The following is a 51,330-nucleotide window of genomic DNA, read 5'->3' as shown; positions in this document are numbered from 1 at the left end:
TGAACTGACCCCAAATAGTTGGACAACCAATTACTGAGGGTCTTTTTTTATGTCCAAATATAGTCGTGAGTTAAAACTCATCATCGCAAAAGAATGCCTAGGTGGTAAGTCATCTAGGAAACTAGCAAATGAATTTACAATATCCTCTCGACAGATTCGATATTGGACTTCGGTTTTCGCAATTCATGGGACAAACGCATTCTTACCTACTTCTCATGGTTGTAATGCAAAAACAAAACTTCAAGCATTAAAATTAATGTGGACAAATGACTGGTCGCTCACTCACACTAGTGCTGTATTAAATTTGTCTTCACCCGGCTCTCTTTCTGTATGGCTAAAAACATATAATGAGGCTGGGCTTAGAGGACTTGAATGTTCCTCACTCGGGAGACCTCCTATGAAACCACAACCAAATACTCCTGCAAAGCCAAATAATGAAATGACACTTGAAGAACTAAAAGAAGAGCTTGCTTATCTACGAGCAGAGAATGCTGTTTTAAAAAAGTTGGAAGAGCTGGAACAGACAAAACGCCGTCAAATAAAGAAAAAGCGTTAGTTGTTTTAGCTCTCAAAGATAAGCATGCTTTGAAGCACCTCCTTCAAGCCACTCACTTGGCAAAGAGTGTGTTTTATTATCAAGTTAACGCAGGCAAAAAAATGGATGCTTATAGTCTTGAATTAGATCTTATTAAGACGATTTACCATGAGCATAAAGGCCGTTATGGCTATCGTCGTATTCACCTAGCGCTTAGAAGGCAAGGAGTTATGCTAAACCATAAGACGGTACAAAGACTGATGTCGCAATTAAACTTAAAATCGACAGTAAGACCCAAAAAATACAGCTCTTATAAGGGAGGTGTAGGGAAAACAGCACCTAATGTTCTTAAGCGAGACTTTAAAGCAACAAGACCAGATGAAAAATGGGTAACCGATGTAACTGAATTTAAGGTTAAAGATCAGAGAGTCTATTTGTCACCAGTTGTTGACCTATTTACCCAAGAAGTAATCGCTTATAAGATCGCTAAAAATGCTCGTTTACCATTAGTCACAGATATGTTGAAAGATGCTCTCGATAATTTGAGCAAGAACTCAAAACCCATCGTACATAGCGATCAAGGCTGGCAGTATCGGCACAAAGCATACCAAAAACAGCTTGCAGATTGTGGGCTTACACAAAGTATGTCCAGAAAAGGGAATTGCTTAGATAATGCAGTAGCTGAAAACTTTTTTGGATTATTAAAAACAGAAATGTATCATAGGCAAAACTTCAAAGATGCCGATGAACTGATAGAAAAGCTCGACGAATATATCGAGTATTACAATAAAAAAAGGATAAAGGTCAAATTAAAAGGCCTGACTCCGATAGAGTATCGAATCCAGGCCTTACAAGCCGCCTAACTAAAATGTCCAACTATTGGGGGTCAGTTCATCACTCCACACTGCATATAGGGGCTTTATCTTTTCTGATCAGGAATTTAACGTGACCAATTGGTTTTGCTGAGTTCGACTATTTCATTACCTTTACCATTAATTAACGCTTTCATCATATAAACGCTAAAACCTTTTGCCTGTTCAAATTTAATTTGTGGTGGCATGGCAAGTTCTTGTTTTGCAGTATCAACTTCAAGCACTACAGGCCCAGAGTGTTCCATCATTTCAGCCATTGCTTGGGGTAGCTTTTCTGGATTACTAACATGGATCCCTTTTAGGCCACAGGCTTGTGCTATTTTTGCAAAACTTGGATTATCTAAATCGGTATCATCTGACAAGTAACCGCTAGCTTTCATCTCCATCGCAACAAAACCTAATGAGCGATTATTATAAACAACGATTTTAATTGGTAGGTTGAGTTGTTTTAGCGATAACAGATCACCCATTAACATCGAGAAACCACCATCGCCACACATTGCAATTACTTGACGGTTACGGTCTAAGGATTGTGCTCCCATTGCTTGTGATAAGGCATTTGCCATTGAACCATGATTAAATGATCCAATTAAACGGCGTTGACCATTCATCGATAAATAACGAGCAGCCCAAACGGTTGGTGTTCCCACATCACAGGTGAAGATAGTATCGTCAGCAGCTTGTTCATCGAGTAGTCGCGTAAGGTATTGAGGGTGAATCAAGTTATGTGAGGTTTTGCCATTAGCCAATAAATCGAGGTCCTTTCGGGACTCTTTATAATTTTTAACACATTTTTTTAAATGGGTGCTATTGCGGCCATCTTTAATATGCTCAAGTAATGAGGTCACAGTATTTTTAGTATCTCCTAGTACGCCAAAATCAATTTGAGCATGTCGTCCCAGTGATGCGGGTTGGTTATCTATTTGTAGAATAGTGGCATTTTCTGGATAGAAAGCTCGATAAGGAAAGCTGGTACCGATCATTAATAACGTATCTGCTTCTTGCATTGCGTGATAACCCGATGCAAAACCGATAAATCCAGTCATTCCAACATCATAGGGGTTATCATATTCAAGAAACTCTTTACCGCGCATAGCATGTACTATTGGGGCTTGTAGTTTCTCTGCTAAAGCAATAATTTCGTCATGCGAGCCTTTACACCCTGCACCACACAATAAAGTTAACTTTTTACTTTTATTAAGGTGTGTTGCTAATGTTTTTATATCATCTGTATCAGGGGTGTAAGTTGCTAGTTTGGGTACGTTCCATTTTGCTTTAGTTAATTCTGGCATTGCTTTGAGCGCAATATCTCCGGGTAGAACAAGCACGCTTACATCATTATGCAAGATGGCTTGGCGCATAGCTGTTTCGAGTAAATACGGCATTTGTTCTGGATTAGAGACTAACTCACAAAAAACACTGCATTCTTTAAATAATTCCTGGGGATGTGTTTCTTGAAAGTAGTTACTGCCTATTTCAGAAGAGGGGATATGGGCAGCTATAGCCAATACAGGGACTTTATTTCGATGGCAGTCAAACAAACCATTGATTAAATGTAGGTTGCCGGGACCGCAAGAACCTGCGCAGACGGCCAACTCTCCTGATACGTGTGCTTCTGCACCTGCGGCAAAAGCAGCGGCTTCTTCATGGCGTGTTCCTAACCATTCGATAGAGCCCATTTTTCGTAAACTATCACTTATTCCGTTGAGTGAATCGCCAGTTACACCCCAAATTCGCTTTACACCAGCTTGTTCAAGGGTTTGAGTAATAAAACTTGCGATACTTTGACTCATATTTAGATACTCCTTAGTATTAAATTTGATGATGTTGAAGTTACGTTAATGATATTTTTGTGTGTATAAAAAATGATCATTCAATAATCATCCTCTTGAGAGTCTTAGTTCACAATGATGAAGGGAAAGTTTCTTGTAATATTTTGTTATAAAAAATAAATTTATATAAATAAAAGGAATATAAAAAAGAAATATGAATAAAGTAATCTGCTGAAAATAGAGCACTTCTGCATTAGACCTTTGCAAAGGTAATAAGCAATTTTGTGCGACTTCTATTTCAAATTGATTCATGTTCCCAAGCCAGCGTTCGAGCATAGCTCGAGTAGAGAGCCTATATTTTGGGGAATAAAATTTTTTAAGTAAATATATCATTGAAATTATTAGCTATTTTTGATTGGCCCTGTGTGTATTTTAATTTTCATATGATGCATTTGAGGTTAAAAGGTTTGAGCGTTTTGCAAAACTAAGCCGATCTATTATTGAAAGATTTAATATAATACTTGAAGCGTTACATTGGGCTTTTTTGTTAATGCTTTTTGCTTTATATTTAACATTCTTGCCGATTGTTTAAGCAATTGGTCATCGATACCCTTTCTCCTGAAATGCACTGTATGTGAGTGACTATTTAGGAGCACTCAATGCGCTGCTAAATAAGAGAATTCCTCTGTGATAATGACAATTAAACCTTTTTTTCTATTGCTAATAAGCTGTTTTTTATTAATGACAGGTTATGGGTTAAGCAATATTTTGTTACCTGTTCGAATGCAAAGTGATGGCGTTAGCCTGAGTAATATTGGTCTTGTTTTATCAATGCTGTCGGTAGGATTTTTACTGGGTGCGGTTTATAGTCGTAAGTTATTACAACGTGTTGGCCATATTAGAATATTTGCGATGTGCGGTAGTTTAACCTCTGTTGCTATTTTAGTGTCTGGTTTGTTTCCTGATCCAATTGTTCTAGGTGCGATGAGGATCTTAACGGGATTCTGTATCGCTTGTACCAATGCGACGTTGGATAGCTGGCTAAGTTTTAGTGCAACTGAAAAAAATCGCGGCAGAATACTCTCTATTAATCAGATGGTGGTAATGAGTGCGCTATTCTCTGGGCAGTTTTTATTAAGCATTGCACCTATCGATCAAATGACGTTATTTGTTGTGTCAGGGGTTTTATTTAGCTTAGCGATAACGCCAATTGTGATTAGTAAACAGCAGGGGCCTAAGATTGAAGATAGTGAATCGATGTCTTTGCTTACTATTGCAAAACTTTCACCACTAGGGGTCGTGAGTTGTTTTTATTGTGGTGTTCTGTACGCTGGTTTATTAAATATGTTGCCTATCTTTGCCAGCGATAATGGAATTAAAGATCTTAATCTATCCATTTTTATGGGAGCAGCAATACTAGGGGCCATTCTATTACAGTTCCCTATTGCTTACCTTTCTGATCATTTTGACCGACGTAAAATTATGCTCGGTATGGTTACAACTATTATTTTAGCAGCGCTATGTATCCCTTTATTCCTCTCATTAAATATGTTCAATTTAAGCTTATTTTCAATTGCGTTGATCACTGGTGTTGCTGCTTGTTTGTATCCTATGAGTATGTCTGAAACCTTCGATAAAGTATTAAAAGAGCAAATTTTAGCGGCAATGTCTTCGTTATTAGTGATTTATGCATTTGGCAGTATTCTGGGGCCTTATTTAGCGTCGGCCGCAATGGGCGCATTTGGTAGTAATGCATTATTTACCTTTATTATTGCGGTTGCGGTTACGTTATTAGTTTTTATATTAGTCCGCATGCAACAACGTTCTGCTTTACCGCAAGAAGACCAAGATCATTTTGTTATGCAGACGCCAGCAGGTGCGGTATCAGCACTGGATCCACGTATCGATTATGCTGAACCAGCCTATAAGCCAAGTGCTGAAGCCGAAGTCGCCGTTAGTTTAGCGACTAAAAATCCCGGCGCTGCCGTTAATATGGCTAAAGCGCTGGCTTTAAGAGACCCACATAATGCGTCCAACTTAGCAGCGGCCTTAAGTACTATTGAAGAAATCAATATTGGTAAGTTATATGCTGCGATCAGTACCGCTGCGCCTGAAATGGCTATTCATATTGCCGAAGCATTAACCACTGCATCGCCAGAACAAGCGGAAGAATTGGTTGACTGGATAAGTGCAAATCATCCAGATCAATTCACTAATATTATTGTCGCTATCGCTAATTCGATGCCAGATAATGGTATTCGAGTGATGGAATTAGCGGCTGAAAATATGTCCGGTGAAGATTCGTCAGACTTGTTAGAAATGACTGAGCAATATATGACTGAGTTTTCTGATTCATTAGATGAAATGCGTCCAGTCGATAGAAGTGCAGCTGCTTCACAGGAAACGGCTACTGAATTGTATAGTCGCTTAAGTGATGTTTCACCTGAATATTCTGCGGAATTAGCGCTGACCGTTTCTGAGGCGTTACCTGAATCGTCTAATGCTGTCGCAGAAGCTTATGTTAATAACTTAATGGACACAGATAATGAGCAACAAAGTGAAGCACAACAAGCGGAAGATATTGAGGAAGCTGTCAATGATTATTTGACTCAAGTAGTTGAGAATATTCCTGAATATGCAGTTGATGTTGCGAGTACCTTTATTGACTCTGTACCTGAAGTTGCTTCTGAAATGGTAGAGTTATTACAAGATTCTGAGGCGGTTGATAGCAGTGATTTAAGTGCGTCTGTTGACGACAAACCAGAAGAGGATACGTTACAAGAGCAGCTACTAGAAGCCGTTATTACGCAAACGGATAAACCGAATCAGGAGCCATAGAGTAGAAGGATAGAGCGAATTTTCAAAAGATAAAAAAAGAGTCCATTGCAAAGCAAAAGACTCTTTTTAATAATTTATATTATTCGCTTTTTATTGACCGTTAAGTTTAAGTGCTGAGAATGTCACACTACTGTAATTACCGTCTTTCTTATCTTTAGCAAAGTCACCAGTACCTTCACAGCCTGTTCCCCAAACTGCATGTTGATCACTCACACTACATTGTCCATAAGCGCCTGCTTTGAAGTAGAAATCATCTTCTGCATAACCTTGGGCATGATCTTTGTCATCGTATCCTTTGCTTAAGTCAATATCGTAGCTAACTGGTTTGTGACGAGCCGTCTCAAAGGTTAAGTGCATTATTGTGCCTTCAATATTTACTTTATAGCTAAACTCTTCACCTAAAGCGATGCCTGCTTTACCCGGCTCTGCTTGGTTTTCCCAAGTATTGCCCCAAACAGGTAATGAAATATCCATACGATTAGGATCTTTCTTTTCTAGGTTTCGTTCATAGTTCCAAAAAACAGAACCGTATTGGTGCCCTGGGAATTTTTTGAAGAAAATTTTCAGTGGCTCATTACCGTGACCAAAACCTGTTTTTGCTTTGATTAACTGGTCGTGTTTCTTGGCATGAATTTGGCCAACAACAACTGAATGGGCTGGTGGACGCTCTGGATGTTTTGCATTTTCAGCGACATGGTTAACTTTAACTGTTGCTTCTAAAGTACCGCCAACAGCACTATATTCTTTAGCTTGTGGATGACTGCTTAGTGCCCATTGGTTAAGTTTGTCTGAGGTGTCTATGGAAAAGTCAGCACCACGAGGCATCTGACGTAATTCAGAACGAGCATTTTTTGAATTTTTAGTGGTGATCGCTTGGTTTTGTACTTCAAAAACCATGTTGTTATCTTTGTCTAAAAAGAAAAAGTCTTGATGCGCATAACTTAACATTGCAACACCTTCAATTTCATCTACTCGACCATCTTGGTTGATATCTGAAGGAATAGTGATTTTCCAATTGCGCATGTCAAATTTGTCAGCAGGTACTGCGTTTGCAACGCCATTATTAGCAACATCTGCGAGTGTTAATGTAGGTAAAGCAAGTAACATTGAACCAGCAAGAATAAGTGTTTTTTTCATTTTCTAATCCTTTTTTATGATTGTTATATTGTAATACTATATTAATTAACTATGCATCATAGGGAGTCATTATCTGAAAAGAAGTACAGATGATAAAATGTGTATTATTGATCACATACTAAAAAACAGAACTTATGCCGAGATCAAATATTCGTATCGATTTTTGATTATTTCAGCTTCTCGAATTCAAGTATTAATATTTTTTTATTTCCTTTAAAAGCTATTTTTATGCTGTGTACTTTTAATCATGGCTTAAATTTTTTGCTTTTTCTAAATCAAATTCTTTTAAAGATTTTCTTGCGAGTTGCCTAAAAGGTATCGCTTTAACTATCTCTTCAAAAGGCTGTATTGCAAATGCCCAAAATATAGAAGCGTCGAATACAAAAATAATAAGGGCACAGAGTGGAATGGAGATAAGCCATTGACCGGTAAAATTGATTTTGAAAACAGCGGTTGTTTTACCTAATGCACGTAACACATTGCCATGTACTGTGTTGTAACCGCGAACTATCGGTAAAAAGATGTAAAGAGGAGCAATTACTGATAATGCTTGGTAGGTTTCGGCATCTAAATCAGGGTAAATATTCGCAATGAATAAGCTGATCCCTGCAAAAAAAATGGCACAGAGGATGGATATCAGGACTGCAATATCAATACTTTTATCAACGTTTTTAGCTAGATCATCCATTTTACCTGATCCGATTGCTTGGCTTACTGTAATGGCTGTTGAATGTGACCATGCGGCAATAAACTGAGTACCCGCACGGATCCATGGCATCATTAATGTAATCGCTACATAAGCATTGATTTCAAGTTGAGAGTACAGCAACTGATACACTGTAATACCCATTGCCAGCACCATTACATTGGCGGCAACGGGAAATATCTCAATAAAGTGCAGGCGGATATTTCGTATCATTGACACGTCTTTAACGGGTAAAGTAATCGTTATCTGCTTGTTTAAGTACATATACAGAGCCAGATAAATAAGCCTCACGGTGATCGCCATCAGGCTACCAATCGCTGCACCTTGAACGCCCATGCCTTCTAAACTAAGGTTATTTGTGAATTGATAGCCGTGTATAAAGAGATACGAAAGCAATGCGTTGATAGGCAGTTCGATAAGGTAACCTTTAAAAGGTACCTGAGTTTTACCCAAGCCATTAAAGAGTGCGATGATCACTTGCGTGAGTGCTGTGAATATAACAATATATTTGGCGATATCTAAGTAGTTGGTGATCTCTTTATGCAGGGTTATGTCACTGGTAATCGCTTGAATTAATGTTTGATCAAAGCATGTTAAAATCACCCAAAACATGACTGAAATGGAAGTGTTAATAATCAGTCCTGATACAAATGCTCTTGATAGTGAAGTACTATTACCGGAACCTACTGCACGACTCAATACCAATTGAGTTCCATTGGCTAATGCCATTTGAATACCAAGAATAGCCGCAATAATCGCTGTTGAAATACCCATAGCAGCAAGAGGAAGCTCCCCTAATGGGGAGATTAATAATGTATCGATCATTAACATCGACTGCATTAGTAATCCATTTAATGCTAATGGCCATGCAAGAGATAAATTTTTCTTAATATAAGACTGCTGAGACACAATTAAACCTTTATTTCAGAATGATTAATAGAGCTGGTTTTGGATTTATTGTAATACAATTAAGTTTATGAATCTTTAGTCGTCGACGCAATTTTTAAAGTTAGAATATTTTCACCTTCTTATATTTCCTTATATCTTAATCGTATTATAAGTGGGTGCTTTATTTTGTTTATTTATTAGCAATTAATAGGAGCATATAACAATGTGTTGAACGACCGTTCTTATTTGGCTATATTGGTAACTACAGATACTCAGTATAATTATAAATTGTTATTTTGAAATTGAGTATGAGCTAAATATAGAGGTTGTTATGAGTAATAAAATTCAGATTGATGTCGTCTCAGATGTTGTTTGTCCTTGGTGTATTATTGGTTATAAAAACTTACAAAGAGCAATCGATGAGTTAGAGATAGCAGATAAAATTGAACTGCAATGGCAACCGTTTGAGTTAAACCCTAATATGCCTGCAGAAGGGCAAGACTTAAGGGAGCATGTTGCAGAAAAATATGGCTCTTCCGAGGAAGAAAGTAAGCAGTCACGTCTTAACATTGCTCAACGCGGCGCAGAAGCAGGTTTTACATTTAATTTTTTTGATAAAATGAAGATAGTAAATACACGTGATGCACACGTATTGCTTGAATATGCACATGAGCAAGGCAAGCAAACAGAATTCAAGTTACGTTTATTTAGTGCTGCTTTTACTGATAAAAAAGATGTTTCTAATCGTGTCACATTACTTGAAGAGATTGCTCAAGTTGGTTTAGATGTAGAGCAAGCGAAGCAATATCTAGAGAGTGAGACACAGCGTGAGCAGATTATAGAGCAAGAAGAATATTGGCAACGGTTAGGGATTTCTGCTGTGCCTGCTGTGGTCTTTAATCGTCGTAGTGCTTTATCTGGTGCACAACCCGTTGCAGCCTACAAACAAGCTTTAACCGAGTTATTAGTAGATCAACAACAGAACTAACATGCTGTTCGTTGTGTTTATCAGTGTAAGTTTGTATTAATATAAAGAGCAGTGACTTTAATCTACAATGAAGGCCAATAAGCTATCGATAGAATATTGGCCTTATTAGTGAATATATGAGGTTTTATAATAAATGCTTAACTTGTTAGTTTCCTAGATTCGCACAATAATGCCTAACTTTCTGCATTCATTTGATCACGTAATAAACGTTCAAACTTCTCAGCCGTTACTGGTGGACTAAACAAATAGCCTTGCCCAAATTCACAGTTAAGACTGGTTAAAAATTGCATTTGCTTTTCATCTTCAATCCCTTCCGCAACAACTTTTAAATTAAGTGCTTTAGCCATTGCAGTGATTGCTTTAACCAGTGATTGATCCGCCTTGTTATTCGTTAAGTTCATGATAAAAGCGCGGTCGATTTTTAACTTAGTAAATGAAAATTTCTGTAAATAACTCAGTGCAGAATATCCCGTCCCAAAATCATCAATACTCAGTTCAACACCCATATCACGTAACGATTTCAGCATATCAAACAATTCGCCTTCTTGATTAATCAATAAACTTTCAGTTACTTCAACATCTAATTTTTCCGGTGGTAAACCGGTTGTTAATAAAACCTGCTGAATTTCTGCCAATAATGACTCACAATGTCTGAATTGTACGCTAGAAAAATTGATAGCAATTTGTAAGGGAGCAAGTTGTTGCCATTCCGCTGCTTGGTGTGCTGCGGTATTTAAAGCAAAACTACCTAACTGGTCAATTAAATCATTTTTTTCAGCCTGAGCAATGAACTCATCGGGTGGTACAAAACCTAGTTGACTATCTGTCCAGCGCATTAATGCTTCCGCCCCAATGATTTTTTGAGTGCTTAGGTCAATCAGTGGTTGATAGTACATTTCTAAGGTATTTTCTATAAGTGCGGCACGTAAACGTGTATTAATAGCCACCTTACGATTTACATCGTCATTCATCTTCGATTCAAAGAAGCTAAAGTTATTTCGCCCTGTATCTTTTACTTTGTAAAGAGCCATATCCGCACTTTTTAATAAACTTTCTGCATCTGTGGCATCATCAGGAAAAACCGCTAAGCCAATACTGGTAGAGGTATGAAATAGATGTTTATTCATTTGAAATGGTTGATCAAATAAATGTAGTACCTTAACGGCTAGCTCTTTAGCTTGCTCTAAATCTTGCAACTCATCAATGATCACCATGAATTCATCACCACTTAAACGAGCGACGGTATCTGTTTTACGCAGTGCTAGTTTTAATCGCTTACCTGTTTCCTGCAAAATGATATCGCCTGCAGCATGCCCTAAAGTGTCGTTAACTTGTTTAAAATTATCTAAATCAATATACATGATTAAGATTTTTTTACGGCTACGTTGGCAATTATTGACGGCATCATTTAATTTTTGCAGGCTATAACTTCTATTTGGTAAGCCTGTTAATGAATCATGTGTTGCTTGATAGGCTAACTTTTCTTCGGATAGTTTTCGTTTTTTAACCTCTTTCTCTAACTGTAAATTATGCGTTGAAAGTGCTGTTTGTTGTTTTGTTGAATGATGGATTTGTGTTCGCAGCAGACTATTTTTACGTTCAATATAAAACAAATAATACAAGCCAGAAAATACTGGAATAGCCAATAAAGAGAGTAATAAAACAAACCATTTAGAGGTAAATAAGTCTTTATCATCTACACCCTCAACCCAAGCTTCTAGGGTGAAAGGAGTATTTTTTACTTTTTTCTTTAAATGAAAAGAATGCACACGATCATCACCTAGATTGAAAGCTTCTGGATTTTTTAAGGAATTCCAAACAAATAAGCTACCGTACTCATTTAATAATCGAATATAACTGCCTGTACCTTGGTATTGTTGCGCATTGAGCAATGCAATGATACGTGACTGATCATATTCACCAACCATCACTGCAATCGCTTTATTTTGGAAATACACAGTCGTAGATAAACGCAGACTTAACTCATTTTTATTCTTATTAACTAATAATGTCTGATACTCAGACTGTAATGCTAGTAGGTCTATATTGTCGCGATTAAATTCTCTTTGCTGTGCAGTGTCGGCGATAATTGTGTCATCCAATGCTAGTAATGTAATACGTGAGAAGTAAGGCGGACGTTTATCCTGATTTGGTTGTATACGCTCGGCAAGTAATTGTTGGACATTAAACAAACTTGCTCTTAGGCCATAGGTCATTGACATGCCTGAATTTTTATTAGCAAAAAAGGTGCTTACTGTTTTGTTTTTTGCAATAAAACTGAGGCTACGATTTGAAAGGTCAAAATAATTACTTAATAATTCGGCATAATGTTGTATTTTTAAATGCAGTTCATTATGTTGCGATTCTTGTAATTTTGTTTGCCCAACGTTAGTTACAGTTAAAATTAATAGCAAGTAACTTGCTAACATAACACTACCGAATAATAGGCTATTTTTACTGGTTAACCATTGGCGAATAATCATCCTCATTGATTTTTTATCTTGAAAAAGTCAGGATAAAAATTAAAAACGGAAGGGTAATATTTCTTAACTAATTGATTATATTCACCGCTTCTTTTCATTTTCTGCAGGTATTGATTGAAAGCCTCACGCAATTGTGGAGAGTCTTTGCGAAAGGCGACAGCCATTCTTTGGTCGTATGAAACAGGGCCGATTACTTTTATTTCACCTGGCCATTTTTGTAGTGCGATTAACGTATCTGGTACATCAAGTAATGTACTTTCTGCATCATTATTGAGAATGGCGGGTATCATTTCATTCAGTTTTAGATCTGTAATAGGCAATATAATATTCGCTTCAGTATCGTATAAGTTATATAAATCAGGATCGAGGCAAGTTTGCTTCATCGCTAAAACATCATGATCCTTTATCAGTTTTTTAACGGCAATGATATCTTGTTTAATGATGCCTGTAGGGATTATAGGTATTAAGTCTGATTCAGCTTTAGCCACTAACCATACCGCTGATGGGAAATAGTCGAAAGAAAAATCAACAACTTCAGATCTCCATGGTAAAATGGTTGCCCCATTGGCAATAACGTCACCTTCTATTCCATGGTCAATATGACCTCTTTGTAATTGATTATTAATGTAACTCGCATTTTTTCCTGTTAACAAGGTAAATGCATTTGACCAACTCGCTGTAATAAATTCATATTCAAGACCTAAGTGTTTGGCAAAACCCTGCATTAATTCGGCATCTAACCCGCCTACCACAGTACGATCACCCTCAGTATATAGTGTAATAAAATTCGCATAGGGTACGCCGATATGTCTTAACACCCCATCTGCTTTAATCTGTTCAAGATCTCTAGCGGTACTGACACTGCTATAAAAGCAAATTAGAAGAAGAGCGATTAAACTGCAAAGATATTTATATTTTGTTAGGGTCATTAAATAGGCCTTATCATGTAAAATTTTTTTATATCTAATATTAATGTTGAAAACTTACTGATTAAGCTCACTGGTTAAAGTAAAAGGCTCGGAGCTAACATTTTTAAAAACAGCACAATTGGTTAAAACTGCTTGTAACAATTTGTTTTGTCGTTATTTATTTTGCTGTACAACATTTGTTCGCTTAAGTTTTAAATTATGTACAATCAGTATAGACAGAACTCTTCAAACTTAAAGGTGAGATGTTGGAAGTATTAATTAATAGTCATGCTATCAAGCAGTAAAATACTGCATACTTTGTAGTTAAAAGAGCTAAATCAATTAAAACAATGTCAGCTTGTGGTGGATTAGAACGGCATGCTTGCTGATAATTTATACTCGATGTTGATTGAAAACGGGAATACGTAATGTAACCACATATCACCAGATCAATTCAATAAGGTATAAAAATCAGCAATCATTAACTTACTAAGAAGATTAGCTCATACCGTAAAATACATGCTGCATCGCATTAATTAAGTCATTTACGTCATCATGGTCATGGAATAGGTGAGTTGAAATTCTTAATGCATGAGTATCGACCGCGTCACTTTGTTGTATTTTAAAGTCAGTGGTACGAATAATGAATCCAGTTTGTTCGCGTAACCGATCTCTAAACTCAGTTAACATTACTAAGTCGTTAACATCGTCAAAAGGATTAAAGCTTGTGATTGCACTGGCAAGTTGATCAATATCTGGTGAGTAGATAGCGGCACTTGGAAATGTTGTTTTTAATTGCTGCTTACAATATTTACTCAAAGCCAATACGCGTGCTTCGATGGTATCTCGCCCAATTTCATCCCACATTTTACATGCATCGGTTAATGCTTGTTTGGCTGGATAGTTGTCATTACCTATGTATTGTAGTTGCAGCTGTGTGCCTAAATAATCTGCATGGCCTAATGATGAATTGATAAACCATAACGGATTTTCGCGATCAGACCAGTACTGATCTAATCGTGTTGCACCATCTCGTACAAATAAGATACCGGTTGCACCTGGGCCACACTGCCACTTATGCCCAGAACCTGCATAAAAATCACAATCAATGTCATGAAAATCTAGATCCAACATACCGATACTATGTGCACCATCAATAAGTGTTGGAATTTGGTTGGGAATGGCCACTTCTTGGCAGATTCGTTTTGCGGGTAAACGGGTACCGGTTTTGTAAGTGATATGTGAAAAAGTGATTAACCGTACTCTGCCTGCATATTGATTGGCAGCCAGTGCAAATAAATCAACAAACTCTTGCTCTGTAATACTGTTATCACCGCTATCTACAGGAATATCTAGATAAATAACTTCCACACCATAGCGTGCAGCAAGTACATGTAGTGGAGAATGCGCAGCAACATGTTCATGATGCGTGGTTAAGATCACGTCACCATCCTCAAAATGTAAGCCATTAAGAATGCTGCACATGCCGTCAGTGGTATTGCGACTGAGTATAATTTCATTGGCATTGGCACCAAAGCCTGGTGCAATACTCTCTGTCATTTCTGTAACGTAGGGCCATGAACCAAATTTATTTTGCATATCCCATGGGTTTTTCGCCACGCTTAAATTATTTTTTTGATAATTATCTAATACACTTTTAGGCATAGAGCCGGTTGTACCAATATTCATATAAGTTGTTTTTTTATCTAAAACAAATTCTTTTTGTACTTTTTTCCAACGTTTTTTATCATGACGATGTCGATGCTGATCAAGTTTAAATCCTTTTGCACTTGCTTGAGCTGGCAATAAGCTAGCAGTGACACCGGCAGCGACTATGCCTGTTGTGACTTTTAAAAAATGCCTTCTAGCGGGAGAAACCTTTTTATTTTCAATCATTTTATGTCCTTTTTTAATGAAAGAATAAGAATAGTAGAGATTTTCAAAAAGTGATTAAATTTAAAGAATATTTTTTAATCTTTAATTTTAAAGCTGAACGATTCATTGAGGAGACGGGAAATTGAAGGCTCGATATTGTAGATGAAGTAAATTGCAGATGAGGTAAATTGAAATTGGCATAAATGGAGGAATGTTGAGTGTAAACATTTAAAAATATGCTGTGATGGATAATTAGTCTAGCTTTGGGTTGTATCAGGCATTATTGATTTAATCATTTATTTTAAACATAAATAAAGTCTACCTTATCTACTCGAGTGCTAGTATGTTAATCCAGCAGTATTTTGGAGCATGCCATCAAAGGGTTAAATGATCTGTAATATTTCATAATGTTGTGTTTTATCTGCAATGGTAATGGCAACTTGATCGTCTAACTGTTGATTAAATAATGCGTGGCCCATTGGAGATTGAGGAGTAATAACCAGTACTGTATGTTGATTCCACTTTAATTTCATGCCGCCTGCAACGGGGCAAATCCATAAATATTTAGCTTGTTCTTGCTCGTCAAGGAGCACTATTAAAGCGCCTATTTCACCAATGGTTGATTTACTGGTGGATAAGTTAATGCAGGCATCGAGATCCGCTTGGCACTGTATAACTCGTTGTGATTGCCCCTGTGCTAAATAGGCTGCTTCTATCGCTAAGGTATCATATCTACCCTCGGCAATATTTTCTTCACTGGTGGCGGCTTCATGTGCTTGCTTTGCTGCTAACTTGGCATTATTTAAAAGCTGTTGTAGATGTGTCATTAACTGTTGATGTAATTGTACTTTATTCATATATTTTGTTGCCAAGACTGACTGAAGGTTTGCTTATAGCGCGCATTATCAGTAACTACTTGTATAGGATCAAGTTACAATTGCAATAACTGCTTAACTGCTTAACTGCTTAACTGCTTAACTGCTTAATGGCTTTGAGCTGCCCCGTATAATGTTTGATATAAACCTTCTTCAACTAATAAATCTTGATGTGTCCCAGATTGGCTGACTTGTCCTTCTTCTAATACAAAAATAGTATCGGCTTGTTTCACTGCGGATAATCGATGCGCAACGATCAAGGTTGTTCGGTTTATCAAAAAGTCACTTAAAGCACGGTGTAATGCTGCTTCTGTTTGTGTATCTAATGCCGAGGTTGCTTCATCTAAAATCACTAATTGTGGATCTGTTAATACCATTCTTGCAATCGCAACACGTTGCCGTTGTCCACCTGATAAGCGTAACCCTTGTCGCCCTAGTGGAGTATCGAGACCCTCTGTCAGTTGAGTTTTAAGGTCACTTAACTGTGCAATATCTAAAGCATGCCATAATTGTTGATCACTATAGGTTAGACCTAATGATAAATTGTGGCGCAGCGTATCGTTAAATAATACAGGTTGTTGTAATACCACTGATATATTATCGCGAATGATATCGAAACCAATATCACTGCTATCTTCTCCATTGAACAGAATGCGACCATTATTAGGTTGGTAAACACCAATTAATAGCTGGATAAGCGTTGATTTTCCGCTTCCACTTGCACCAACTAAGGCAATTTTTTTACCTGCAGGAATCGTTAAACTTAATTTGTTTAATATTTGTTGCTCGTTGTCGTATGCAAAGTTAACATTTTCAATGATTACTTCTGTTGCCTGCTTTTTAAGGAAAGGATTTACTTTGCTAACTGGTCGCTGATCCTCCTCAAGCAGCATTAAAGTATTGATTCGTTTTAAAGCTGCTGCAGCGCTGTACCAAGAAAACTGTATATTGAGTAACTCCTGAACGGGAGAGAGCATAAACCAGAGGTAGCCAAATACCGCGAACATTTGCCCAATGGTTAAATCACTGAATAACACCATTAACATCGCGACAGCCCGAAATAACTCGAAACCTAATAAAAACAGTAAAAATGAGAAGCGACTTGCGGCTTCACTTTGCCAAGCATATTTATCTGCGCTATAGCGAATATTATCTGCTTGCTGTTTTAGTTGATGCAAAAAATCTTTTTCACGATTAGAGGCGCGTAATTGATAAATACCATCAAGGGTTTCAATTAAACGATTTTGAAATGCTTCAAAAGTTTGATTTTCAAGTTTTTTCAAATGTTTGACTTGCGCACCTAACTTTCGAGAGCAATAAACGACCAGTGGATTGATCAATAAGATAAAAAGCCCTAAGCGCCAATCAATCCATAATAGAATAATTGCAGTGCCAATAACGGTTAATAAGCTCACAATAAAGCGGCTTAATGTACTGCCTAGAAATTTATCAATAGTTTCAATATCTGTGATTAAATGAGAGTTAATACCGCCACTACCACGTGTTTCATATTGGCGAATACTAATTCTTCCTACCTTATCTAATAATTGCTGTCGAATCTTACAAGTAATGGCTTTAGAGACGAGTGTAAATTGGCGGCTTTGCAAAATATTTAATAACTGGCTAATGGTACGCATTAGAATAACAGCGAAAAAAATAACCATGATATAGCTTGCAGGTTGTTGCCAATTTGTAGGTAAAAAATGGTCCATTAAGGCAACACCAGAGGCGGGTTGTTTTAATAATATTTCATCTACCATTAGCGGCATTAGTAGGGGAATAGGCACACTAATTAAGGTCGCTAAAATAGCAATGATGTTTGCGATAATAAGACGTTTTTTATGTTGTTTAGCCTGTTTTATTAACCAAGGCCAATCTATTGTAGATGTTATATTCACACTGATAACCCAACTAGTTTATGAATAGAAATATTCGTTGCATTAAGCCCTATATTGACTACTTTATTAATCAATATACTGGCCAATATCCACTGTATCAATCTGTTTTTTATCTAAAAACTTATTCGCATATTGTAAATAAATACCACTGCTTAAAAACAGTTTAAAAATATCCATATCAACATCCTGTTGCAATGCCATGTTATATAAAATATCAATGGCAATACTGAGGGATTTAGCTTTTTTATAAGGTCTGTCAGTTGTTGTTAACGCTTCAAAAATATCGGCAATCACTAAAATTCGCTCAGGAATCGATAAATCCTTGGCACTGAGCTGGCGAGGGTAACCTGTCCCTTTTAGATTTTCTGAGTGTGTGGAGGCATAACGAGGTACGTTAGCAAGCTCAGGCGGAAAATGAAGGCTGTCTAATATTTTAATTGTGCTGGCTACGTTTTGGTTGATTTTAAATCTATCCTCCACGGTTAACGTACCGCTACTAATGGATAAATTATATAACTCACCTAAATTATAAAGGTACTTAGGCACTTGCATTTTTATGGCAAACTTAGGGTCAAATTCAAGTTGATTATCTCGCTTGATAATATGTTCGTTTTTGTCGCTTAATAATTTTTCTGTTACTGGTAATTTTTGTTTTTTACCCGTTAAGTTAAGCTCTTCAATCAAGGATAAACCTAATCTATCATCAAAATAGCGTAACCAAGTTTGCTCTCCAATTTTTTGTAAGCGTAAAATATCTTGTTGCACCATAAAGGTATCGCCAATATTTGCTTTGGCGACAAATTCAAAATCTCGCATTAATTGTAATTGTTCTTTTATTAATGCTTCTTTAAGTGGTTTATTGCGTTCAGGGTGCGCTCTACTTTGTTGATAATAAGTGATCTCTGCATCGCGCCATAACACTTCAAAACGCATCCGTATTTCATGAATTCGATTATAGTTTGCTTCTAATTTAGTACCTTTATTAATGATATGTTCAGGTGTGGTTATCTTACCTAAGTCATGTAACCAAGCTGCTAGATTAAATTCTTGCTGCTGATCTTCATTTTCAAATTTAAAGTCTGTAAAGGGTGCTAAGTTAGAGGCTTGTGCCGCTTTTACGAGCATTAAACCAAGTTCAGGTACTCGATTGCAATGTCCCGCTGTATAAGGTGATTTATCATCAATGGCCTGTGCAATGAGCTTAATAAAAGACTCCATCAATTGCTTCTGCTCAGTTTGATAAGTTTCAATAGAGAGACTCATCTCAATAAGTGACCGATCTAAATTCTGTATTTCACTGATGTTGCTAGTGTTTGTTGTTAATTGTTTAAAGTGACGCATTTTCACTTTATCAATATTTCGCTGCAACGCATTCAATGGATTAATAATTGATGAAGAAAATAGCCATAAAAAGGGTAACAACAATAATAAGCACAGTAGGCTTAGCAACAGAATCATTATTAGTTGCTGTGTGTTCTCCGCCATTAATTGCTGTTTAGGGATAACTAATGCTAAATATTTATTCACACCATTTATGCTGTTGATAGGAGTGATATAAACATAATAGGGTTGTTGATTCAAAGTGGTCAGTATAAGTTGGTTAAGCTTCTGTTTTTGTTGTATTAACGGTATTAATGCAGGGTAGGGAGCTGTAGGTAATTGATGGCCATTACTAAATGCTTTATTAGCCTGATTTGATGCTATTAATTGACCCGATTGGGTAACAATATAGGCTTCATGGAATGTGCTATTGAGCTTGTCTTCACTGTTTTTCAGATCGTTTTGTAATATTTCAGGCAAGGTATTTAAAGTCATGTTTATACCCAATACTATATTAGTTTCAGGCACCTTTATTGAGTAGGTTTGGCCAAAAATTTTAGAGTATGGGAATAAGTAAGGTTTTGATTTTTTTACTGAATTAATGACTGCGTCTTGAAACCAAGCTTGTTGTGTTAAATCATAATTAGTTTCTTCCTGATATTGCTTACGTAAATTAAAGGACTGGTCAAAGTAATAAAATGTTCGAATGCGTTGTTCTCCTTGTCCATTAATTGAGATTAAAAGCCACCAGTCTGACGCCACACTTTGTGAGGCAGGATCGTTGTGTGCCGCATTTAGGTTAACTAGCTGCTGCACATTGCCATTTTCAAAACCAACAGAAATACTATGGTAGGCGGAGTTGTTGTGCATTAACGTCGTCAGCATTTGTAGTGCTTTTGGTGTAATTTTTTTATTTTCAGTTAAGCGAGTGAAATTGGCTAATAGCAAACCGTCGGTGATGGCTTTTGCATTTATTTGATCAACATATTGATTGATCCTATTAGCTTCTGTTCGATATGACAGTTCGGTCGATTTTTGCAGGGTTGAGTGGCTAAAGTAATATTGCAAAGCAAGTGTAGTAGAGATCGCCAGTACAAATACAAAGATGAATACTTTAATGACGAGGGTACGGATAGAGCGCATCGGTTTTTGCGAAGCTTGAGACATAATTCATCCTGATTATTAATACATAAGTCCATATTGTTAGACTGTTGGTTTATTTATATTTTTGCTCTCATGTGTATTAATATCTATTAGAAGTTATTTAGTCGCTTTTAATACCAAAATGTTGATTGATATTTTGAGGGTTTTTAAGGCGTTTTAATTTTGCAGAGATCGGTAAAATAATGACCTGAACGATTGCAACCGAACTTACTAACCTATTTTGATTGTTAGCTGTCCAATACAATCTGTTAACAAGACTAACAGGGCTTGTTTTGATTTGCCCGGTAGTCTTGTATTATGGTCACTTTATTTCAATGTGATTAACTATCTTTGATGCGTATTTTGCCATTCTTTTGCTTTGTTAATTAATGGCACAATGCTCGAGCCTTGTATAAGAATTGAAAATAATACAACACCGTATGTGATCACCAAAATAATCTCACGCACATCAATTTGTTTCTCTGGTAATACCCAAACGCCAGCTGGAATAGCCATTGCCATGGCTAATGCTAATCCGCCTCGTAAACCACCCCAGGTTAAAATCTTCACTGAATATGGGTTGTAACTACGAAATTGATTAAAACCTACATAACATAAACGAACGCTCAAATAACGAGCTAATAATACTAACGGGATAGTAATAAGCATGATGATCCAGTCTTCACCATGGAAGCTAAATTCCAACATGCTTAAGCCAATTAATAAGAATAATATGCCGTTTAAAAACTCATCGACGAGTTCCCAAAAGTGATCTAGTTGTGCTTTACTCTCTTTAGAGAAACCATTTTTTCTAGTCCAATTACCAATCATGATGCCAGCGACAACCATGGCGAGTGGACCCGATACCCCGATCATTTGGCCAAATACATATCCAGCAGTAGGGACACCAATTGTTAGCAATAATTCCATGGCATGGTCATTAGTGGCACTAATTAAATAATGAAATATTAATCCAAGCGCAAAACCATAGACAATACCGCCAATCGCCTCATGCAAAAACATCATTGAAACACTTTCTATTGATACTGGCTGACCAGAGAAGGCGATGCTAAACAAGGTAACAAAAATAACTAAACCAAAGCCGTCATTAAATAAAGACTCACCTTCAATTTGAGTTGATATACGTTGCGGAGCATCGAGTTTTTTGACAATAGCTAAAACAGCAATCGGGTCCGTAGGTGAAATGAGTGAACCAAACAGTAAACAGTAAATAAGGTCAAAAGGAATACCGATTAATTGGCAAATAAAATACAGAGCAAAGCCAATGAAGAAAGTTGAAAATAAGGTCGCCCCTAAAGCTAAAGCGGTAATCTCCCATTTTTGGTCTTTTAAGCTTTCTAATTTAATGCCCAAGCCGCCTGCAAATAGCAAAAAGCCTAACAATCCATTTAATAGAAAGTGCTCAAAATCTAATTTTGCGAGTTGTGTAATGGCGGTATCTTGTAATTGCGTAAAACCATTTTTACCTGCGACGACGATTAATAAAGAAAAAAGTAATGAGCCGGCAGTAATCGCAATGGTAGTTTGCCATTTACCTAATTTACTATTAATAAATGTAATCAACATTGCTGCTGCGGCGAGGAAGCATAAAGTGGCGTATACAGACATAAAAATAACCTAGGGTAGAAATAAAAGCATAAATATAATGCGAATCAGTAGCAAATACTATGCTTAGTTTATTATTTTATTTTTTGAATAAATATCAGCATTAGAACTACCTACTGCTTAGTATATTTCATTATAAAGAGCGATGGTGTTTTACCTTGAAATTTGGCATTTTTTCTCATAGCTGCTTTCTTCCTGATACGTTGATCTTTTTAGTTAAAATTTAACCTGAAAAATCAATACTTGCGTCGAAAACTGACTATCTAATCGCGCTAATTTAATTTGGGTGTGAGTACGAATGTGACCGCTATCAAGATTATTGTCCTCTAGGTTCAAAGGTGATTATGAGGTTAATTTAATTTTGTGCGAGATCGACCATTGTAGTCGTAATAGATCCTCACTTTGATTTGCTTATTTAATACATTATTAAACTTGGTTTTTTAGTTAAGTAATTGATTTTTATTTATATAATTGTTTTTTATGCATATGTTTGATTAACCGTTGATGTTTAAGTCCTCTTTATCACTATGATGCGCAGTATTATCTATTCCGCAAACAAGGACGTAGATAGTTTACAGGATGTAGACTCGATACGGATAGCAGGATACAACAGGATGTTGTAACACGGTGAATAAGGATTATTTGTCGTATCAGGATGATGAAAGGAAACTTCAAGGATTGGAGTGAGATAAACCGGATTGTTTATCATTAAGGAAAAGCAAGGACGACATTACAGGATGTAATAGGGACACCTTCCAGGGAAAGGGAGCTGTTAATAAGCAGGATGTTTATTAAATAAGGATGTATCAAGGATGAAGCCAGTAGGATACTGGATTGATAAACAGGATGTTTATCGTATATGGATATAAGCAAGGAAGAAGCCCAAAGGATTTGGGAAGTGGACGCCTAGTATGGCAATAGTCAAAGGGATGTATTGCATGGAGCAATTTCTATCACGGATTTGATAGTGTGACTAAAATTAGGGCAGCTTAGGCTGCCCTTTCCTGTTTTTAGAGCCCGCTAAATAGATTCTGTAAATATTTTCATATCAGTCACTTACAAACCCTATACAACCTCTATTCCTTCTTGTTAACTTTAACCTTTGAGCGTTGTTAAATTACCCATTCCTATTTTTAGTGGTTTCATGCTTTGCTTACTGCCTCTGTTAGCGATTTTATGAATCATTTTTTACATTGATTAATAGCCATTCAGAACGTACTCTAAGTCATTTTTGAGAGATCTTAATATGAGCACTTTTGCCGCGGTAGAAATCCCTTTTAATTTTCGAAATACTTGTTGGTTTTGCGGTGAGCCAAGTGATAAAAAAATTAAGTTTCCTAAGCATGATTATGAAATTAATATTTTAGATCATCAGCCTCTCAGTCTCCCAAGTTGTAAAGAATGTGCAAACATTGTTAAACGCTCGGCTTTCCCTTCCATTTACAGCTATCGCGATGCCATTAAACAAGCGCTTACTAGTAAACACCAAAAAGTATTGAGTATTGGATCGAATTGGACAAAAAAAGAGCTTGAAGAGTCAGAATTAGAAGGCAGTGCGTTCGAAGGTTTTAAACGCAGTGCATGGCCAATGTTTGAAATGATGCAAGCACGTATTAATTATCAGGGCTGGCCGCTGATCATTAATAACACGCGATTAGAAGTGAATAGTGATAACGATAGTTTTGAGTTTGACGGTGTCGTTTACGTTTCACTAGACGATGCAGTGAATCATGCCGTTAAAACATTCTTTCTAGATGAAACATTATTTACACGTGTTTTAAGTGTGTTAGGAAAAAATAAATTCAGCCAAGCAATACGTTTATGTCGTTTATATCCAAATTTAACACCTAAAACTCGAGAAGATGTATTTTTGGAAATATTAGATAGTATAGGCATTTAAATATCTTACTGTTAATCCAATTTAAAAGGTAATGCGCACATGAGCGATAAAAAGAAACCTACTGAGGAAGAGCTACAGCAATGGTTAGAGGCTGTTCATTTGAGTAGTTGTTGCAGTGACCCATTAACAACCGATGATATCGATAAAAAAGATAAAACTGAATGGGAAGCCTGTTCATTAGATAAAAAGAAAAATGACTGTTCGCAATGATAAGCAAGTGAAAGAAATATTTTTAAATGATTCTTTAACCTATGATTGCCTTGTTTAATGAATGATGACTTAACAAGTAATCATTCATTAATTGATAATTTTAATAAAATAGATCTTTATTTAACTCAGTTTGTGCAATATTGGCAATGCAATTTGTTTTGAGTGAATATCCTTCCTTCAATGGCAATACAAAACTCATTGAGTTGTTACAAAGTATTAATGATAGCCAATTAGCTGCTTACCAAAAACACCTACGTTGCTGTACCCTATATTAAAGCAAGCCATTCCTGAACTATTGAATATAGAAGCTAGTTTGTTTGAATTAAACAAGTTAAGTGATTATTTTGATGACGATATTCCTTTTTGGTTTAAGAAAGGCATAAAAGGAAAAAAGTGGACGCAGATAGATTGCTTTTCTAACACCATAAAATGCTCATTACCGATTTTAGAGTGGTGTGCGGGAAAAGGTCATTTAGGGAGACTGATTCACCATAAAACAGGTGCGAAAGTAAGTGCGATTGAGTGGAGTAGCGACTTGTGTAAACAAGGTCAACAATTAGCGGTTCAACAAGATATAGAACAGAATTTTATCGAAGCTAACGTATTATTAGGTGAAGCAGATGAATATTTAAATCAGCAACAACATGTCGTTGCTTTACACGCCTGCGGTCATTTACATGTTCACCTTATTAACAGCGCTAAAAAGTTAAGCACAAAAAAATAACTATCAGTCCCTGTTGTTATCATTTAACTGAGCATGATATCTATCAACCCGTTTCTAAACATGTTCGTCAATCAAGCCACTTATTGGTCTCGTCACCTTTAAGTAAGCAGGATTTAAAGCTAACAATTGCACAGCAAGGCACTTTAAAAGAACGTTAATCACAACTTAATGATCAGGAAGTTTTGTGGCGTTTAAGTTTTGACTGTTTACAAAAATCATTATTAAAAACAGATGAATACCTTAATGTACCTAGTTTCCCTAAGACGTTATTGTCTGCTAGCTTTAAAGAGTTTTCGCAATGGGTGGTCACATATAAACTGCTCGATATTAATTTAAGCCGCTATTCTGATGATGCGCTAACTATTTATTTAGCGCAGGGTAAAAAGCGGTTCAATCGATTAAGGCGCGTTGAGTTAGTCACACAGTTTTTTCGCCGACCGTTAGAGCTATGGCTTGCTTATGATCGTGCTATAAGTTTACAAGAAGCTGGATATCACGTGCAGATCTGTACATTTTGTGACACCCACATTACGCCACGTAATTTACTGATCCAAGCGTCACTTAAATATCCCAATGCTGTTCAGTAGCTGATCATACTCGCTTAATTTTATTAATTAATAATACTAACATTCCACCCAATAGCCCCCAAATAACTGAACTTAACCCCCACAATGAAATGGGGGAAGCGGTGATTAATAATGTAAAAGTGGCTGCTTCATTAATGTATTTGTGTTCGCTATTGATACTTTGTTGCAAGCTATGTGTGATGGTGCCAAATAAAGCAATGCCAGCCAAAGCAAGGATCAGTGAACTTGGCAATAACGCAAAGCACGCCATAATATAAGCTGCAAATAGACCTAACACTATATAGAAAATACCAGCCCAGAAGCTTGCCCAATAGCGTTTTTTTGGATCTTGATTAACTTCTTCAACCATACATAGTGAAGCACTAATTGCTGCTAAGTTAAGGGCATAACCACCAAAAGGAGCGGCAATGATATTAATTAGCCCGCTAATAGATAAAATAGGCTTGATCGGAGGTCGATATCCAAAACTATGCAGCATTGCAATACCTGGCAAATTTTGAGCTGCCGTTGTGACAATGAATAAAGGCAAACTAATAGCAATCACTACTGACCATGAAAAATCAGGTTGAATAAATTGCCATTCACTCCACTGCCATTCAATTGTTTTATTTTCAATAAGTTGTAATTGCCATGCGAGAATAATGGCAACTAAAGTGACGATTAATAATGTCCACTGAGGTGCAAAGCGCTTAGCTAATAGATAACTGATCAACATGGCAATAATCAAGTTCGGCTGTAAGTTGATTTGCTCAAATACTGAAAAACCAAAAGATAGTAAAATACCGGCTAACATAGCAGAAGCTAGTTGTGAGGGTAACCATTTAAATAATCTATCTAAAGGAACCAATAATGGGAAAAAACAGAGTAAAACAGCACTAACGATAAAGCCTGCAATAGCTTGATTAAGAGTAAACCCCTGTACGTTAGCAATTAATAACGCCGCTCCAGGTGTCGACCAAGCAATTAAAATAGGAGCGCGGTAATGCCATGACAGCAGCATACTTAAGCTTCCCATACTGACACCAAGTGCTAAAAACCAGCTCGCGACTAAGTTAGCATCTCCACCTAAATTAATCACCGATTGATATATTAATGCCACTGAGCTAGAAAACCCGACAATCACCGCCATTAAACCTGCACTCATTGCTGCAATTATTGCATTGATGGGTTGCCAAACTGCTTTCATAATATATCCTGTGCGTTATAACGTATTAAGCTTTAAGTTAACACTGACCGTTATAACGCACAAGGAATATATGTCGAATACAATTAATAAAACAGTGGCTTCACAGTTAAAAAAAATTCGTGCAGAAAAAGCGTGGAGCTTAGAAAAAACAAGCCAAGCCTGCGGTGTTTCTAAAGCGATGTTAGGCCAAATTGAACGGGGAGAGTCTAGCCCGACTGTGGCTAAACTATGGAAGATCGCAACAGGTTTTTCTTTGCCATTATCTTACTTCTTGCAACAGGAAAGCTTAGTCCCGGTTAACCATGATATTGATGTACAAATCAGTGATGCACAAAATAATGGAGAGTATATCGGTGATGCTAAGCAATTAAATAAGCCTATTAATACATTGGTTGAAAACTTTACCCAAGATAAAAATCTTAGTATTGATACTATATTTACTTATGATAATGACACAGGAATAGAAGTTTTTGAATTAACTTTTGCTGTCGGTCACCAGCAACAATCTACCCCTCATCAACTAGGTGTTATTGAACATATTATTGTGACAACCGGTACTATGCAGTATTTTGTGGATCAGAAGTGGACCACATTAAAAGTGGGCGATAAAGCGAAGTTTTATGCGGATAAAGCACATATATATCGTAACATTGGTGATATTCCGCTGCGTTTTCTTAATATTATTCATTATCCTAAGTGACTTAGTGTTAAATTTATAATCGCTACTGACAGGTTTTTCAATATCAAAAATGGATTGTCTATTTTATAAAAAATCAGGAATTAATTGGCAATGAAGAGAATAAAACAATTATTGATTATTTGTATCGCGCTAAGTATGTGCATCGGTGTGCAGGCTGACCAAGCACAACGCGTGAGCCAAAAAGAAGCAACGCTAGCGTTACAGTTTTTAAAAGATGAAAATATTCATCTTATTAAAAAATTCTGTAGACCCTGCGGTGACCAATTGCCGCAGAATGTGCTGATCGATACAGTAACAATACAGGATGCGCATTATAAAGGTTTATGGGAATTAGTGGTTAATGGACAAGCCATTGATCTTGCTTATTATTATTTGCCAACACAAGACCGTTGGAAAAATTTTGCAAGGGTTGTCGATATTTATGTCGACGATATGCCAAAATATTTAGAAAGCAGTGCACTGCGGTTAAAAACTGAAGGGGCTGAAGGTTGGTATATTGATAAAGAGAGAAAGATAATCAGTAGTAAAGAACTAACAGTCGGTTCGCTTATGGCATTGTTAGGGCGAGGGCAGCATCAGAAGCTTACTGTCTTTTTTCAAGCTACGGATAAGTTAGCCTGCGAAGATGGATCGTTAAAAGATAATAAAAGTTTGCCAATGTACCTTAATGGGACCTTAGTAAAGTTCAAACAACAGTGTAATGGTGACGTATTAACTTTTTTTGCAGAGACTGAAGCGGGTAATGATTTTGTGCTAGAGCAGTTTATACAAGAGTCAGAAGTAAAGTTAAGTCCTTATGCGACACAGGATGCTTTTGTTTTTACTAACAAAGGTTTCGAAAAGTTATATAAACGTGCGCTTTTAATCGCACGTTAAAGGTTAAAATTCTATCAATTTTCAGAAGGTACAGAATGACAATGGTTAGCATTTATTATTTAGAAATGAAGCAGGCTGAACAGCTTAAACCCAAACAGCCGATTCCTGGGCTAACCATTGCCGAAGCAGAAATTAAGAATTATCGTTTTAACCGGTTTTTATATTCCTTGGTAGGTGAGCAATGGCAATGGTTTGATAAACTTAATGATACCGAAAAAACTTGGAAAGCCTATGCTGAACGTGATGAATTGCGTACTTGGGTAGCTTATTATCAAGGTAGTATTGTTGGATATTTTGAGCTCGAGATAGGTGACCAGCAAGCAGTAGAGATTAAATATTTTGGGTTAGCGCCTGAATTTATCGGCCAAGGTTTTGGTGGATATTTATTAACTTATGCCATTCAGCAGGCTTGGACAGGATGTCATGCAAAGCGTGTTTGGGTTCATACCTGTAGTTTAGATCATCCAAGTGCACTGGCTAATTATAAAGCCAGAGGATTGGTTTTGTATCAACAAAAACAGGAGTAGGTGCCCGTTACAGAAAATCATTCACAGGCTTTAATTTTTCATCACTGCGTTATGTCTATTAAATTACTATGGTAGCTGAAATACACTGGTGGTAGGATGCCTACTTTTTTAGAGACAAACTATGCCAGCGGGTTTATGCTTTTTAATTGCTACCTTTTTATGGGGTAGTTCATTTGTTGCTTTGAAAGCGGCAATTGATATTTATCCACCTTCCTTTGTTATTTTTTTGCGGATGTTAATTACTCTCCTCATTTGTTTTTGTTTGAAGCCTTGGATAAAACGCTTTAAATATCAGCAAGGTGATTGGAAGTGGTTATTAATGATGTCTTTAGCTGAACCTTGCTTATATTTTTTATTTGAAGGTTATGCCATGCAATATACCTCTGCCTCACAGGCCGGTATTATCGTTTCATGCTTACCTTTAATGGTCGCTTTTTTTGCTTTTTTTCTGATCCAAGAAAAACTCAGTAAGCAAATTATCATCGGATTTGGCTTGTGTATTGCGGGTAGTATTTTATTGAGCCTCGTTTCGCCTAATACAGACCATGCCCCTGATCCTTTATTAGGTAACACATTAGAATTTTTAGCCATGGTTTGTGCTGCATTTTATGTTGTTAGCATGAAACACTTATTGAATCGATATTCAGCGTTATCTTTAATCGCTTTACAGGGTTTATCTGGTACGCTGTTCTTTGCGCCATTCTTATTATTCATTGAGTTGCCTGCACAACATGATGTTAATGCGTTATTAAATATTCTTTATTTAGGCTCTGCAGTGACCTTAGGTGCCTATGGTATGTATAACTATGGATTGGCACGATCTTCAGTATTAACCGCCGCCGCTTATTCTAATTTAGTCCCTATTTTTGCACTGTTGTTGTCAGCATTATTGTTGAATGAAATATTAACTGTTTGGCAGTGGGCGAGTATTGCTGTTGTCTTTATAGGTATTCTAGTCAGCAAGCGTCATGCTCATGTGGAACATGCTAATGTATAATTATATGCTAGTAAGTAAATACTCTGTTCGCATGTAAATAGTAGTTGCTGTTTACATTTTTTAAGGGATAGATTTCTATGAATTATCTGGCTCATCTACATATTGCAGAGGTTACAAATACGAGTTTTAGTGGTAATTTCCTAGGAGATTTTGTTAAAGGAAATCCTGAAGGATTGTTCCCTAAAGAGATTGTTGAAGGTATTAGATTACATCGTTATGTTGATAGTTTTACCGACAAACATACCCAAGTACTTGCTGCTAAATTATTATTTCCTCAATCATTGCGTCGATACGCTCCTATTGCATTAGATATGTTTTGGGACCATTTCTTGGCACGACATTGGTCGTCTTTCCATGCTTTATCTTTAGCTGAATTTTGCCAATTAGCAGAGCAAAATATTATTAAAGAAACAAACAATAAAGACGTATTGTTACCGGAACGATTTTTACGTGTTAATCATTGGGTTTGGCAAGATAAATGGTTGGAGTCGTATCAAAAAACTTCTAATATTGAATATGCCTTGCAACGTATGGCAACTCGCAGTGAACGAATGGCACCATTAGCGGAGACGGGCAAAATATTAAATGAACATTACAACCAACTCAGTGATATTTTCTTCGAATTCTATGGACATGTTTTACAAGCGAGTGATGAGTTTGTGGTTGATTATCGAAATTAACAGCTTTGATGCCCTTTCAATAGAGTTTGGTGAATAGAGCTCGGAGTGAATACAAAAAAGGAGACTAAATAGTCTCCTTTTTCATTTATTGACAAATAGCTCTCATTTATTAAGAGACAAAAGTATATTATTTTTCAGTAAACAAATGCTTAATATTTTGGAAGTCACTTTTACCTTCGGTGATCTCTTCAACTGATAAACCTGATACTTCATGTGGAAAAACTAACCATTCTTCGGACTCATGAATATAATAATCTGGCACCATATCAACGGCTTTATTTTTAGGCTTGTAATAGGGTGTTGCAATACGTACATCACGTGGCATGTTTAAACGCATCACTTCAGTTAACTTCTCTGTTAACGCAACAACACTGCGGCCAGAGTCAAAAACATCATCAACGATTAATAAACCATCGTCAGCATTGGCATTTTCAATGATGTAATGTAAACCATGTACTTTAATGGTTTTGCTTTGCTTACCAATCCCATAATAAGAAGAAGTACGTACCGCGATATGATCTGTTTCTACTTTTTTGTAGTCAAAGAATTCTTGAACTGCAATGCCAATTGGAGCACCACCACGCCAAATACCAACAATAAACTGTGGGCGAAAACCGCTATCGTATACTTGTGCAGCAAGACGAAATGAGTCTTCAAGTAATTGTTGTGCAGTGATAAAGACTTTGTCAGACATATCATTTTCCTCTGGAATTAATTTAGTCGCGCAGTTTAAACTAAAAAAGACCTTCGTGCACAATTTGCTCAATAAAAATAATGATCGAAAGTAACTTTACAGGAGATTCTAGGGTTTAACGCGATACATAAAGTAAATTATGCCATTTAGCGAAGGATTGTTTATTGATCTTAGCGAAGTAATACCGATTGTATTGATATCTGTTGTTATACCAAGTCCACTAAATAGCCGGTTAGCCTTATTCGTTAAATGTATCTTTTGTGCATGAAATTGATTTATATTTCCTGTTCAATATTTGATTTGTTATTGAGTGAAATTGTTCTTAATCAGCAAAAAGTGCAGATAAATCGACGATACTGAACTGTTATCCATTGTCAGCGTAGCATTTATCTGCAGATCTATTTTTATTCGTTAACTTGGTTAACGCTGGTAGTGTCAGAAGCAAGATCACTTAAATTATCGAGGGTGGTTTGAGCGATACTCGTGAGGGCTTCTTTTGTTAAAAATGCTTGGTGACCAGTAAAAATAACATTATGGCAAGCAGATAGGCGTCGGAATATATCATCGGTAATGATTTCACTAGAGTGGTCATTAAAGAATAGATGCTCTTCTTCTTCATACACATCTAAGCCTAAACCGCCAATTCGACCTGATTTTAAAGCTTCAATGGCATCATGGGCATTTAACAATCCACCACGACTGGTATTGATAATAGTCACCCCATCTTTCATCAGCGCAAAAGTATCTTTATTTAATAAATGTTTATTGTCACTGGTTAATGGGCAATGCAAGCTGATCACATCGCTATTTGAAAATAGAGTCTCTAGGTCAACGTACTCTGCACCTAACGCTATTGCGTGCTCTGATGGGTAAGGGTCTGAAGCTAATATTCGACAACCAAAACCTTTAAAGATCGCCATGGTAGCAACCCCTATTTTACCAGTACCGATAATGCCGATCGTTTTACCATGTAAATTAAAACCCACTAGTCCCTCTAAAGAGAAATTAGCATCACGAGTACGTTGGTAAGCTTTGTGTGTTCGGCGGTTAAGCGTCATTAATAAAGCAATAGCATGTTCTGCGACTGCCTCTGGTGAATAAGCTGGAACACGTACAATCGTTAATCCTAGAGATTTGGCACAAAATAAATCGATGTTATTAAAACCTGCGCAGCGCATGGCAATATATTTAATACCTAATTGATGTAATTGCTTTAAAACCGGTGCACTTAAATCATCATTTACAAAAGCACAAATAGCATCAAAGCCAGAAGCTAACGCGACTGTTTGCAAGTTGAGCTGCGTATCGAAAAAGTTGATGCTAATAGGTGCTGAAATTAATGGCTTAAAGTGTTGAATATCATAACTGCGAGAACTGAACATGGCGACTTTCATAAAGGTGACTCCCTATTAAATATTATTACTGAAATGAAGTTGTTATTTGTTGCAACCAAGATAGCAATGCATAATGTTTTATTGGTGAACTGAGTTCACAAAGAAATATTTGATCATCGTCCCATTTTATCACTAAGCTTAAGTAATACCAATCCACCTCACAATATGATCATTATTACTTTCCTTTATAAAAAAGGGGCTCGATATTAATTAATGATGCTGCCGGACCTATTAATTTCAATGAATTTAATTATTTGCTAATAAGTGCAATAAATTTAACGTTATTATGGTCAACTAGGATCATGGTAGTGAACCTTTTATGTTTAAGTCAGCCATAAACCAATATGTAATTTTGCTCGAACTTTTAACTTAATGAATGATTAGGTTATGTTGTGTATTTTCTCGGAGTATTCATGCCCACTGTTAAACGTTATTTTTTGTTATTATTCTCTCTTTGTCTTTTTTCTATTAATGCATTAGCACTGGCGCCTGAAACAGGATGGATAAGTAATCTTAACCATCTTCCTGTCAAAGTTAATTTACAACTCACTGGTCAAGCTAAACAAAATACAGCCAATGCATTGTTAAATGTAAATCTCGATGCGGATTGGAAAACCTATTGGCGATCACCTGGAGAAGGCGGCGTTGCACCTACTTTTGAATGGAAAACTGAATCGACCAATATAAAAGCATTTGACTGGTCTTGGCCTACTCCAAAACGCTACCCTGTACTAGGTGTTGAGACAGTGGGTTATAAAGATAAAATTCATTTTCCACTGCATATTACGGTTAACGATCCCGAACAACCTAGCCGATTAAAGGGGACGCTGACATTAGCTTCATGTACCACGATTTGTGTATTAACAGATTATAAGATTGATCTGCATTTTGATTTGACTCAATTAAGCATCAATGAAGACATTGCTTTTGCCTATGCTCAGGCTGTAAGTAGTGTGCCTATTCTCGTAGATCAAAGTGCTATTGATGCACAAAAAAACAATGCGAATATTACCCATATCAGTAGTTCATGGGATCAGTTTAATCAACAAGTAGTTGTGCAGTTATCCCATCAAATAGGTTGGCAGCAACCGGATCTCTTTATTGATAGTAGTGACACTGAGTTAGACAATGTGTTTTTTTCTAAACCTACTCTCTCAGTATCTGAGAAACAGGTTACTGCGACCTTTGCAGCAAGCAGTTGGGGAGGAGAAGTTGATTTAAGTAATGCCGATGTAAATATCACCGTAGTAGATGATGGTGTTGCTGTCGAGGTTGCTACTACATTAGGTAAGCAAATCATTTCAACTAATGAAGAGTCTATTACATCTATTTTCTTGATTGCATTATTGGGAGGCTTAATTCTGAATATCATGCCCTGCGTATTACCAGTATTAGGCATGAAGTTAAGCTCTGTGTTAGGCATTGAAGCCAATCAACGAGGCAAAGTACGTAAACAATTTTTAGCCTCTAGTGCCGGTATTATTAGCTCTTTTTGGTTGCTAGCAGCTTTCTTACTGGTGCTTAAATTGTCAGGTGAAGCATTAGGTTGGGGTATTCAATTCCAAAGCCCTTACTTTATTACTTTTATGATTGTGGTGACGGCTTTATTTACTGCCAATATGTTAGGTTTATTTGAAATCCAACTACCTTCTTCGATGCAGACTTGGTTAGCAACAAAAGGTGGAAACTCTTATCTTGGACACTATCTACAAGGCATGTTTGCTACCTTATTAGCGACTCCTTGTTCTGCACCTTTCTTAGGGACTGCTGTTGCGTTTGCCTTAGGTGCGAGTGCTTGGCAATTATTTGCAGTCTTTACCGCCTTAGGTATGGGAATGGCATTACCTTGGTTATTAATTGCTTTGTTTCCTAGCATCGCATTGTTAATGCCTAAACCTGGTAAATGGATGGGAACAGTTAAAATTGTTTTTGGTGTATTAATTTTAGCGACTTGTTTATGGTTAGTGAGCCTATTAAGTAGCTTTATCAGCGTGTTTTATACTGTTTTGGTTGCATTGTTCGTATTGCTTTTATTGGCTGTGTTGATTATTAAAAAGCATGGCAAACGCACCTTTTTTATCATTTTCGGCATTTTTATGATGGTTGTTTCTGTTGTATTAATTGTTGGCAGTTTAACAGCTAAACATTGGGCGAATCCTTTACAGGATGAAATTAGTTGGGTGCCATTAGATGCACAAGTCATTCAACAACAAGTTGATCAAGGTAACGTTGTTTTTGTGGATGTCACTGCAAAATGGTGTGTGACTTGTAAAGCTAATAAAGTAGGAGTTTTATTGCAAGACCCTGTGTATAGCGCATTACAAAAAACGGGAGTGATAGCAATGAGTGGAGATTGGACTGTGCGATCGGACTCTGTCACTGCTTATTTACAATCATTTGGGCGCTATGGTGTACCTTTTAATATCGTTTATGGCCCTGCGGCACCAAACGGTATTGAGTTATCGACTATTTTAAATAGCGAAGATGTCATTAATGCAATACAACAAGCAAAAGGGCAATAGGATGACAGAGAAGAAGATCAAAAGAACATGGCGATCACGATTTAAGTCTGTGTTGATATATTGTGCTTTTTTACTCGTTGTGACGTGGGGCGTTGATTTATGGAGAGCTCAGTCGATTGCTTCAGGTAAAGCTCCTGGGTTGCTTACAATGAGTATAAAGGGTGAAAAAATTGATCTAACTGCAATCAGTCAAGATAAGCCAGTATTAGTTTATTTTTGGGCGACCTGGTGTAGTGTCTGTAGTACCGTTTCTCCCTCTGTTGATTTTGTAAGTGACAATATGCAAGTAATAACAGTCGCGCTAAGCTCAGGTAACGATAAACGTGTTCAACAATATTTGAATGCTAAAAATTATGACTTTACTGTTATCAATGATAGTAAAGGGTTAATTGGGCGCGCATGGGGGATTAGTTTGACACCAACCTTGATGGTTATAGATAAAGGACAAATTACTTCTGTGACAACTGGTTTTACTAGCCCCTTTGGCATGTGGGCGAGAATGTTATTAAGTTAAGCCTTTCAGATTCAGCCTTTCTTAGGTTCAAATAATAAAAAACTAACATTAATCAGTTATCAATTAATGTTAGTTTTATTTTTTAATTTAACTGTTACTTCTTAATTTAACAGTTATTTATCAAGCGTAGGCCCGGCAGATAATAATACCTTACCTTCTTCCTTGTCCGTATAACGTGCAAAGTTATCAATGAATAGATGTGCTAGTTTTTCAGCTTTCTCATTCCATTGCGACGCATCGCTATAAGTGTCTCTAGGGTCTAAAATATTGCTGTCTACATTAGGTAATGCAGTCGGTACTTCTAAGTTAAATAGTGGAATCGTTTTAGTTTCAGCATGTTCAATTGATCCATCTAGAATTGCATCAATAATTCCGCGTGTATCTTTAATTGAAATACGTTTACCTGAACCATTCCAACCTGTGTTTACTAAGTACGCTTCTGCACCACATGCTTCCATTCGTTTTACTAATTGTTGTGCGTATTGAGTTGGATGTAAGCTCAAGAATGCAGCACCAAAACAAGCAGAAAATGTAGGAGTTGGCTCTGTGATACCACGTTCAGTACCAGCTAACTTGGCAGTAAAACCAGATAAGAAATGATATTGAGTTTGTTCTTTAGTTAATTTTGAAACCGGTGGCAAAACTCCAAATGCATCTGCTGATAAAAAGATTACTTTTTGCGCGTGTCCACCTTTAGAAACTGGTTTTACTATGTTTACGATATGATCTATCGGATATGAAACACGTCCATTTTCAGTTTTACTTGCATCGTCATAATCAACTTCACCTTGCTCGTTAATCATCACATTTTCTAATAAAGCATTACGTCGAATTGCACCATAAATATCAGGTTCAGCTTCGGCGCTTAATCGAATAGTTTTCGCGTAACAACCGCCTTCAAAATTAAATACACCATCATCATCCCAACCATGCTCATCATCACCGATTAATGCACGTTTAGGATCCGTTGAAAGTGTTGTTTTCCCTGTTCCTGATAAACCAAAGAAAATTGCAGTATCGCCAGCTTTGCCTATATTTGCAGAGCAATGCATTGATGCCATACCATTCAGCGGTAATAAATAGTTCATCACAGAGAACAAACCTTTTTTCATCTCTCCGCCATACCAAGTGCCACCAATAACTTGTATTTTTTCTGTTAGATTGAAGGCAACAAAATTTTCTGAGTTGAGGCCATTTTTTTCCCAATCGGTATTAGTTGTTTTAGAGCCGTTCATTACAACAAAATCGGGTTCAAAATCAATCAGTTCTTCAGCAGTTGGGCGAATAAACATGTTCGTTACAAAGTGTGCCTGCCAAGCAACTTCCATAATAAAGCGTACTTTTAAACGAGAGTTGGCATTAGCACCACAATAAGCATCAACAACGAATAGGCGCTTACTAGAGAGTTGTTTTGATACAAGGCCTTTTAGATGTGCCCAAGTATCTTGATCAATTGCTTTGTTGTCATTTTTACCCTGATCACTCCACCAAACGGTATCGCGAGTCGTATCATCTTTTACTATATATTTGTCTTTCGGTGAACGACCAGTGAAGATGCCTGTATCAACTGCTACAGTGCCATTATTAGTAATCGTACCTTTTTCATAACCACTTAATGAGTCTGCAGTTTCTTCTGTAAATAAGGTTTCATAACTAGGGTTGTAAAGAACTTCTGAAACATCGGTAATACCGTACTGTTGTAACTGTTTGGTCGATAGTGCTATTTGGGTCATAGTTAGCTCCATTATGACTTGTAATTTTATTGTAAAAGAAATGAAAACAAGAGTGTGTAGGGTAGGTGAATTGAAGTTATTTTTGTGGGAGCAGGCTCAAATAATCGATTAAAAAAAAGCCATAATAAAAATTATTATGGCGACTTCGTGATGTGACAACAGTAGTTGACCAAATTAGTGTTTTTGATCCGTAGAAGTGAATAAAATCTGTAGATCTTTTTCTTTAAATGAATAAGTTGTTGCGCAATATTCACAACGCATATCAATACTCTCTTGCTCTTCTAAAATTTCTTTTATTTCAGATTCTTGAAGGGATGCTAACGAGGATAAACAACGCTCTTGAGAGCAACCACATTTAAAGCTAATTGGTTGTAGCTCAAATAAACGTACTTGTTCTTGATGATACAAACGGAATAATAGTTCATCATTATTCAAGGTGAAAATTTCTTCTGCTTTAATGGTGCCGGCTAACGCACAAACATGCGCAAAATCTTCTTCATGTGTATCACTGTGTGCAGGTAATGTTTGTATTAATAATCCCGCTGCTTGTGCTGGCGTTGCTTGACTATCGGCAAATAAACTAATTTTGGTCGCTAATTGTTCTGACTGTACAAAATAATCTTCTAAACACGCCGCTAAACTATCTTTTTCTAATGCCACTATACCTTGATATCGTTCACCGTTCTCTGGTGTGATAGTTATCATCAAGTTGCCTTTTCCAATTAACTGTGAAAAAGATAATCCAGTGGTATCACCTTGGTAACGCGCAGTGCCACGCACTTCTAAATCTTGATTGGCATTAATAACAGCCATGCTCAACGGACCATCACCCTGTATTTGAACTGTAATTTTTCCCTCAAATTTTAAAGTCGCCGTTAATAAGCTGGTCGCAATTAACAATTCACCGATGGTATTGGCTATTTCAACAGGATAGTCATGATTATTGATACATTGTTGAAAAGCATTGTGTGCTTGTGCAATTTCGCCGCGAATTTCAAAATCATCAAATAGGAAGCGTTGTAGTTGGTCTGTCATAGTTTCTCTCAATATTTATTCTGCAACGATTAATCAAAATTCGCTGTATTACGTTGTGTTTTTGCGTGTATTAATTCACGGCGTTCTTTTTTATTGGGCTTACGGTCTGGATGTGGTGCATTTTGTAAACTGAGTTTACGTAAAACTTGGTATTGTTCTCGCTTAGCGATACTTTTTTCTGTTTCTTTATAAAGTGTTTGCGCAATTGGCGCCCCGCGACGCTGTTCTGAAATAGCTTCAATGCAGACTTCAAATAAAAGCTCACCCTGTCGAATTGACAATAATGCCCCTAGCTCTACGTTTTTACTCGCTTTACAGCGCTGGCCGTTATAATGAACCTTACCGCCCTGCACCATTTCACGAGCTAAGCTGCGGGTTTTATAGAATCTTGCAGCCCACAACCATTTGTCTAACCGTACTGTTGTTTCTTTCATATTTTTCACTCAAAAGTGGATTTTAGTTTAGCAAAAATCAACTTTGTTATTAAGTTAAAAGAAAATAATGAATTATTAAGGTAATTAAATTGGGGCAAAATTTGATAAATCAAGGCATAGTTGTGTGATAATGCTATATTCAAAGGGCTATTCTATCGCCAACTAAAGCATAAAGTTCCAGGATAGATCTCATTATTCGAGCTTGTCTGGTTATGTTGATTTATAAAGATTGGCGTTAGCATTAGTATAGTAAATAAGAATGGTTAAGATTCAGTGTAAATAAATAGGATGAAAAGAGTGGCGATAATATCCCTACTACCGAAAATAATATTGGCAGTTATCTGTGCTTTAATCGCCTATCAGATAGCTTTATTTACTTGGGCTGTCTATCCCACAAAAGACAGTGCATATGAGTGGACTCCTCCTACTTTAACTTCAAAAAATAAAGCAGTGCTTTTAAGCTCGGAAAAACTACAACAGCAACAATTGTTTGGGGAATTGAAAGAGCAACGTATAAAAACAATACAACCCGATAAAACCGATGCACCTAAAACGCGTTTAAAACTGACCTTAGTTGGTATTGTTGCGGCTTCAGACCCTAAGCTCTCAAGTGTGATCATTGAATATAAAAATGTTCAGGATAGTTATTTTATTGATTCTGAAATTGAAGGGACTGATGCAAGTGTAAGTCAAATATATAATGATCGAATTATTATTTCAGTAGGTGGTGAGGAACAAACATTAATATTAGATGGTCTAGAACAATCTAATAAAAGAATGGCCAGAATTGAAAATGAGCAAGCATCTACAAAAGGTCAAACTAGAGCAAGTAATAGAACAGAAATTGCACTTGATAGAAAAGCATTGTTGGAAAACCCTAGCAAGCTGCTCGATTATATTAGAATCTCCCCCGTTAGAGAAGGCAATCAGATTCAAGGGTATCGTGTTAGTCCCGGTAAAGATCCTAGTTTATTTGAAGAAGCAGGATTACAAGAAGGCGATTTAGCAGTGGAACTAAACGGTATTGATTTAACCGATATCAGCCAAGCGATGGGGCTAATGAAAGAGTTCCCCACTATGACAGAAATGAGCTTAACCGTTGACCGCGATGGTGAGTTAAACGAGTTATTTTTTAGTATTCCGTAGTATAAAAATAAGTTTAAGCTGCTGAAACAAGTAAACAATGAGGTTGTTGTAATGATTTTAGGGATAAAGAAAAAATTGGTTGGATTGATCGGAGCCAGTATTTTTGTTTTGTTTTCACAGGCCACTTTGGTACAAGCTGCTGAATATTCAGCGAGCTTTAAAAATGCTGATCTGAATGAATTCATTAATATTGTCGGTAAGAACCTGCAAAAAACGATTGTTCTAGACCCTGCAGTGCGTGGAAAAATCAATGTTCGAAGCTATGACTTACTGAATGAACAACAATACTATCAATTCTTTTTAAATGTTTTGGAAGTATACGGATTTGCTGTTGTTGAAATGGATAATGGGATCCTTAAAGTCATTAAAGCAAAAGATGCTAAAGTGGCCGCGATTCCCGTCGTGGATGATGGTAGTCGCTTTAAAGGTGATGAAATGGTCACGCGAGTAGTGCCTGTTATTAATGTATCGGTGCGTGAACTTGCGCCGCTATTGCGTCAGTTAAACGATAGTGCTGGTGGTGGGAACGTCGTCCATTATGATCCTTCTAACGTTATTATGATCACTGGTCGTGCTGCGGTTGTTAATCGTTTAGTGAAAATTATCCAGCGTGTTGATAAAGCCGGTGACCAAGAAGTTGATATCGTTAAGCTAGAGTATGCAAGTGCGCTAGAAATGGTCAATATGATTAATTCCATTCAGCAAACACCAAAAACCTCGAAAAGTAGTACTAGCAGCGTACTTAAACCCCGTTTAGTTGCCGATGAGCGGACTAACTCTGTGATTGTTAGTGGTGAGCCTAAAACACGTGCCCGTGTCATTAAATTAGTGAGGTCACTGGATAAAGAACTAAAAAATAATGGTAATACACGTGTTTTTTACCTTAAATATGCCAATGCAAAAGAAGTTGTAGATGTGTTAACGGGTGTTAGTAAAGGTATTGAAGATGCCTCTGGCGGTCAGTCTGGGTCGTCTAACAACGTATCTACTTTAAATATTCAAGCGCATGAGGGGACGAATGCAATTGTGATTTCAGCGCAGCCTGCCTTGATGTCATCATTGAGTAGTATTATTCGTCAGCTAGATATTCGTCGAGCACAAGTATTAGTAGAAGCAATTGTGGTTGAAGTGTCAGAAGGGAATGGTATCAACTTAAGTGTGCAATGGGCTTCTACAGCAGGTGCTGGCACGCAGTTTAATGATAATGGCGTGACCGCGAGCGAACTTGCAACCGGCGTTTATGCGATTAACAATGATGAAGACGATTATGAAGATCTCGCTTCATCGCTGGCTTCCATTGCTGGTGGCGTCGCTGGTTATGTGGGTAATGATTGGGGAGTTATTTTACAGGCGCTAAGTACGACAACGGGCTCTAATATTCTTGCTACACCTAGTTTGACTACGCTTGATAATCAAGAAGCTAGTTTTATTGTGGGTGACGAAGTGCCGGTATTGACGGGCTCCACATCAAGTTCATCGAATGATAACCCTTTTCAAACCATTGAACGCAGAGAAATTGGTATAAAACTGAAGGTCACACCACAAATTAATGAAGGCGACTCTGTGCAAATGGTGATTGAGCAAGAAGTCTCGAACATCAAAGGGCAAACCTCAGTAGATGTTATCTTTGCCACTCGTGCAGTAAAAACCACTGTGTTAGCTAAGTCGGGTGAAACTATTGTTATTGGCGGATTAATTGATGAAACAGTGAATGAAACCGTTGATAAAGTGCCGTTATTAGGTGATATACCTTATTTAGGGCAGCTTTTTCGATCTACTAAAAGTAGCACAGAAAAACGTAATTTAATGATTTTCTTACGTGCAACGATTATTAGAGATGATCAAACTATGATGGAGCTGAGCCAACGTAAATATGGTTTAATTCGTCAAATACAATTAGGCCAAACTGAAGATGGCATTGAATTGATGCCAAATAGTAATGTACCAGTATTACCTGAATGGGGACAGCCTGTTGAAATAGACCCTAACATGTTCCGTAAAAACCAAGAATATAATAAAGCGAAGCAAGAGGCTGCACAAAACAAAGAAGATACAGGCCAAGTGAATGAGTAATTTAAGCGATATCGAAGCAATTGAAGAAGCTGAAGTAGTAGAGTTTACTCCTTCAGGTCAGTTGCCTTTTGCTTTTTCTAAAAAGCATGAACTAGTCATGCAACATAGCGGGCAGCAGAGTGAATTGTGCTTTAAAAAAACACCTCATGTTGAACTGTTGATAGAAGTGCGCCGTGTTATTGGTCATTCTTTTACTACTAAACAAGTAGAGAGTGAGGTATTTGATAAGCTAGTGGCTCGTGCTTATCAATCATCTTCCTTAGAAACGCAACAATTGATGGAAGATCTAGGCGCGGACGATTTCTTTACTTTGGCCGAAGAACTACCTGCTAATGATGACTTATTAGAAGCTGAAGATGATGCACCGATCATTAAATTAATTAATGCGATGTTAGGTGAGGCGATTAAAGAAGAAGCGTCTGATATTCATATTGAAACCTTTGAGCAAACATTAATTATTCGTTTCCGTATTGATGGCGTATTACGTGAAATATTAAAACCACATCGCAAATTAGCCGCACTGTTAGTGTCTCGTATTAAAGTCATGGCAAAACTGGATATCGCTGAAAAGCGTATTCCACAGGATGGGCGTATTTCACTACGTATTGGGGGGCGCGCAGTAGATGTGCGTGTTTCAACTATGCCTGCGAGTTATGGTGAACGTGTTGTATTGCGTTTATTAGATAAAAATGCAGTTAAGCTAGAGCTTTCTACATTAGGCATGACCAAAGAAAATCACGTATTACTACAAAACCTTATTCATAAACCACATGGTATAATATTAGTGACTGGGCCCACTGGTTCAGGTAAAAGTACTACACTTTATGCTAGCCTATTAGAGATCAATTCTAGAGATAGAAACATCCTCACAGTGGAAGACCCTATTGAGTATGCAATCGATGGTATTGGTCAAACCCAAGTTAATACCAAGGTTGATATGACTTTTGCTCGTGGTTTACGTGCTATTTTACGTCAAGATCCTGATGTTGTGATGATTGGTGAAATTCGTGACCTTGAAACCGCTGAAATCGCAGTACAAGCGAGTTTAACTGGGCACTTAGTATTATCTACATTACACACTAATACTGCAGTAGGTGCGGTGACCCGTTTACGTGATATGGGCGTTGAACCATTTCTTTTATCTTCTAGTATTTTAGGTGTGCTAGCACAGCGCTTAGTGCGCCGTTTATGCCCGCAATGTAAAGCTCCGCATTCAGCAAGCCCTTCCGAAAAAGAAATCTTGGGTATTACCGAGCTTGAAGAAGCCACTATTTATCGTCCCGATGGTTGTCGTCAATGTAACCATACGGGATATCGAGGACGTACGGGTATTCATGAATTATTAGTGGTTAATGAGGTGGTACGGGAGTTAATTCATACCGGTGCTGGCGAGCAAGCTGTAGAACGAGAAATTCGTAAAACCTCTGCGAGCATTCGAGATGATGGACTTAAAAAAGTATTACAAGGTCAAACCACGTTAGAAGAAATTTTACGTGTGACTAGAGAGGATTAGTGGCTACTTTTTCCTATAAAGCGTTAGACGCAAAAGGCAAACAAACCAGAGGAACACAAGAGGCTGACTCTGCTCGTATGTTGCGTCAACAATTGCGTAATGTAGGCTTGATGCCCTTAGAAGTTGAAGCCATTGCCTCAAAACGCAAAAGAGCTGGTAAGGCTTTTATTCAAAGTAAAATAAAAACAGCTGATTTAGCGTTGATCACTCGTCAGCTGTCTACTTTAGTCGCTTCTTCTATTCCCCTTGAAGAGTCATTGCAAGCAGTAGCTGAGCAATGTGATAAGCCTAAAATTAAAAGCATGCTAGCGTCGGTACGTGGTGGAGTGATTGAAGGTTATACACTCGCAGATAGTATGCGCAATTACCCTATGATTTTTGATGATCTATTTTGTGCGATGGTTGCTGCGGGAGAAAAATCAGGACATTTAGAAAAAGTACTAGATAGGCTTGCTGATTACGCCGAACAACGACAAGAAATGAAAAGTAAGATGATGCAAGCGTTGATTTATCCGATTGTATTAACCTTAGTCGCTATCTCTGTTGTCGCTATTCTATTAACGTCAGTAGTGCCGCAAGTTGTTGGCCAGTTTCAACATATGGGAGCAGACTTACCGGGGTCGACAATTTTTCTTATTGCTGTTAGTGACGCATTGAGTGCCTATGGTTTGTTTTTTTTAGGTTTGTGTATTATTGCTTTATTGCTATTTAAATATTACTTACGCAAAGCCAGTAATCAACTACGATTTGATCGCTTTTTATTACGCATTCCTGTTGTTGGAAAGGTTGTTAGTGAATTAAATACGGCGCGCTTTGCTCGAACATTAAGCATTTTAAATAGTAGTGCGGTGCCGTTGTTAGAGGCAATGGGGATCGCCGGAGATGTTTTAAGTAATCAATATATTCGTTTAAAAGTGAAGGAAGCTGCTGAACGTGTTCGCGAAGGTACAAGTTTGGGGAGAGCATTAGATAGTACTAAGTTGTTCCCTCCGATGATGTTACACATGATTGCCAGTGGAGAAAGAAGTGGTGAATTAGGTAATATGTTGGAACGATCTGCCGATAATCAAGACAAACAGTTCTCGGCACAAGTAACATTAGCATTAGGGATCTTTGAACCTGCACTCGTTATCTCAATGGCGGGGGTGGTTTTGTTTATTGTTACAGCCATTTTACAGCCAATTTTGGCTCTTAATAATATGGTTTCAGGCTAACTGAACTATACAATTTATATATTAAAAAAGGTGAAAGCGTGAAAGATTTAAAACCAAAAATGAAACAAAAAGGTTTTACATTATTAGAAATCATGGTGGTTATCGTTATTTTAGGTGTATTAGCAGCAATGGTTGTGCCTAACTTAATCGGTAATAAAGATAAAGCAGATGTGCAAAAAGTTAAGTCAGACATTATTGCTTTAGAAAATGCATTAGATATGTATAAATTAGATAACAGTGTTTATCCGACAACGGATCAAGGTTTAGAAGCATTAGTCTCAGAGCCGAGCGCATCGCCTGCACCACGTAATTATCGTGAAGACGGTTACATTAAACGACTCCCTCAAGACCCATGGGGTAATGATTACATTCTAAATAGTCCGGGCGAGAAAAGTAAAATCGATGTACTTTCAGTGGGTCTTGATGGTGAAGAGGGGACTGATGATGATATCGGTACCTGGAACCTCAATGATAAATAATACATAAATGTATTTGTGACCATTCCAATGCGTAATGTGAAAGGTTTCACCTTATTAGAAGTCATGCTGGTATTAGTGTTAATGGGCATGATTTCTGTTGGTGTGGTCATGACATTAACCAGCTCAGGTAACACTGCGCAAAGCAGTCAATGGCATGCGCAACGTTTTAGTACTTTATTGCAGCTAGCACAGGATCAGGCATTAATTTTAAATACTGAATTTGGTATTGAGTTTAATGAGCAAGGTTACACCTTTGCTTTTTATGACTTTAGTAAAAGGCAATGGCAACCTTTAGTAAACTCGCGGATCAATGGTTATATAACATTCCCAGACAATGTTAGTGCTGAATACAATCTAGTGGGTAATGTTTGGGGGGAGTTAGAACAAGCACAAAAAAAAGCTGACTCTGATACTTTTGTAGAGCAATCATATTTAGTTAACATTGACGGTCAAACAAAACAGTCATCTATTAACCCACATGTTTTTATTATGTCTAGTGGTGAAGTGACACCTTTCAGTTATCAATTTTCTAGTACAGAGAATGTATCGCGTAAAATCACAGTTAAAGTGGGCATGAGCGGACAAATTGAATTAATTAATGAGTGATTTATGAGCAAATTATTCACTAATAACGGTATTAAAAAAGAGCAAGGTATGACCTTGCTAGAAGTAATGTTAGCGTTAGTGATTTTAGCTTCGGCTGGTATTGCGGTAATGCAAGCAGCTTCACAATCATTAAGTAATCAAAGTTATTTACAGCAAAAAACATTCGCAATGTGGGTCGCAAGTAATCGGCTTTCTGAACTTAAACTACAACAACAGTGGCCTGAATTACACTGGCGTCGAGAGGAAGTTGAGTTTGCGGATACTAAGTGGTACCTGCGCTTTCAAGGTGTTACCACAGGTAATACAGATTTTAGGGCATTAGATGTTGAAGTGAGTGACCAAAAAGATGGCCAAGCACTGGGGTATATAAGGACTTACATTGCCAAACCATAAGTACCATCAACAGGTTAAACAAAATGGTTTTACCTTAATCGAGATTTTGATTGCCATTGCTATTTTTGCAACATTAAGTCTTGCTGCTTACCAAATATTACAAGGTGTTTTACGCAGTGGAGAAATCAGTCGTGAGCATGATAAGCATTTAGTTGAAATTCAGCGTGGTATGTTATTAATTGAACGCGATTTTGTACAAATGGTGGCGCGTATTTCACGAACAGGTAATGTCGAAGATGAAAATTTACAAGTCTTGTATGCGGGAAAAAAAGTATTGGATTCAGACTCTGAAGGTATAGAGTTTAATCGCTTAGGTTGGACTAACCCACTTAACTTGTTGCCTCGTTCAACTATTTTACGAGTAGGTTATCGCGTTAAAAATAATCAATTACAACGTTTGTATTATTTACACCCAGATACTGTCGCGGGAGAGAAACCAGAGCAACAAGTAATATTAAATGATGTTGATAGTTTAAGTTTTAGATTTTGGGACGATGATTGGATAGATACTTGGAATGCAGATAAAACGATACCTAAAGGTATTGAAATGACTATTAACAGCCAACACTACGGTGAATTAAAGCGAATTTTTATATTACCTGATAGTTCGGTAGAAGATTAATGGCCAGATATCATAAGCAACGAGGTATTGCGTTAATCACTATTTTAATGATTTTAGCGATCATGGTGACCATTGCCGCCACTATGACAGGGCGAATGACCTCTAGCTTGTTGCGGACAGAAGGACTTTCGTATTCAGAAAAAGTATATTGGTATGGGCAAGCCACCGTGGATTTTAGTCGCATGGTATTAGAAGATGATTTTGCCGATAGTGAAGTGATCAGTCTAGATCAAATATGGGCTACGCCAGATATCGTTTTTCCTGTCGACGAAGGATCGATTACCGGTAATATGATCGATTACCGTCGTTGCTTTAATATTAATGCCATTGCCCAAGCTGACCAAGATGATACTCGTGCTTTACCTATTAGCCAATTTCAAACGTTGCTGATTTCACTAGGTGTTGAAGAGTATGAAGCTGAAATAATTGCTGAGTCTACGCGGGATTGGCTGGATAGCAATGATACTGTCGATGTTTCACAGGGTGCTGAAGATAGATATTACGAATCAGTGGGAGTACCACATTTAACCGCTAATCATTTGATGGTTGATGTTTCAGAGTTAAGGGCAATACAAGGGGTTACTGACCAGATTTATGAACGTATAAAACCTTTTTTATGTGCACTACCTGCATCAAATCAGTTGATTAATGTGAATACAGTTAACAAAAAACAAGCGCAAATACTATTTGCTTTATTTCCTCCTGAGTTGCTTATTACGGTAGAGGATATTCAATCTATATTAGATGATAGACCAATTAGTGGTTGGGCATCTGTTGATGAATTTTTAGCATCAGAGTTAATTGCCGATAAGTTAATACCTGATGTGATCAGTTCACAGTTAAGTGTAACGAGTGATTTTTTTCAATTATTTGGTTTAGCAGAGTTTGATCAGCGAATAATGGTTTTCAAGCTATTATTTAAAATAGAGAATAAAAAAGCGACTACTATCCGTTTCCAATACGCAGGAGCTGAAGAGGTAGTTGGCATGGAGATGTTCAAGTGAGTGAACAATTAATTATCCGCTTAGCAAGTGAAGCACACCAAACTATCCATTGGTTAGTTTGGTCTGAAAGTGAAAAAGAGATCATTGCGTCGGGTGATTTAGATAATGCACAGGCGTTGAAATTGTTAACGGAAAAAGCGCAGTCTCGGAAAGTTATTTGTTTAGTACCTGGCGTCGATGTTACATTAAAATCAGTGGTAATTAAAGGAACCTATACGCGTCAAATGCAACAAGCTCTGCCTTATATGTTGGAAGATGACTTGGCTAGTGATGTTGATAAGTTACACTTTTCAGTGTTAGCTAAAGAAACAGATTTAGTTGAAATTGCCATTTGTTTTAAGAGTAAATTAACAATGTGGTTGGGTTGGTTAGCTGATGCCGATATTTTTTGTCAGCGTTTGATTCCTGAAGCATTAACATTACCTATCGATCAAAAATGGCAAGCATTACAACTTGATCATCAATGGTTAATACGTACTGGTGAATACCAAGCTTGGTGTTGTGAAAGTGATATGTTGAATAACATTTTGCAATTACATTTATTAGATAAACCAGAACAGCAGATTGAAAGTTATAGTGCCATACCCAATGATTGTATAGGACAGTGGCAGCAAAAAGCAGTCGTATTACCAATGCAATTGTTAGCAGAAGGTTGCCTTAATAATCCTATCAACCTGTTAACCGGTGAGTTTAAAGTTAAAAAAGAAAGTAACTTGCAACTTGCTAAGTGGAAGCTACCTGCGATTGCCGCTGTTATCTTGTTTATTGTGCTATTAGTAAATGCTGTTATCGACACAAAACAAGCTGAGCGAAAAACCTTATTAGTAAAACATCAAGTAGAGACTCTCTACCAAAAAGCTTTTCCTAATCAATCACCTTTACGGTACAGCCGAATTAAGAAAAAATTAAAAGGTTTGTTGGCTGAATCATCAATCAGTACACAGTCAGATGGTTTTTTGCCTATTTTAAATGATTTGATTCCAGTTTTTCAGGCGGTACCTAGCTTACAAATTTCAACGTTAAAATTTAATCGTGAAAACCAACAAATAAGTTTAGCGGTTAGTGCCGATAGCTTTCAGGCCTTTGAATTACTCGCCACAAAAGTTCCTGCTAAATATACGCTTGGCCAAGGGGCATTGAGTAATAATAAAAATCGTGTCAGCGGTGTATTAACGGTGAGGGTTAACTAATGTTTGAACAAATCAAAGAATGGTGGGACAACATTTCAGAAAGAGAGCAACAACTAACCTTTATATCGCTGGTGGTTGTATTTATTGCAGTTATTTATTTTCTTATTTGGCAACCTATTGCGACTAATTTAGCTGCGAGTCAGCAAAAACTACAACGTAGCGAACAAACGTTACAGTGGGTAGAAAGCAATGCCAATAAACTCGTTGTTGCAGGTGTTGGAAATAAGAAGACAACGGCTAGAAAACAAAATTTATCACAGTTGATTAGTAGCACCGCAAAGCGCAATAAAATTGTTATTTCTCGTATTCAAAACCGTAATGGCAGTGTTGATATTTGGATTAATCAAGTTGAGTTTAACCAGTTCTTAAAATGGATCACAGCATTACAAAATCAATACCAAATACAAGTTAATAGTGCTGATTTAAATCAGGATAAAACACAAGGTATGGTTAAGGTTAACCGTTTGTCATTAAGTTATTAGCATTGTAAAAGGGTTCAAATGAAAGTCAAAATCGCGATACTTTTTGTATTGGTTTACTGTGGTAGTTTGTTAGTTAACCTACCTGCTGCAGCTGTTGTAGGTTGGATGCCAGCTTCAAATGTTAAAATCAATAATGTTTCTGGTAGTCTATGGAATGGGCAGGCCAAGCAAGTAGTTATCAACCCTAAGGTTACGCTTCATAATGTGAAATGGGATGTTCAACTAAAAACATTATTAAATTTAGCAATAGGAGCCGATGTTTCCTTCTACAATGGCCCTAATAAAATGTCAGGCAAAGGTTTTGTAGAATATGGTTTAACAGGTGCGAGTGCGTCAAATGTTATGGTTGATTTAACCTCAGCAGAATTACTCACATTGATACCAACTAAATTACCGGTAAAAATAGAAGGTAATTTTTCTGCGGTTATTCAGAAAATAAAGCAAGGTGACCCTTATTGTGAACAACTACAGGGCACCGTGGTATGGCATAATGCTTTTGTTTATAGCCAAATGGGTAATGTTGATTTAGCTTCTCCTTCCGTAGACTTAGGATGTGATAATGGCAATATTACTGCTTTTGTCACTCAAGAGTCTGAGCAATTAAACACTAACTTAGATATTAATCTTGGCGAAGGTGGTATATACCAATTAAATGGTGAAATTCAAGGCACAGATAAACTCCCTCCTTCGATAGCACAATCATTAACTTGGATTGGTCCTAAAAACGACAGCGGTGCCACCACTGTTAGTTTTAAAGGTGTTTTATAAGCTGTTTACTTCGTCTGTATTTACCTGTACTTACTCATGATAACTTCAACGTGCCGTCAAAAATCAGCTTGCCATTCAGTTTACTATCTTATGTAAATTGAATGGTGAGAGTCATAAATAAGCTTCATATATAGAGGCTTGTGGCTTTTTAATATTACTTTTAAGAGTACTTCAAATAATACTTCGAACAGTACTTCCTTTAGCAACTTCTGAGTTTTTTAAATAGGCGGATTCAACTCTGAAGTGCATAACGACTAAGCAGCTATAGCTACCATATGTTCAGCCATTAATTTGGCTGGCGTATTGTAATCTAATTTCTTTCTTGGTCTGTCATTGAGTTTCAATATTACCTCTTTTACTAATGAATTCGATACTTTTTTAAAGTCGGTAGATTTGGGCCAATATTGTCTTAACAAACCATTTGTATTTTCATTCAAACCACGTTGCCATGAACAGTATGGGTCTGCAAAATAGACTGCACACTTTAATTTTTTGGTTAACTCTTCGTGATAAGCGAACTCTTTACCGTTATCAGCGGTGATGGTTAATACTGCATTTTTAAATGGTTTTAATAATGCAAGTGTGGCCGCAGTGACAGTCTTTGCTGACTTATCATCAATACGTGTCGATACTGTAAAACGCGTTTTACGCTCAACAATAGTCACTAATGCGCCGCTGTGCCCTTTACCAATGACTAAATCTATTTCCCAATCACCAACTCGGCTACGTGTATCAACGATATTAGGTCGCTCATCAATACTGACGCGGTTCTTGATAAAACCTCGACCAGCTTGTTTATCTTTATTGCGCGCTTGGTAAGCCTTGCCTTTTCGACGCAGATATTGGAATAATTGACCACCACTCCGCTTATTGGAGCAAATATGTTGGTAAATAGTTTCATCGCTAATACTGGTACCATGCTCTTTCTTAAGCCATCCTGAGATTTGGTCAGGACTCCATTTTTCACCTAGTTTTACATTTATTAATGCAATCAGAGTAGATGTCATTTTAATCGCTTTACGCGCTTCAATACGCCTTTTAACTGCAGCTTGTTGGGCCTGGTTAATTCGATAACCTCGCTTACCTGTATTGCGAGAAAGCTCCCTACTAAGCGTTGATTGATTCACATTCAGTTGTTTAGCTATTTTATTTTGACTCATGCCTATTTTCTTTAGCGCATAAATCTGGCATCGTTGTTCGTAGGTCAGTTGTTTATATGTTTTCATTGTTGCATCTCTTGCCGGAGAAAAAGCGATAAGCATA

The 51,330-nt window shown here is 37.1% G+C and carries 43 protein-coding genes and 1 pseudogene; 27 read left to right on the top strand and 17 right to left on the bottom strand.

Features of this window, described 5'->3' with window-relative positions:
* Nucleotides 1–49 precede the first annotated feature (49 nt).
* Both GQR44_RS17890 and GQR44_RS17885 read left to right on the top strand, forming a co-directional pair.
* Nucleotides 50–556 carry a helix-turn-helix domain-containing protein gene (locus tag GQR44_RS17890; RefSeq protein WP_166370789.1) on the top strand — a complete coding sequence of 169 codons (507 nt, stop codon included), beginning with the start codon at nucleotides 50–52 and terminating at the stop codon, nucleotides 554–556.
* Nucleotides 556–1,398: pseudogene (locus tag GQR44_RS17885) on the top strand (IS3 family transposase); the annotation flags it as partial. The gene GQR44_RS17890 and the pseudogene GQR44_RS17885, both read left to right, overlap by 1 nt.
* A 77-nt stretch (nucleotides 1,399–1,475) precedes the next feature.
* Here the strand turns inward: GQR44_RS17885 and poxB are convergent.
* Nucleotides 1,476–3,200, bottom strand: a complete 1,725-nt coding sequence (poxB, locus tag GQR44_RS17880; RefSeq protein ID WP_166373044.1) for a ubiquinone-dependent pyruvate dehydrogenase — start codon at nucleotides 3,198–3,200, stop codon at nucleotides 1,476–1,478.
* 672 nt (nucleotides 3,201–3,872) lie between these two features.
* Between poxB and GQR44_RS17875 the strand changes: the two genes are divergently transcribed.
* Entirely contained in the window at nucleotides 3,873–6,017 is a 2,145-nt protein-coding gene (locus GQR44_RS17875; RefSeq protein WP_166373048.1) for an MFS transporter, read from the top strand.
* Between the two features lie 90 nt (nucleotides 6,018–6,107).
* Here GQR44_RS17875 and GQR44_RS17870 read toward each other — a convergent pair whose 3' ends face one another.
* Nucleotides 6,108–7,154 (bottom strand): polysaccharide lyase family 7 protein, encoded by a 1,047-nt coding sequence (locus GQR44_RS17870; protein WP_166373043.1) that lies wholly within the window; start codon nucleotides 7,152–7,154, stop codon nucleotides 6,108–6,110.
* 241 nt (nucleotides 7,155–7,395) lie between these two features.
* Nucleotides 7,396–8,769: an MATE family efflux transporter gene (locus tag GQR44_RS20080; protein WP_166373042.1), complete on the bottom strand. Its 1,374-nt coding sequence runs from the start codon at nucleotides 8,767–8,769 to the stop codon at nucleotides 7,396–7,398.
* A 310-nt stretch (nucleotides 8,770–9,079) separates the two neighbouring features.
* On the opposite strand from GQR44_RS20080, the gene GQR44_RS17860 reads away from it, so the two are divergent.
* Entirely contained in the window at nucleotides 9,080–9,736 is a 657-nt protein-coding gene (locus tag GQR44_RS17860; RefSeq protein WP_166373041.1) for a DsbA family oxidoreductase, read from the top strand.
* Between the two features lie 173 nt (nucleotides 9,737–9,909).
* Here GQR44_RS17860 and GQR44_RS17855 read toward each other — a convergent pair whose 3' ends face one another.
* The 7 genes from GQR44_RS17855 to GQR44_RS17825 all read right to left on the bottom strand — a co-directional run bounded on the left by GQR44_RS17855 (nucleotide 9,910) and on the right by GQR44_RS17825 (nucleotide 21,867).
* On the bottom strand, nucleotides 9,910–12,225 hold the full coding sequence (locus tag GQR44_RS17855) for an EAL domain-containing protein (RefSeq protein WP_240923732.1): 2,316 nt from the start codon (nucleotides 12,223–12,225) through the stop codon (nucleotides 9,910–9,912).
* Nucleotides 12,222–13,148 carry a transporter substrate-binding domain-containing protein gene (locus tag GQR44_RS17850; RefSeq protein WP_166373040.1) on the bottom strand — a complete coding sequence of 309 codons (927 nt, stop codon included), beginning with the start codon at nucleotides 13,146–13,148 and terminating at the stop codon, nucleotides 12,222–12,224. Before GQR44_RS17850 ends, GQR44_RS17855 begins: the two co-directional genes overlap by 4 nt.
* 477 nt (nucleotides 13,149–13,625) lie before the next feature.
* Nucleotides 13,626–15,023 carry an aminotransferase class V-fold PLP-dependent enzyme gene (locus GQR44_RS17845; RefSeq protein ID WP_166373039.1) on the bottom strand — a complete coding sequence of 466 codons (1,398 nt, stop codon included), beginning with the start codon at nucleotides 15,021–15,023 and terminating at the stop codon, nucleotides 13,626–13,628.
* 362 nt (nucleotides 15,024–15,385) lie between these two features.
* Nucleotides 15,386–15,859 carry a GreA/GreB family elongation factor gene (locus GQR44_RS17840; protein ID WP_166373038.1) on the bottom strand — a complete coding sequence of 158 codons (474 nt, stop codon included), beginning with the start codon at nucleotides 15,857–15,859 and terminating at the stop codon, nucleotides 15,386–15,388.
* 125 nt (nucleotides 15,860–15,984) lie between these two features.
* Nucleotides 15,985–17,775, bottom strand: a complete 1,791-nt coding sequence (locus tag GQR44_RS17835) for an ABC transporter ATP-binding protein (RefSeq protein WP_346774374.1) — start codon at nucleotides 17,773–17,775, stop codon at nucleotides 15,985–15,987.
* A 66-nt stretch (nucleotides 17,776–17,841) separates the two neighbouring features.
* Complete coding sequence (locus GQR44_RS17830) at nucleotides 17,842–20,262, bottom strand: HD domain-containing phosphohydrolase (RefSeq protein ID WP_166373037.1); 2,421 nt, start codon at nucleotides 20,260–20,262, stop codon at nucleotides 17,842–17,844.
* Nucleotides 20,263–20,583: 321 nt separating this feature from the next.
* Nucleotides 20,584–21,867, bottom strand: coding sequence for a sodium:proton antiporter (locus GQR44_RS17825; RefSeq protein WP_166373036.1), 1,284 nt, complete (start codon nucleotides 21,865–21,867; stop codon nucleotides 20,584–20,586).
* 1,243 nt (nucleotides 21,868–23,110) lie between these two features.
* Here GQR44_RS17825 and GQR44_RS17820 point away from each other — a divergent pair.
* The 4 genes from GQR44_RS17820 (at nucleotide 23,111) to GQR44_RS17805 (ending at nucleotide 25,285) form a co-directional block, all read left to right on the top strand.
* A complete protein-coding gene (locus tag GQR44_RS17820) occupies nucleotides 23,111–23,764 on the top strand; it encodes a hypothetical protein (RefSeq protein ID WP_166373035.1) in 654 nt (217 codons plus the stop codon).
* A 39-nt stretch (nucleotides 23,765–23,803) separates the two neighbouring features.
* Nucleotides 23,804–23,974 (top strand): hypothetical protein, encoded by a 171-nt coding sequence (locus GQR44_RS17815; protein WP_166373034.1) that lies wholly within the window; start codon nucleotides 23,804–23,806, stop codon nucleotides 23,972–23,974.
* Nucleotides 23,975–24,287: 313 nt separating this feature from the next.
* Entirely contained in the window at nucleotides 24,288–24,698 is a 411-nt protein-coding gene (locus tag GQR44_RS17810; protein ID WP_166373033.1) for a methyltransferase, read from the top strand.
* 182 nt (nucleotides 24,699–24,880) lie between these two features.
* Nucleotides 24,881–25,285, top strand: coding sequence for a hypothetical protein (locus tag GQR44_RS17805; RefSeq protein ID WP_166373032.1), 405 nt, complete (start codon nucleotides 24,881–24,883; stop codon nucleotides 25,283–25,285).
* A 4-nt stretch (nucleotides 25,286–25,289) separates the two neighbouring features.
* Here GQR44_RS17805 and GQR44_RS17800 read toward each other — a convergent pair whose 3' ends face one another.
* Nucleotides 25,290–26,471, bottom strand: a complete 1,182-nt coding sequence (locus GQR44_RS17800; RefSeq protein ID WP_166373031.1) for a benzoate/H(+) symporter BenE family transporter — start codon at nucleotides 26,469–26,471, stop codon at nucleotides 25,290–25,292.
* Between the two features lie 70 nt (nucleotides 26,472–26,541).
* Between GQR44_RS17800 and GQR44_RS17795 the strand changes: the two genes are divergently transcribed.
* The 5 genes from GQR44_RS17795 (at nucleotide 26,542) to GQR44_RS17775 (ending at nucleotide 30,251) form a co-directional block, all read left to right on the top strand.
* The gene (locus tag GQR44_RS17795) at nucleotides 26,542–27,171 is read left to right on the top strand and encodes an XRE family transcriptional regulator (RefSeq protein WP_166373030.1); all 630 of its coding nucleotides are present in this window, start codon (nucleotides 26,542–26,544) and stop codon (nucleotides 27,169–27,171) included.
* A 90-nt stretch (nucleotides 27,172–27,261) separates the two neighbouring features.
* Nucleotides 27,262–28,047 carry a hypothetical protein gene (locus GQR44_RS17790; RefSeq protein WP_166373029.1) on the top strand — a complete coding sequence of 262 codons (786 nt, stop codon included), beginning with the start codon at nucleotides 27,262–27,264 and terminating at the stop codon, nucleotides 28,045–28,047.
* A gap of 35 nt (nucleotides 28,048–28,082) precedes the next feature.
* Nucleotides 28,083–28,574, top strand: coding sequence for a GNAT family N-acetyltransferase (locus tag GQR44_RS17785; RefSeq protein WP_166373028.1), 492 nt, complete (start codon nucleotides 28,083–28,085; stop codon nucleotides 28,572–28,574).
* A gap of 121 nt (nucleotides 28,575–28,695) precedes the next feature.
* The gene (locus GQR44_RS17780) at nucleotides 28,696–29,571 is read left to right on the top strand and encodes a DMT family transporter (protein ID WP_166373027.1); all 876 of its coding nucleotides are present in this window, start codon (nucleotides 28,696–28,698) and stop codon (nucleotides 29,569–29,571) included.
* A 77-nt stretch (nucleotides 29,572–29,648) separates the two neighbouring features.
* On the top strand, nucleotides 29,649–30,251 hold the full coding sequence (locus tag GQR44_RS17775) for an ACP phosphodiesterase (protein ID WP_166373026.1): 603 nt from the start codon (nucleotides 29,649–29,651) through the stop codon (nucleotides 30,249–30,251).
* Nucleotides 30,252–30,378: 127 nt separating this feature from the next.
* Here the strand turns inward: GQR44_RS17775 and GQR44_RS17770 are convergent, their stop codons facing one another.
* Together GQR44_RS17770 and GQR44_RS17765 are read right to left on the bottom strand one after the other, a co-directional pair.
* Nucleotides 30,379–30,945 (bottom strand): phosphoribosyltransferase family protein, encoded by a 567-nt coding sequence (locus GQR44_RS17770; protein WP_166373025.1) that lies wholly within the window; start codon nucleotides 30,943–30,945, stop codon nucleotides 30,379–30,381.
* 404 nt (nucleotides 30,946–31,349) lie between these two features.
* Nucleotides 31,350–32,339 (bottom strand): 2-hydroxyacid dehydrogenase, encoded by a 990-nt coding sequence (locus GQR44_RS17765; RefSeq protein ID WP_166373024.1) that lies wholly within the window; start codon nucleotides 32,337–32,339, stop codon nucleotides 31,350–31,352.
* A 413-nt stretch (nucleotides 32,340–32,752) separates the two neighbouring features.
* Here GQR44_RS17765 and GQR44_RS17760 point away from each other — a divergent pair, with 413 nt between their 5' ends.
* Together GQR44_RS17760 and GQR44_RS17755 are read left to right on the top strand one after the other, a co-directional pair.
* On the top strand, nucleotides 32,753–34,861 hold the full coding sequence (locus GQR44_RS17760) for a protein-disulfide reductase DsbD domain-containing protein (protein ID WP_166373023.1): 2,109 nt from the start codon (nucleotides 32,753–32,755) through the stop codon (nucleotides 34,859–34,861).
* 1 nt (nucleotide 34,862) lies between these two features.
* Nucleotides 34,863–35,375, top strand: coding sequence for a protein disulfide oxidoreductase (locus GQR44_RS17755; protein WP_166373022.1), 513 nt, complete (start codon nucleotides 34,863–34,865; stop codon nucleotides 35,373–35,375).
* Nucleotides 35,376–35,488: 113 nt separating this feature from the next.
* On the opposite strand, the gene pckA is transcribed toward GQR44_RS17755, so the two are convergent.
* The 3 genes from pckA to hslR form a co-directional block, all read right to left on the bottom strand.
* Nucleotides 35,489–37,108 (bottom strand): phosphoenolpyruvate carboxykinase (ATP), encoded by a 1,620-nt coding sequence (gene pckA / locus GQR44_RS17750; RefSeq protein ID WP_166373021.1) that lies wholly within the window; start codon nucleotides 37,106–37,108, stop codon nucleotides 35,489–35,491.
* A gap of 174 nt (nucleotides 37,109–37,282) precedes the next feature.
* Entirely contained in the window at nucleotides 37,283–38,143 is an 861-nt protein-coding gene (hslO, locus tag GQR44_RS17745) for an Hsp33 family molecular chaperone HslO (protein ID WP_166373020.1), read from the bottom strand.
* Between the two features lie 29 nt (nucleotides 38,144–38,172).
* On the bottom strand, nucleotides 38,173–38,577 hold the full coding sequence (hslR, locus tag GQR44_RS17740) for a ribosome-associated heat shock protein Hsp15 (RefSeq protein WP_166373019.1): 405 nt from the start codon (nucleotides 38,575–38,577) through the stop codon (nucleotides 38,173–38,175).
* 297 nt (nucleotides 38,578–38,874) lie between these two features.
* Between hslR and gspC the strand changes: the two genes are divergently transcribed.
* Genes gspC through GQR44_RS17680 form a run of 12 tightly spaced genes read left to right on the top strand, consistent with a single transcriptional unit; the run spans nucleotide 38,875 to nucleotide 50,067 of the window.
* The gene (gspC, locus tag GQR44_RS17735) at nucleotides 38,875–39,723 is read left to right on the top strand and encodes a type II secretion system protein GspC (RefSeq protein WP_299666330.1); all 849 of its coding nucleotides are present in this window, start codon (nucleotides 38,875–38,877) and stop codon (nucleotides 39,721–39,723) included.
* Between the two features lie 51 nt (nucleotides 39,724–39,774).
* The gene (gene gspD / locus GQR44_RS17730; protein ID WP_166373017.1) at nucleotides 39,775–41,796 is read left to right on the top strand and encodes a type II secretion system secretin GspD; all 2,022 of its coding nucleotides are present in this window, start codon (nucleotides 39,775–39,777) and stop codon (nucleotides 41,794–41,796) included.
* Nucleotides 41,789–43,309, top strand: a complete 1,521-nt coding sequence (gene gspE / locus GQR44_RS17725) for a type II secretion system ATPase GspE (protein WP_166373016.1) — start codon at nucleotides 41,789–41,791, stop codon at nucleotides 43,307–43,309. Before gspD ends, gspE begins: the two co-directional genes overlap by 8 nt.
* Nucleotides 43,309–44,523, top strand: a complete 1,215-nt coding sequence (gene gspF / locus GQR44_RS17720) for a type II secretion system inner membrane protein GspF (RefSeq protein WP_166373015.1) — start codon at nucleotides 43,309–43,311, stop codon at nucleotides 44,521–44,523. Before gspE ends, gspF begins: the two co-directional genes overlap by 1 nt.
* Before the next feature lie 59 nt (nucleotides 44,524–44,582).
* Complete coding sequence (gspG, locus tag GQR44_RS17715) at nucleotides 44,583–45,002, top strand: type II secretion system major pseudopilin GspG (RefSeq protein ID WP_166373045.1); 420 nt, start codon at nucleotides 44,583–44,585, stop codon at nucleotides 45,000–45,002.
* Nucleotides 45,003–45,029: 27 nt separating this feature from the next.
* A complete protein-coding gene (gene gspH / locus GQR44_RS17710; RefSeq protein WP_166373014.1) occupies nucleotides 45,030–45,608 on the top strand; it encodes a type II secretion system minor pseudopilin GspH in 579 nt (192 codons plus the stop codon).
* 3 nt (nucleotides 45,609–45,611) lie between these two features.
* Nucleotides 45,612–46,001, top strand: a complete 390-nt coding sequence (gene gspI / locus GQR44_RS17705) for a type II secretion system minor pseudopilin GspI (RefSeq protein WP_166373013.1) — start codon at nucleotides 45,612–45,614, stop codon at nucleotides 45,999–46,001.
* The gene (gene gspJ / locus GQR44_RS17700; RefSeq protein WP_166373012.1) at nucleotides 45,988–46,623 is read left to right on the top strand and encodes a type II secretion system minor pseudopilin GspJ; all 636 of its coding nucleotides are present in this window, start codon (nucleotides 45,988–45,990) and stop codon (nucleotides 46,621–46,623) included. The genes gspI and gspJ overlap by 14 nt, the downstream gene beginning before the upstream one ends.
* Nucleotides 46,623–47,627, top strand: coding sequence for a type II secretion system minor pseudopilin GspK (gene gspK / locus GQR44_RS17695; protein WP_166373011.1), 1,005 nt, complete (start codon nucleotides 46,623–46,625; stop codon nucleotides 47,625–47,627). The genes gspJ and gspK overlap by 1 nt, the downstream gene beginning before the upstream one ends.
* Nucleotides 47,624–48,817, top strand: a complete 1,194-nt coding sequence (gene gspL, locus GQR44_RS17690) for a type II secretion system protein GspL (RefSeq protein WP_166373010.1) — start codon at nucleotides 47,624–47,626, stop codon at nucleotides 48,815–48,817. The genes gspK and gspL overlap by 4 nt, the downstream gene beginning before the upstream one ends.
* Complete coding sequence (locus GQR44_RS17685) at nucleotides 48,817–49,299, top strand: type II secretion system protein M (protein WP_166373009.1); 483 nt, start codon at nucleotides 48,817–48,819, stop codon at nucleotides 49,297–49,299. The genes gspL and GQR44_RS17685 overlap by 1 nt, the downstream gene beginning before the upstream one ends.
* Nucleotides 49,300–49,317: 18 nt before the next feature.
* Nucleotides 49,318–50,067 (top strand): type II secretion system protein N, encoded by a 750-nt coding sequence (locus GQR44_RS17680; RefSeq protein WP_166373008.1) that lies wholly within the window; start codon nucleotides 49,318–49,320, stop codon nucleotides 50,065–50,067.
* 254 nt (nucleotides 50,068–50,321) lie between these two features.
* On the opposite strand, the gene GQR44_RS17675 is transcribed toward GQR44_RS17680, so the two are convergent.
* On the bottom strand, nucleotides 50,322–51,330 hold a 1,009-nt coding region (locus GQR44_RS17675; RefSeq protein WP_240923598.1), incomplete at its 5' end, for an IS30 family transposase.

It is taken from the genome of Psychromonas sp. SA13A (assembly GCF_011378715.1).
Lineage (GTDB): Bacteria > Pseudomonadota > Gammaproteobacteria > Enterobacterales > Psychromonadaceae > Psychromonas.
Note: the sequence above shows the minus strand (reverse complement) of the source record. Positions and strands in the feature narration are given on the sequence as shown.

What these genes read in the sequence shown, in the direction of transcription:
- gspK (WP_166373011.1), top strand. Translation starts at nt 46,623, where the DNA reads ATGGCCAGATATCATAAGCAACGAGGTATTGCGTTAATCACTATTTTA.
- GQR44_RS17780 (WP_166373027.1), top strand. Translation starts at nt 28,696, where the DNA reads ATGCCAGCGGGTTTATGCTTTTTAATTGCTACCTTTTTATGGGGTAGT.
- GQR44_RS17775 (WP_166373026.1), top strand. Translation starts at nt 29,649, where the DNA reads ATGAATTATCTGGCTCATCTACATATTGCAGAGGTTACAAATACGAGT.
- gspG (WP_166373045.1), top strand. Translation starts at nt 44,583, where the DNA reads ATGAAACAAAAAGGTTTTACATTATTAGAAATCATGGTGGTTATCGTT.
- GQR44_RS17860 (WP_166373041.1), top strand. Translation starts at nt 9,080, where the DNA reads ATGAGTAATAAAATTCAGATTGATGTCGTCTCAGATGTTGTTTGTCCT.
- GQR44_RS17830 (WP_166373037.1), bottom strand. Translation starts at nt 20,262, where the DNA reads ATGTCTCAAGCTTCGCAAAAACCGATGCGCTCTATCCGTACCCTCGTC.
- GQR44_RS17850 (WP_166373040.1), bottom strand. Translation starts at nt 13,148, where the DNA reads ATGACCCTAACAAAATATAAATATCTTTGCAGTTTAATCGCTCTTCTT.
- GQR44_RS17685 (WP_166373009.1), top strand. Translation starts at nt 48,817, where the DNA reads ATGTTTGAACAAATCAAAGAATGGTGGGACAACATTTCAGAAAGAGAG.
- GQR44_RS17680 (WP_166373008.1), top strand. Translation starts at nt 49,318, where the DNA reads ATGAAAGTCAAAATCGCGATACTTTTTGTATTGGTTTACTGTGGTAGT.
- gspD (WP_166373017.1), top strand. Translation starts at nt 39,775, where the DNA reads ATGATTTTAGGGATAAAGAAAAAATTGGTTGGATTGATCGGAGCCAGT.
- GQR44_RS17875 (WP_166373048.1), top strand. Translation starts at nt 3,873, where the DNA reads ATGACAATTAAACCTTTTTTTCTATTGCTAATAAGCTGTTTTTTATTA.
- gspH (WP_166373014.1), top strand. Translation starts at nt 45,030, where the DNA reads ATGCGTAATGTGAAAGGTTTCACCTTATTAGAAGTCATGCTGGTATTA.
- GQR44_RS17795 (WP_166373030.1), top strand. Translation starts at nt 26,542, where the DNA reads ATGTCGAATACAATTAATAAAACAGTGGCTTCACAGTTAAAAAAAATT.
- GQR44_RS17790 (WP_166373029.1), top strand. Translation starts at nt 27,262, where the DNA reads ATGAAGAGAATAAAACAATTATTGATTATTTGTATCGCGCTAAGTATG.
- GQR44_RS17820 (WP_166373035.1), top strand. Translation starts at nt 23,111, where the DNA reads ATGAGCACTTTTGCCGCGGTAGAAATCCCTTTTAATTTTCGAAATACT.
- GQR44_RS17890 (WP_166370789.1), top strand. Translation starts at nt 50, where the DNA reads ATGTCCAAATATAGTCGTGAGTTAAAACTCATCATCGCAAAAGAATGC.
- GQR44_RS17765 (WP_166373024.1), bottom strand. Translation starts at nt 32,339, where the DNA reads ATGAAAGTCGCCATGTTCAGTTCTCGCAGTTATGATATTCAACACTTT.
- hslO (WP_166373020.1), bottom strand. Translation starts at nt 38,143, where the DNA reads ATGACAGACCAACTACAACGCTTCCTATTTGATGATTTTGAAATTCGC.
- GQR44_RS17760 (WP_166373023.1), top strand. Translation starts at nt 32,753, where the DNA reads ATGCCCACTGTTAAACGTTATTTTTTGTTATTATTCTCTCTTTGTCTT.
- GQR44_RS17870 (WP_166373043.1), bottom strand. Translation starts at nt 7,154, where the DNA reads ATGAAAAAAACACTTATTCTTGCTGGTTCAATGTTACTTGCTTTACCT.
- GQR44_RS17815 (WP_166373034.1), top strand. Translation starts at nt 23,804, where the DNA reads ATGAGCGATAAAAAGAAACCTACTGAGGAAGAGCTACAGCAATGGTTA.
- hslR (WP_166373019.1), bottom strand. Translation starts at nt 38,577, where the DNA reads ATGAAAGAAACAACAGTACGGTTAGACAAATGGTTGTGGGCTGCAAGA.
- GQR44_RS17855 (WP_240923732.1), bottom strand. Translation starts at nt 12,225, where the DNA reads ATGAGGATGATTATTCGCCAATGGTTAACCAGTAAAAATAGCCTATTA.
- GQR44_RS17755 (WP_166373022.1), top strand. Translation starts at nt 34,863, where the DNA reads ATGACAGAGAAGAAGATCAAAAGAACATGGCGATCACGATTTAAGTCT.
- GQR44_RS17845 (WP_166373039.1), bottom strand. Translation starts at nt 15,023, where the DNA reads ATGATTGAAAATAAAAAGGTTTCTCCCGCTAGAAGGCATTTTTTAAAA.
- poxB (WP_166373044.1), bottom strand. Translation starts at nt 3,200, where the DNA reads ATGAGTCAAAGTATCGCAAGTTTTATTACTCAAACCCTTGAACAAGCT.
- GQR44_RS17800 (WP_166373031.1), bottom strand. Translation starts at nt 26,471, where the DNA reads ATGAAAGCAGTTTGGCAACCCATCAATGCAATAATTGCAGCAATGAGT.
- GQR44_RS17840 (WP_166373038.1), bottom strand. Translation starts at nt 15,859, where the DNA reads ATGAATAAAGTACAATTACATCAACAGTTAATGACACATCTACAACAG.
- GQR44_RS17825 (WP_166373036.1), bottom strand. Translation starts at nt 21,867, where the DNA reads ATGTCTGTATACGCCACTTTATGCTTCCTCGCCGCAGCAGCAATGTTG.
- gspI (WP_166373013.1), top strand. Translation starts at nt 45,612, where the DNA reads ATGAGCAAATTATTCACTAATAACGGTATTAAAAAAGAGCAAGGTATG.
- gspE (WP_166373016.1), top strand. Translation starts at nt 41,789, where the DNA reads ATGAGTAATTTAAGCGATATCGAAGCAATTGAAGAAGCTGAAGTAGTA.
- GQR44_RS17770 (WP_166373025.1), bottom strand. Translation starts at nt 30,945, where the DNA reads ATGTCTGACAAAGTCTTTATCACTGCACAACAATTACTTGAAGACTCA.
- GQR44_RS17785 (WP_166373028.1), top strand. Translation starts at nt 28,083, where the DNA reads ATGACAATGGTTAGCATTTATTATTTAGAAATGAAGCAGGCTGAACAG.
- pckA (WP_166373021.1), bottom strand. Translation starts at nt 37,108, where the DNA reads ATGACCCAAATAGCACTATCGACCAAACAGTTACAACAGTACGGTATT.